The 57671-nt window shown below is 33.8% G+C and carries 42 protein-coding genes, 1 pseudogene and 1 riboswitch (2 of these 44 cut by a window edge); of the genes and pseudogenes, 15 read left to right on the top strand and 28 right to left on the bottom strand.

The features are described from left to right. Positions 1 to 1218 carry the 3' portion of a 6-phospho-beta-glucosidase gene (locus GYW75_RS00705; protein WP_174798084.1) on the top strand. 219 nt of this gene lie to the left of the window's left edge, so the window shows 1218 of its 1437 coding nt (coding positions 220–1437); its start codon lies off the left edge, out of view; it ends in the stop codon at positions 1216 to 1218. 78 nt (positions 1219 to 1296) lie between these two features. Here the strand turns inward: GYW75_RS00705 and dinB are convergent, their stop codons facing one another. The 10 genes from dinB to rnm all read right to left on the bottom strand — a co-directional run bounded on the left by dinB (position 1297) and on the right by rnm (position 13653). Beyond that, entirely contained in the window at positions 1297 to 2352 is a 1056-nt protein-coding gene (gene dinB, locus GYW75_RS00700) for a DNA polymerase IV (protein ID WP_065611232.1), read from the bottom strand. Positions 2353 to 2434: 82 nt separating this feature from the next. Beyond that, complete coding sequence (gene cptA, locus GYW75_RS00695) at positions 2435 to 4141, bottom strand: phosphoethanolamine transferase CptA (protein ID WP_174798083.1); 1707 nt, start codon at positions 4139 to 4141, stop codon at positions 2435 to 2437. A 117-nt stretch (positions 4142 to 4258) separates the two neighbouring features. Then, positions 4259 to 4969: a thiamine ABC transporter ATP-binding protein ThiQ gene (gene thiQ, locus GYW75_RS00690; protein ID WP_174798082.1), complete on the bottom strand. Its 711-nt coding sequence runs from the start codon at positions 4967 to 4969 to the stop codon at positions 4259 to 4261. Then, the gene (thiP, locus tag GYW75_RS00685; protein ID WP_174798081.1) at positions 4947 to 6524 is read right to left on the bottom strand and encodes a thiamine/thiamine pyrophosphate ABC transporter permease; all 1578 of its coding nucleotides are present in this window, start codon (positions 6522 to 6524) and stop codon (positions 4947 to 4949) included. The genes thiQ and thiP overlap by 23 nt, the downstream gene beginning before the upstream one ends. Positions 6525 to 6538: 14 nt before the next feature. After that, the gene (gene thiB, locus GYW75_RS00680; RefSeq protein ID WP_085165243.1) at positions 6539 to 7534 is read right to left on the bottom strand and encodes a thiamine ABC transporter substrate binding subunit; all 996 of its coding nucleotides are present in this window, start codon (positions 7532 to 7534) and stop codon (positions 6539 to 6541) included. Between the two features lie 40 nt (positions 7535 to 7574). Then, positions 7575 to 7683: riboswitch (TPP riboswitch) on the bottom strand. A 224-nt stretch (positions 7684 to 7907) separates the two neighbouring features. Next, positions 7908 to 8843: a hypothetical protein gene (locus tag GYW75_RS00675; protein ID WP_143422084.1), complete on the bottom strand. Its 936-nt coding sequence runs from the start codon at positions 8841 to 8843 to the stop codon at positions 7908 to 7910. Positions 8844 to 9340: 497 nt separating this feature from the next. Beyond that, positions 9341 to 10729 carry a hypothetical protein gene (locus GYW75_RS00670; protein ID WP_174798080.1) on the bottom strand — a complete coding sequence of 463 codons (1389 nt, stop codon included), beginning with the start codon at positions 10727 to 10729 and terminating at the stop codon, positions 9341 to 9343. Positions 10730 to 11004: 275 nt separating this feature from the next. Next, positions 11005 to 12009, bottom strand: a complete 1005-nt coding sequence (gene rluB / locus GYW75_RS00665) for a 23S rRNA pseudouridine(2605) synthase RluB (RefSeq protein ID WP_174798079.1) — start codon at positions 12007 to 12009, stop codon at positions 11005 to 11007. An 80-nt stretch (positions 12010 to 12089) separates the two neighbouring features. Beyond that, a complete protein-coding gene (locus GYW75_RS00660) occupies positions 12090 to 12710 on the bottom strand; it encodes an L-threonylcarbamoyladenylate synthase (protein ID WP_174798078.1) in 621 nt (206 codons plus the stop codon). A gap of 109 nt (positions 12711 to 12819) precedes the next feature. Continuing rightward, positions 12820 to 13653 carry an RNase RNM gene (gene rnm, locus GYW75_RS00655; protein WP_174798077.1) on the bottom strand — a complete coding sequence of 278 codons (834 nt, stop codon included), beginning with the start codon at positions 13651 to 13653 and terminating at the stop codon, positions 12820 to 12822. 70 nt (positions 13654 to 13723) lie between these two features. On the opposite strand from rnm, the gene rraB reads away from it, so the two are divergent. Next, the gene (rraB, locus tag GYW75_RS00650; RefSeq protein ID WP_174798076.1) at positions 13724 to 14119 is read left to right on the top strand and encodes a ribonuclease E inhibitor RraB; all 396 of its coding nucleotides are present in this window, start codon (positions 13724 to 13726) and stop codon (positions 14117 to 14119) included. Between the two features lie 71 nt (positions 14120 to 14190). Here the strand turns inward: rraB and GYW75_RS00645 are convergent, their stop codons facing one another. The 5 genes from GYW75_RS00645 to prfA form a co-directional block, all read right to left on the bottom strand. Further along, on the bottom strand, positions 14191 to 16869 hold the full coding sequence (locus GYW75_RS00645) for a beta-N-acetylhexosaminidase (RefSeq protein ID WP_174798075.1): 2679 nt from the start codon (positions 16867 to 16869) through the stop codon (positions 14191 to 14193). 9 nt (positions 16870 to 16878) lie between these two features. Next, entirely contained in the window at positions 16879 to 18216 is a 1338-nt protein-coding gene (locus tag GYW75_RS00640) for an OprD family outer membrane porin (protein ID WP_446719034.1), read from the bottom strand. An 874-nt stretch (positions 18217 to 19090) separates the two neighbouring features. Continuing rightward, positions 19091 to 19945, bottom strand: coding sequence for a 3-deoxy-8-phosphooctulonate synthase (gene kdsA / locus GYW75_RS00635; protein ID WP_065560258.1), 855 nt, complete (start codon positions 19943 to 19945; stop codon positions 19091 to 19093). Between the two features lie 16 nt (positions 19946 to 19961). After that, a complete protein-coding gene (prmC, locus tag GYW75_RS00630) occupies positions 19962 to 20798 on the bottom strand; it encodes a peptide chain release factor N(5)-glutamine methyltransferase (RefSeq protein WP_034909809.1) in 837 nt (278 codons plus the stop codon). Continuing rightward, on the bottom strand, positions 20795 to 21880 hold the full coding sequence (gene prfA, locus GYW75_RS00625) for a peptide chain release factor 1 (RefSeq protein ID WP_065607402.1): 1086 nt from the start codon (positions 21878 to 21880) through the stop codon (positions 20795 to 20797). Before prfA ends, prmC begins: the two co-directional genes overlap by 4 nt. Before the next feature lie 583 nt (positions 21881 to 22463). Between prfA and GYW75_RS00620 the strand changes: the two genes are divergently transcribed. The 4 genes from GYW75_RS00620 to GYW75_RS00605 are packed head-to-tail and all read left to right on the top strand — an operon-like array spanning position 22464 to position 31308. Beyond that, on the top strand, positions 22464 to 25733 hold the full coding sequence (locus GYW75_RS00620; RefSeq protein ID WP_174798074.1) for a helicase-related protein: 3270 nt from the start codon (positions 22464 to 22466) through the stop codon (positions 25731 to 25733). Continuing rightward, positions 25733 to 26338, top strand: coding sequence for a DUF4391 domain-containing protein (locus GYW75_RS00615; RefSeq protein WP_174798073.1), 606 nt, complete (start codon positions 25733 to 25735; stop codon positions 26336 to 26338). Before GYW75_RS00620 ends, GYW75_RS00615 begins: the two co-directional genes overlap by 1 nt. Next, positions 26339 to 28195, top strand: a complete 1857-nt coding sequence (locus GYW75_RS00610) for a site-specific DNA-methyltransferase (RefSeq protein WP_174798072.1) — start codon at positions 26339 to 26341, stop codon at positions 28193 to 28195. After that, positions 28195 to 31308 carry a type III restriction-modification system endonuclease gene (locus GYW75_RS00605; protein WP_174798071.1) on the top strand — a complete coding sequence of 1038 codons (3114 nt, stop codon included), beginning with the start codon at positions 28195 to 28197 and terminating at the stop codon, positions 31306 to 31308. The genes GYW75_RS00610 and GYW75_RS00605 overlap by 1 nt, the downstream gene beginning before the upstream one ends. 416 nt (positions 31309 to 31724) lie before the next feature. On the opposite strand, the gene GYW75_RS00600 is transcribed toward GYW75_RS00605, so the two are convergent. From GYW75_RS00600 to aceE, 5 genes are all read right to left on the bottom strand, one after another. After that, a complete protein-coding gene (locus GYW75_RS00600) occupies positions 31725 to 32081 on the bottom strand; it encodes a hypothetical protein (RefSeq protein WP_174798070.1) in 357 nt (118 codons plus the stop codon). A 624-nt stretch (positions 32082 to 32705) separates the two neighbouring features. Next, positions 32706 to 33062, bottom strand: a complete 357-nt coding sequence (locus GYW75_RS00595) for a hypothetical protein (protein ID WP_085165218.1) — start codon at positions 33060 to 33062, stop codon at positions 32706 to 32708. Between the two features lie 378 nt (positions 33063 to 33440). Then, positions 33441 to 34865 (bottom strand): dihydrolipoyl dehydrogenase, encoded by a 1425-nt coding sequence (gene lpdA, locus GYW75_RS00590; RefSeq protein WP_065560236.1) that lies wholly within the window; start codon positions 34863 to 34865, stop codon positions 33441 to 33443. A 16-nt stretch (positions 34866 to 34881) separates the two neighbouring features. Beyond that, entirely contained in the window at positions 34882 to 36471 is a 1590-nt protein-coding gene (gene aceF, locus GYW75_RS00585; protein WP_174798069.1) for a pyruvate dehydrogenase complex dihydrolipoyllysine-residue acetyltransferase, read from the bottom strand. A 12-nt stretch (positions 36472 to 36483) separates the two neighbouring features. Continuing rightward, complete coding sequence (gene aceE, locus GYW75_RS00580) at positions 36484 to 39150, bottom strand: pyruvate dehydrogenase (acetyl-transferring), homodimeric type (RefSeq protein WP_065589946.1); 2667 nt, start codon at positions 39148 to 39150, stop codon at positions 36484 to 36486. A gap of 377 nt (positions 39151 to 39527) precedes the next feature. Between aceE and lipB the strand changes: the two genes are divergently transcribed. Next, on the top strand, positions 39528 to 40148 hold the full coding sequence (gene lipB / locus GYW75_RS00575; protein ID WP_065589947.1) for a lipoyl(octanoyl) transferase LipB: 621 nt from the start codon (positions 39528 to 39530) through the stop codon (positions 40146 to 40148). Between the two features lie 10 nt (positions 40149 to 40158). Continuing rightward, on the top strand, positions 40159 to 41118 hold the full coding sequence (gene lipA, locus GYW75_RS00570) for a lipoyl synthase (protein WP_174798068.1): 960 nt from the start codon (positions 40159 to 40161) through the stop codon (positions 41116 to 41118). A gap of 37 nt (positions 41119 to 41155) precedes the next feature. On the opposite strand, the gene GYW75_RS00565 is transcribed toward lipA, so the two are convergent. Further along, positions 41156 to 42928, bottom strand: coding sequence for a DUF3413 domain-containing protein (locus GYW75_RS00565; RefSeq protein ID WP_174798067.1), 1773 nt, complete (start codon positions 42926 to 42928; stop codon positions 41156 to 41158). Positions 42929 to 43117: 189 nt separating this feature from the next. On the opposite strand from GYW75_RS00565, the gene GYW75_RS00560 reads away from it, so the two are divergent. From GYW75_RS00560 to GYW75_RS00550, 3 genes are all read left to right on the top strand, one after another. Further along, positions 43118 to 44890 (top strand): AAA family ATPase, encoded by a 1773-nt coding sequence (locus GYW75_RS00560; protein ID WP_202983887.1) that lies wholly within the window; start codon positions 43118 to 43120, stop codon positions 44888 to 44890. Between the two features lie 117 nt (positions 44891 to 45007). Then, positions 45008 to 45529, top strand: coding sequence for a bifunctional 3-hydroxydecanoyl-ACP dehydratase/trans-2-decenoyl-ACP isomerase (gene fabA, locus GYW75_RS00555; RefSeq protein ID WP_174798066.1), 522 nt, complete (start codon positions 45008 to 45010; stop codon positions 45527 to 45529). Positions 45530 to 45665: 136 nt separating this feature from the next. Next, positions 45666 to 46148: a thermonuclease family protein gene (locus GYW75_RS00550; RefSeq protein ID WP_174798322.1), complete on the top strand. Its 483-nt coding sequence runs from the start codon at positions 45666 to 45668 to the stop codon at positions 46146 to 46148. A gap of 426 nt (positions 46149 to 46574) precedes the next feature. Here the strand turns inward: GYW75_RS00550 and cspE are convergent, their stop codons facing one another. From cspE to GYW75_RS00520, 6 genes and pseudogenes are all read right to left on the bottom strand, one after another. Continuing rightward, complete coding sequence (gene cspE / locus GYW75_RS00545; RefSeq protein ID WP_065589950.1) at positions 46575 to 46784, bottom strand: transcription antiterminator/RNA stability regulator CspE; 210 nt, start codon at positions 46782 to 46784, stop codon at positions 46575 to 46577. 303 nt (positions 46785 to 47087) lie between these two features. Then, the gene (gene proC, locus GYW75_RS00540; RefSeq protein ID WP_174798065.1) at positions 47088 to 47897 is read right to left on the bottom strand and encodes a pyrroline-5-carboxylate reductase; all 810 of its coding nucleotides are present in this window, start codon (positions 47895 to 47897) and stop codon (positions 47088 to 47090) included. A 341-nt stretch (positions 47898 to 48238) separates the two neighbouring features. Further along, a complete protein-coding gene (locus GYW75_RS00535) occupies positions 48239 to 49945 on the bottom strand; it encodes a hypothetical protein (protein ID WP_174798064.1) in 1707 nt (568 codons plus the stop codon). 587 nt (positions 49946 to 50532) lie between these two features. Next, positions 50533 to 51078, bottom strand: a pseudogene (gene proC / locus GYW75_RS00530) (pyrroline-5-carboxylate reductase); the annotation flags it as partial. A 124-nt stretch (positions 51079 to 51202) separates the two neighbouring features. After that, on the bottom strand, positions 51203 to 52822 hold the full coding sequence (locus GYW75_RS00525; RefSeq protein ID WP_174798063.1) for a hypothetical protein: 1620 nt from the start codon (positions 52820 to 52822) through the stop codon (positions 51203 to 51205). Between the two features lie 457 nt (positions 52823 to 53279). Continuing rightward, a complete protein-coding gene (locus tag GYW75_RS00520) occupies positions 53280 to 53489 on the bottom strand; it encodes a hypothetical protein (RefSeq protein WP_174798062.1) in 210 nt (69 codons plus the stop codon). Positions 53490 to 53776: 287 nt separating this feature from the next. On the opposite strand from GYW75_RS00520, the gene GYW75_RS00515 reads away from it, so the two are divergent. Both GYW75_RS00515 and GYW75_RS00510 read left to right on the top strand, forming a co-directional pair. Then, complete coding sequence (locus tag GYW75_RS00515; RefSeq protein ID WP_065590690.1) at positions 53777 to 54280, top strand: CbrC family protein; 504 nt, start codon at positions 53777 to 53779, stop codon at positions 54278 to 54280. 108 nt (positions 54281 to 54388) lie between these two features. Further along, a complete protein-coding gene (locus GYW75_RS00510; RefSeq protein ID WP_174798061.1) occupies positions 54389 to 54673 on the top strand; it encodes a hypothetical protein in 285 nt (94 codons plus the stop codon). Between the two features lie 141 nt (positions 54674 to 54814). On the opposite strand, the gene GYW75_RS00505 is transcribed toward GYW75_RS00510, so the two are convergent. Next, positions 54815 to 55741: an L-lactate dehydrogenase gene (locus GYW75_RS00505; RefSeq protein WP_065590692.1), complete on the bottom strand. Its 927-nt coding sequence runs from the start codon at positions 55739 to 55741 to the stop codon at positions 54815 to 54817. A gap of 467 nt (positions 55742 to 56208) precedes the next feature. Between GYW75_RS00505 and GYW75_RS00500 the strand changes: the two genes are divergently transcribed. Beyond that, a complete protein-coding gene (locus GYW75_RS00500) occupies positions 56209 to 57054 on the top strand; it encodes a metal ABC transporter substrate-binding protein (protein ID WP_238786381.1) in 846 nt (281 codons plus the stop codon). Continuing rightward, positions 57054 to 57671, top strand: the 5' portion of a protein-coding gene (locus tag GYW75_RS00495) for a manganese/iron ABC transporter ATP-binding protein (RefSeq protein ID WP_174798059.1). Its footprint extends 273 nt past the window's final position; 618 of the gene's 891 nt are visible here — the first part of the coding sequence; its start codon is at positions 57054 to 57056; its stop codon lies off the right edge, out of view. Before GYW75_RS00500 ends, GYW75_RS00495 begins: the two co-directional genes overlap by 1 nt.

Here is a 57671-nt window from a genome sequence, read left to right as displayed (position 1 = left end):
TTTGCCGAATTAGGTCTTAAATGTCTACGCACCTCGATCGCGTGGACTCGAATTTTTCCAAAGGGTGATGAACTTGAACCAAATGAAGAAGGTCTTCGCTTTTATGATGATGTTTTTGATGAACTAATAGCTCACGGCATTGAGCCAGTTATCACATTATCCCATTTTGAAATGCCTTTACATATTGCTCGTCATTATGGTGGTTTTAGAAACCGTAAGACTGTTGAATTTTTTGAGCGCTTTGCTACTGCATGTTTTGAACGTTATAAAAATAAAGTTAAATACTGGATGACATTTAACGAAATCAATAATCAAATGGATACTAGTAATCCTATCTTCTTTTGGACTAACTCTGGCGTACAAGTTAAACCTGATGAAAATCCGCAAGAAGTTCTGTACCAAGTTGCACACTATGAACTGTTAGCCAGTGCTAAAGCAGTAATAGCAGGTAAAAAAATTAATCCTGATTTTCAAATTGGTTGTATGGTATCGCATGTGCCAATTTATCCATATTCTTGTAATCCTGAAGATATGATGGCTTCAGAAATTGCCATGCATCAACGATTCTTCTTCCCTGATGTTCACGTTCGCGGCTACTATCCAGCTTATGCATTAAAAGAATTTGAGCGTGAAGGATATAAACTTGATATTACCGAAGAAGATTTAGGTTATTTGAAAAAAGGTACGGTTGATTACATTGGCTTTAGCTATTATATGTCTACTGTCGTTAAAGCTGATGCCAAAAATGATAATCGTGACAACATAGTTAACGGTGCACTACCTAATGCGGTTGAAAATCCTTATATAAAAAGCAGCGATTGGGGTTGGCCAATTGATCCTGAAGGTTTACGTTATACACTTAACCGTCTGTATGATCGATATCAATTACCGCTATTTATTGTCGAAAATGGTTTTGGTGCAATTGATGAACTCAAAAACGGTAATCAAATACACGATAAACCACGTATTGAATATTTAGGTGCCCATATCAAAGCCATGCAAACCGCTATAGATTATGATGGTGTTGATGTAATGGGTTATACTGCTTGGGGAATTATTGATGTTGTATCATTCACTACTGGCGAAATGAAAAAACGTTATGGCGTAATTTATGTTGACCGTGATAATGAAGGTAACGGTAGTATGAAACGCTATAAAAAAGACTCTTTTGAATGGTACAAAAAAGTCATTAGTACTAATGGTGCAAGTTTGAAATAATCATTATTAGCTAGCTATCATTTGTTATGAGGATGTTTAAAGGCTTTGCCTGCATCCTCATTTTTATGGTTAAAAGGGCTAAAACTGAAAAATCAACTGCTTTTCAACTTGCGGATCGATTAACGTTACATGAAAACCAATTAACCGAACTCCACGCCCATTACGCCGTTCTAACCAAACTTTATGCGCTTGCTCAATTAAATCAGCTTTATCCAATTTAGACCACACATGTTCTTGCGTAGTTAACTGAAAATCGTCAAACTTAAATTTTACACCTTGCCGAGCAATCGATAAATCAGCACGAACTTTGCTTAACCGTTTTTCCATTTCATCAAATAATGGATCGAACTGCAATAAACACTCTTCCCAACTATGAATATCATCAGTTAAAGTACGCTCTACCCCTACCGATTTACGTTGCCTGTCATTACACACTTCACGATCATCAATACCTTGACATCGCTCATATAGTATTCTTCCAAATTTACCGAATTGGGTAATTAATTTAGTTACATCATAATTAACAATATCATTGCATGTAAATAGCCCCAATTGGGCTAATTTTTTTTCCGTGACCTTACCCACACCTGGGATTTTTTTTAACGGTAGCTGCTCTATAAAACTATCAACGTTATCTGGTGTTATTACATATTGGCCATTAGGTTTATTCATATCAGAGGCTATTTTGGCAAGAAACTTAAGTGGAGCAACACCTGCCGATGCAGTTAACTCAAGTTCCTTGTAAATTGCCTGACGGATATCTTGAGCAATTAAAGTCGCTGAACCATAACAAAGTTTGCAATCAGTTACATCAAGGTAAGCTTCGTCGAGTGATAAAGCCTCAATAGATTCAGTATATCGTTTAAATATTTGGTGGATCTGTTTGGAGACTTCTTTATAAACTGCATGCCTACCCGCTATAATTTTAAGGTTAGGACAAAGTTTTATGGCTTGAGCCATTGACATAGCACTGTGTATACCATACTGACGAGCTAAATAATTGGCAGTCGCAACCACGCCACGTTTACGAGGATCCCCCCCTACCGCAATAGGCATATTGCGATAACGGGGATTGTCTCTCATTTCAACGGCGGCATAAAAACAATCCATATCGACATGAATAATTTTTCGCATAGAGGATTTCACAATACTCAAATATAACTGTATAAATATACACTATTATACCTTAAATATTTGTGTAAACAACCTAAGGGAATTACTTAGTTAATTTATCAAAATCAATTAGACCATTCTTGTCATAAGGATCGCCAATCCAACGAATCGATTCATGAAAATTAGGATTAACAATACTTTTTTCAGGAACATATAAGTTATAACTTAACCCTGCTAAATCAGACCAAGTATGAATCAAATCTTGAGTACTAAATTTTCGATCTACATAAGCTTGATAGTTATTAGGATGCGTTGCCACCCATGTTGGCGATTGCCAAAGCATAAATGGCACAGTATACATAGTTTTAGTTGGTGCCTTCTCGTTTCGCCCTAACACATTATGCGGTGGCGTTTGATAAACATCTTCACCATGATCTGAAAAATATAACATAAAACCATTTTCTTTACTGTTTTTGAAGATATTAAACAGTGTTGTTGTGACATAATCGTTATAACTTATTGCATTATCATAACTATTATATACATCTACTTTATCGTCATCGAGAGGATATGGAATACTTTCCTTATCTTTAAAACGGTCATACTTACCGTCTTTTGGATAGCGGAACTCGTATTTCATATGCGTACCAAGCAGATGGATAACAATAAATTTCTTTTCAGCGTTGTCAGCTAGCACTTTTTTGAAAGGCTCAAATACCGATTCATCATATTGCCTTGAACTTTGATTACGATCGTTATTCATATAAAACTGTTCATCGGCTTGTTTAGAAAACATAGTCAACATAGTATTACGCTTGGTCATGGTCTGCTGGTTAGTGATCCAAAATGTTTTATACCCTGCTTGCTTCATAAGATTTATTAATGAAGGAGTTTTAAGGTATAAATCGGGATGCTTCTCATCAGCAAAAGTTAACGCTTGTTGCAAAATTTCGATAGTATAAGGTCTTGATGAAACCACATCGTTAAATACAACAAAATCAGTATTATCTTTTTTAAACTGCTCAATTTGAGGTGTGGTATTTCGACCATAACCATAAATACTCATCCTATTACGTGTTGTTGATTCACCAATGACTAACGCCAACGTCCTAGGCGTATTACCGTTAGCATCTTTTAAATTTTCAACAGGAGGTAAAGTGTCTAAATGATTTAAAATATCTTCCATATTTTTAAGTTGAGATCGATAAGCTAAATAACTATTAATAAGTTGCCATGGCACAGTTGTTTCCATACGCGTTAGTAAATGAGTTCCGGCTTTTTCAATAGATGATTTTTTTATTATCACACTAATAAACACAGGCATTATGGCATAAATAGCTATTAATAGTGATACAATCCATTTAGTAGAAGTTTTAATATAAACAGGTCTGACTTTACTCCAAAGATAAACACCCACTAAACTATAAATAATCAATACTATAACTAATTTAATACTAAAATACTGCTGAACAAATTCGCTCGATTCACTATAATTTGATTCTGCCATAACAAAAAATACACTTTGTGAAAATTCTTGTCGATAAATCACAAAATAACCGACTGAAACCAAAGACAAACAGCCGATAATAAGACCAAATATAGTCGCAATCTTTCTTGTATAATTAGGAAAAATCAAAACAGGAATAAGCCAAATCAAACTATAGATAATTGAATCGCGAAGTCCAATTGCATTGGAATGCCCCGAAAGAAAAATATATAACTGTAATGCACTAGAAAAATAAGTAAAAAATAAAATATTAAAGATAAGTGCTGACCAGCTAAATTTGTTGGTTGCTTTTATGTTTAGCATAGATATTTAATTTGCTTTGTTATTGATCATAAATTGCAATATATGCTTGGTAGATTAATAAAACCTTAAGCTTTAAATATCTAAATTTAAATATATAAATTATTAAATGCTAACCTATTAATTTTTTGAAACATTTAAGCCCAATATCTTTGCAATGTGATTATTTTCAGGTTGGTTTAATTGGTTTGGTAAACCATAAAAAACGATCTGTCCATTATCTACCACCAAACAACGAGAAAAATAACTAAGCGAATCATTAAGATTGTGTGAGACCATCATTAATGTCAAATCGAGCTCATCGCAAATTTGATCAACTAATGCTAACATCTCAAAGCGTAATGCTTGATCGAGAGCTGAAAATGGCTCATCTAACAATAAAATAGGTCGATGTTGAATTAAACAACGAGCTAACGCAACACGTTGACTCTGACCACCTGAAAGTTGTTCGGGATAACGATTATTAAAACCAGTTAAACCAACTTTAGCTAACATATCATCTATTGTTTGGCGTTCCGATGTATTTAGTTTTAAACAAGGCTTTATGCCTAAGCCAATATTTTGTTCAACATTTAAATGATCAAATAAATTATTATGTTGAAATAAAATCGAAACAGGCCGCTTTCCTGGTTGAGTGTGAGTCATATTTTGATGATTAAGTAAAATTTGCCCAGAATTTGGTGAAATAAATCCAGCAATCAAGCTTAACAATGAGCTTTTACCTGCACCACTTGGCCCTACAATAACCACCTTTTCTTTTGCAGTAATTTTGATATCAAAATGCATTTTAAAATTATCGTATTGACAATTAATTTGATTCAGTTCGATCATAATCTATCACAACCAGTAAACTAAAAGATAATATTAGCAATAATGCAGCCGTTACGGCACTTTCATGATAATGATAATACGATATTTGCTCATATAAATAATAAGGTAACGTTGTGACTGACTGGCCACCAAATAACGCAATAATACCAAAATCACCCAATGATAATATTGCTGAAAAGGCAAAACTTTGGATAATTAACTTTTTTAGTGCTTTATATTCAATTAAATAAAAATGCCAAAAACCAGTAATATTAAGTGACTGGCTTAAGTGCCAATAGCGTGATGTAACATCATACATTGGTGCAGCAAGGTTTTTTAATATAAATGGCAGTGCCATTAAACTGTTACAAAGCATCGTCAAAACACAAACAAAGACCGAACTATAAGCGTACGAAAATAACAGTAAAAACAGACCTGACGCCAGCACCATGCTTGGAATAATTAATATCAGCGATCCAATTAACATTAATCGATTACTCCAATTTATTTGCCGATAAATCAATAATCGGCTGTTTGTATAGAGTAATAATAAAGCTAGTAGCATAGCAATACCGGCTGACCCAAAAGCAATTAGTAAAGAAAACATAACTGCACGTTGAAAGGCCACTGAAAAAAATGACCACTGAAAAAAATAAATACCTTTTATTAATATAGTTATGATGGGTAGCAAAATAAATAATGCACCAATAACAATAATAACAAAACTCGACAAAATTAAGCTAAACGAAACAGGTAAACGATAACTTTGCTTAACATATTGAGTGTTAAATTTATAGCTATAATTAAACTTTTGCATCAACCCCATAAAAAAAGCACAACAAACCAACTGCAAACATGCTAAAAGCACGGCTTGTATCAAATCAAATTCACGGATGGATTGATAAATGGCAACTTCAAGTGTGGTATATTTAGGTCCACCACCTAGAGCTAATACAATAGCAAAGCTAGAAAAACAAAGCATAAAGATTAGCGATGCCATAGGTAGCAACTGTCGACGCAATAGTGGCCATTCCACCAATTTAAAATAAGTAAAACTCGAAAAATTCAATTGAGCAGCTAATTGTTTGTGTTCGGCTGGTACACTATTTAAGGTTTGATAAAACAAGCAACAAGCATAAGGGAAATTAAGAAATATATGTGCCAATAAAATACCTTTTAAACCATAAATGGATATCACAAAAGGCAAACCTAAATAATGACAAAACGACGCTAATAAACCATGTTGCCCATAAACAGATAATAACCCCGTTACCACAACCAACGTAGGAAATATAAACGTGATAGGCATAATGCGTAGCAATAGATTTTTACCCCAAAAATTGACTATCGATAGGGCTTTAGACATCAATATTGCCAATAACACAGATAGCAATGTTGATAACGTTGCTTGAAATATTGTTATCCAAATAACATGTAATAAATAACTATCAAAATAGACAGTTAAATTATTAGACTCAAAAGCAACTAAACAAAGCGCAAATAGTGCTGAACCTAATACAACTAAAATCAAGCTTGCAGCACTAATGCCAGGGATTAACGTTCTTAATTTCAACATTATACTGAATAAAACTATTTACTAATGGTGGATTTCCATTCACGCACCCAGCTCTTTTGATTATTTTTAACTTGCTTAGCATCAAACTCGAGTGCTTTATTGACTGGTTTAATTTGCTGAAAAGCTTCAGGCAACGTTATATTAATAATCGGATACATGAAATTTTTTTCAGCAAATTGACGTTGTACATCAGGCGTTAATAAATATTGTAAAAAAGCACGTGCCAATTCGGGATGCTGACTATACTTAGTAATACCCGCAACTTCGACTTGGCGATAATGCCCTTCGTCAAAAATAGCAGCAGCATAACGATGATCATTATCATTCATAATATGTGCAACTGGCGAAGTGCTATAACTAAGCACAAAATCAGCTTCGCCTTTTAAAAATAGGCCATAAGCTTCACCCCAGCCTTTGGTCACTGTCACAGTATTTTTTGCTATTTTCTGCCATGCAGATGCGGCATCATCACCATATATATTTTTCACCCAAAATAATAAACCTAACCCAGGAGTACTGGTTCGTGGGTCTTGATAGATAATTTTCCAGTTGACTTTATTATCTACTAACTCATGCATGCTGTGTGGTGGATTACTGATTTTTTGTTGATCATAAATAAAAGCGAAATAACCAAAATCATAGGGCATAAAATCACTATCCCACCAGTTGGTATTTAAATTATCTGGTTTATTGATTTGATGAGGTATAACTATTTTGGCTTGTTTTGCCTGTTCTAAAAGATTGTTGTCTAATCCTAAAATTACATCGGCATTAGTTCTATCACCTTCAAGTCGCATTCGATTTAAAACCGCTACTCCATCGCCTAATGTAACAATCTCAAGTTCACAGTTACACTGTGCTTCAAACCCTTTCTCAATTGCTTTTCCTGGTCCCCATTCTGAAATAAAGGAATTATAACTATAAACAGTTAAGGTTGGTTTTACGTTGGCAGCATTTGCCATAAAAGGTACCGAAAATACCAAAGATAATAACAATTTTTTACAAAACATTTTGCCTCCAAAATAGCAAATAAAAGACAAAAGGTTTGAGCAAGTGCAATAACTCAAATCCCTCCGCTGGCATGATCCAGTTCAGGTTCGGCGGGTTATGTTATCCTATCTAACATTCTCAGCCCTTTAGGGCACCCCGTTGAGAACATCAATTAGTTTAGAGGTTAGTATGAAGATTGTAAACATCAGAAGTGATAAAAATTTAATGTAGGAACAACTCACTTTATTTATGAAGCTTTAAAAAATGGCTATAAAGAATATACATGAAAACAAAACTAACGCCTTATCACTGACGAAAGATATGGCGCTTATATTATAAAGAAGATGTAACTATTACCGATTCGGTTAAACATTTACCTTTACTTAAATTAGTTTATTGAGTAATAAAAAAATTAAGTTGATTAGTTTCATCGAATGCCCCCTCAAGTTCTCTTGTAGCGAACTGATAGCTTTGATTTGAATCTCCTGCTTTCGTACATTCTGTTATGATGGCATGTTTCGTGTGAAAAGTTTCAGACGATGTTAACTGTTTGTATAACAATGCCAAATCTTTACCTGTCAGAGTAAAAAGCTTATTCCAATCATTTAACTGCGTTTCAACAAATTCGCGACCTTTCTTACAAGTAATAGCATCTAGCTGAATATTTGGTATAGTATATTTTTTAAGCTCAGAAAATTTAGGATGTTCATTTATAAAATCAACTTTTTCATTAAGCCCTTCTGCTTTTAAAGCTTCAATAAAGCCATCTTCTCGGAATAATTTGATTTTTCGAGATTGAAATTGCCCTTTCCCTCGTAAAGTTACTTCATCTGGATAAGGTTCATCTACTGAATAATCCCAAAAATCTTTTTGACGCTCAATAAAAACATCATTAATAACTTTAACTGGTAGTTCAAGCTCTTGCTGTTCACCTTTAATAATTACTGGAACTGAATTTAAATATTTAGCTATCAACTTATCGTAAGTTTCATCACTCACATTTGAAGTTGTATAGAAAGTTGTTAATAAATAATAATTACTTTGAGTAGGATTAATTAATCCTGAACTATTAGTTGTTGAAGGTTTAGCTATAAAATTTAATGATTGATTACCGTAAGACAGTGTATGCTTACCGTATTCAAATGTATAATTCACACTTGATTTTGCTGGAATGGTTAATTCATTTCCATCAATAATCACTTTTATTTCATTTGGTGTTGGATTATCAATCATACGATCAACAGAGCTAGACGAAGTGGTATCTGAACCAAAACAACCGACCAATGTTATGCTGCAAACTAGCAACAAAGAGTATTTTATTTTTTTCATCGCATTAATTTTTTTTGTAAAGTTTTTAAAAGAAACCATATTTTATCATGAATTTGATAAAACAACTATTTTAGCTATCACTTCAATAATTGAATTGAAAAAGTATGGAGTTGATGTTCTGATAAACCAAACATCGTTTTATTTTAGATGAAATTTAGTACTGATATAGCAACTTTTTAATTGTAGGAATTTCTAGTGTTGTTTACAGTAATTAATACTATAAACATTGCGAGAAATCATGCATCAACAAGGATTCAAGTTTCATTTAGCCGAAAACCGTGTTTACTAATCAACGCTGCCCCAAACAAACACATTTTTAATTTTTGACTAGATATGATCTAATCCATCCCGTACTTCTTTATATTGGACGAATTAAAGCAACTCCGCAAATAAATAAAAACATTCAATTTACTCATTGGACACTCATTTATAAAAATGAGCACCAATGAGTAAGTAGTCTTTATTTAGTTAAATTTTAGTTATGACATTTATAGTAATTATAGATATGATAAATCCCGAACCATATCTTCAATATATACTTTTAATTCTGTTAATTGCTGGTCTTTTGCCGCTCGAAGCAAGCTATCTTTGGTTTGCAATGTTCCTTTACTGTAATTATGTAAATTTGATGGCACATTGCCAGAGTAGATATAATCATGTTTTGCTGACGTTTGTACAATGTTAAATGATTTACTGTAACTATAGATTCCATGAGCCTCAATTTCAGTGGTTAAGGTTAATTTATTGCTGTGAGTCACAGTTTGTAAATTAAACTGCTGATCTTTATAGGTTTTAACTTGCTTTTTATTACCATTTTCGTCAGCGAATTCAATAAATTTATCAAATATTTTTTCGGTTTTGGTTTCATTGTTAACTGATTTACCAAGATCAGAAAATTCAACATTTGTCGTTACACGGATCGTGACATCTGCTTGTCCTGGTTGGTAGATAACAAATTCTATAAAGTCTTTACTTAATAGATCTGTTACATAAGATTTTAATTCTGAAGAATTATAATAAACTTTTATTTTCCCTTCTCTTTTATATTTATCTGCTTGGAAATCTGCATCGCGAAACGCTCCGTATTGGCGATAAGCCGAAGCAGCTGAAGCGTAATATTGGGCAACTTCTCGAAATTGATAACGACGTGTTGCTGTTCTGGCTAATTGTTGTGCTTGTTCATAAGCATTTTCTGCTTGTTGAGTACAGTGTTTTCTATCATTCTCAATAGAAAGTTTGTCACTATCTTTGTACTTGCCAAGAGGCTGATATACTTCCGAGGCATTATTAAATGCATCCGCAGCAGCTTTATAATTACCTTGCTGTGCTAACATTTTTCCTTGGTCATAATAATCTTTAGCAGCAAGTTGCATATATTTTTTATTTGCATTGTTATACAAACTTTCAATGTTTTTATAGTTGTATTGCTCAAATCCTTTTTTGTATAAATCGGCTTTTATTCTATAACTTTTACTATCGGTTCCTATGATTGAATTACCATAGTCATAGTACTCTTTTGCGATACTCTCTTGTAATTTAGTAAAATCATATTTATTATCAAAAAAACTGATTTCTTGGCTATAAAAGCGATCACTTAATCGCAGTTTCATTGCTAATAAATTTTGGTAGCATTCTATTCGTTTGGCATAATCCTGATTATTGGCATTTGATAAAGTTGTTTCATAATGTTGCATAACGTTATTGACGATATTTTGTAGTCGTTGTACGTCTTTTTGACCTAATTTTGCAGTACCCTTATCCTCAATACTATCCGCCAATAAGTTGATGCTTTCTAAATATTTTCCTTCTTTATAAGCTTCTTCTGCTGTACGTGTATGACAAGCGGCTAATAAGAACATAAAAAAAACAGCTATAATTATACGCATAATTTTCCTTTCAATTCATTTTAGTTTATTTTTTTGCTTGTTCATCTTGTTATTAAGATGAAAACTGTTTAAATATAGCTTGATTAATAAGCTAGTTGGTGAGTCTATTATAAATTAGTTCTAATTTATTAACTTTTTTTGCTAAAAATTGATTAACTAGTTACTCATTATTATTGGGTGACAAGTCAGTTTATTTGAAATAGGAAAGGTGTGAATTATATTTTATGCTGGTACCCTTAAATAGCTAAACAAACTATTTAAGGGCAGGGTAAAGGTTATTTTCGAGTTGCTTTTTGAGTTACTCTTTGCCGTGTTGTTTTAGTCTGTTGATTAAGTTTGACTCGTTTAGGTCTTACTATTCTTTTGTCAGAAGAAGAACTTGTGGTGAAACTTTTAGATTCAGGTGGCAAACCGACTAGTTCACGTAAGTAATTGACTGAGTCAATACCAAGTTCTAGCCAAGTTCCGCGTGATAATCCTTTGGGTAAAGTGATATTGCCATAGCGAATGCGTAGCAATCGACTAACTTGCACATCAATAGCTTCCCACATTCTACGAACTTCCCGATTACGGCCTTCTGTTATAACTACATTAAACCATTGGTTAATTCCATCACCACCTTGTGCTTTAATTGATTGAAATGAGGCTGGGCCATCTTCTAGTTGCACCCCTTTACGAAGTTGGTTAATTTGTTGATCAGCCACATTACCAAATACTCGCACTGCATATTCACGCTCAATCTCGTGCCGTGGATGCATTAATCGATTAGCTAATTCACCATCAGTTGTGAATAATAATAAGCCCGATGTATTGATATCAAGTCTGCCAATGTTCACCCAACGAGCATTTTTTAATCTAGGTAAACGCTCAAAAACCGTCGCCCGTCCTTGAGGATCATTCCGTGAACAAATTTCACCTTCTGGTTTATAATAAGCTAGTACTCGGCAAACTTCTTTTTCTTTACTTCTAAGCTGAACTAAATGTCCATTGATACGAATTTTAGGGTTTGCATTTACATCAACTCGATCACCTAATGAGGCAATTTTACCATCTACACTGATTTTACCGCCCACAATCATTGCTTCAATCTCTCGGCGTGATCCATTACCTAAATTAGCTAATACTTTTTGGAGTTTTTCAGTATTATCATGTGCCGATGTTTTGCGTGTAATAGCTGGTACTTTTGAGGTTTTTGGTTTTTCGTAGAGTTGCTTTTCCTTTGCTTTAACGCTATTTGTCTTTTTGCCAAGTTGTGGGAATGCTAATTTGCTATTTTTCATAAAATCCTCGCTGTTACCTTCTCAGGTATCAATTTTCTATTAACTATATTGTCGATATATTGACAATAAAAAATGAACATTTATTCGAATGGCTTAGTATCTCCACTCCCTTTACGAATAATTGTTGGATAGTCATTAGTCAAGTCAATTACGCTGGTAGGTTGTTGACCTATATAACCACCGTGCACAATCGCATCAAGCTGATAACCTATTTTATCTTCTATTTCGTCGGGATCGGATTGCGCTTGGTCATCATTAGGTAAAATTAATGTCGCAGTCATTAATGGCTGCCCTAATAATTCGAGCAACGCTAAATCAATTTTATTATCAGGAATTCTTAGTCCAATTGTTTTGCGTTTTTCATTCATCAATCGACGGGGTACTTCTTTACTTGCCTGTAAAATAAAAACATATTTACCCGGGGTATTATTTTTTAGTAACCGAAAAGTTGCGTTATCGACAAAAGCATAACTAGATAGTTCAGAAAGATCACGGCACATCAAGGTAAAATTGTGATTTTTATCAAGTTGACGAATTTGACAAATTCGATCAACACCCGATTTATTGTCTAGTAAACAACCCAGTGAATATCCTGAATCGGTCGAAAAAGCTATAACACCACCATCATTTAATATGTTGACAACTTGATTTAATAATCGAGTTTGCGGATTATCTGGATGAATATAAAAAGTTTGACTCATAATTTTCTTCTATATCAATATTATTGTTAATCTGATTTGCATGATTAAATTTTATATCGTTAACCTTATAGTGAAGCACGAATATAAATCGATTTTAATCCAGATTTATTTAGAGTTTCCAATTATGCCAAATTGGTGTAACACTACCGGGTAGTGGGGTTGTTTTTCCTAAATCTAAATAGGTGTCAACACCATGAAAATCCGATCCTTGTGATGCCAATAGTTCAAATTCATTGGCTAATTTAGCTAATTTTTGTAAATCATCTTGCGTTTGCCTGCTTTGTGAAACTTCAATTGCATCACCACCACTAGATTTAAACTCACTTATTAATAATTTCAATTTAGTTAAAGTTAGATCATAGCGACTTGGATGCGCAAGTACTGCTTGTCCTCTTGCCGCATGAATGGCATTAACTGCATCTGAAATACTACACCATGTTGCAGGTACATAAGCATAACCACCTTTTCCTAAGTACGTTTTAAAGGCGCGTTTAATGTCTTTAACATAGCCGTTAGCAACTAAAAATCTTGCAAAATGAGCACGCGAAACAATGTCTCCTTTTGCAAAAGGTTGTGCTTGTTGATAAGCGTTTTCAATACTAACTTTAGCTAATTTATGGCTTATAGCCAACGCTCGATCGATTCTTCCTTGTTCTTGTGATGATAGCAGTGCTGTTAACTCAGGATGTGCAATATCAATATTTAACCCAACAATATGGATTTCGTTGTTTTTCCAAGAAGTTGATATTTCAACACCACAAGCTAATTTAATAGGTAAATTTTCGTTAGCAATCGTTTTTTGAGCTTCAGGTAAACCTTTAACGGTGTCATGATCGGTAATAGCCAAAATAGCAATTTGGTTATCCACAGCTCTTTTGACAAGATCGCTAGGTGTTAAAAGACCATCCGATGCCGTAGTATGTGAATGTAAATCAACGATCATTTTTTTCTCGAAAATTATTTTGAAACGTGTAATATACCACACAATTTGCATGACCACTAAAAGGTATATTATGAAAGATCAAATTCGCCTTGCTCAACAAGATACTAGCGCAATTATTGAGGAACTATTAGAAGATGGTAGCGATCCTCATGCACTTTATATCATTGAGCATCACATTTCATCACAAAATTTTGATAAATTAGAAAAAGTGGCAGTAGAAGCCTATAAATTAGGCTATGAAGCAACCGATCCCGATGAAGATATTGACAATGCAGGCAATGTTGTTATCGCTTTTGATATTGTTACCGAAAGCCCACTCAATGCCGAAATAATAAATGCACAAATTGCAGAAATCATCACACTTACTACCCAATTTGACGTCAATTATGATGGTTGGGGCACTTATTTTGAAGATGGGAATGATGACGATTTTGACGAAATGGAGCTAATGGAAACGCTTCATTAAATATCATCAACTCCCTTTCTTAGGCTTTATTCTTATCCGATAAACGGATAAGAATATTAGTGTTTTAAAGCTTAATTTAGCTTTTCTATACGACTTGTTCTTTTTTGATCTGATGAAATACTACGAATAGAGATAGTGTTATCTTTATTAATTGCCACTGGAACAGTATAAAGTTTCCAATTTTTTCCATTATTTGTTGAATATTCAATGTTTAATCCCGGAAATACAATATTGGCGTTTAATTTACCATTTACAATTTTTGCACCAGGGATAGGTAATCTATAATTTATACCCGCAAGATCAAGTTTAGCTAGCTCTCTTTGTCCAAGTAAATTAGCAAAGCGATTCCAATCATCATGTAACGCTTTGCTATCTACATAATGTGTTTCACCTTGTTGATATTGGCGATCTTTTTGATAAGCCATTTCCCAATCAGCTTGATGCCAAGCCCTTTCAGCAACCGCTAGTAAACGAGGAAAAGCCATATATTGCATTTTGTTATCACTACGGATATCTTCAGTCCAAATTTGTGCTGATAGCCCATAAGCACCTGACCAGTTCATAGTACCTTTAGCTGTAAATGGATTACCATCTCGGTCAACCGAAGTTTCAGCATTCTGAGGTAAATTATTCGGTGCAAAGCTAAATATTTTACGCTCATCATTAAAACGTGTTGCCCAATAGTAACCACTTTCTTTTGGATTCACTTCATATGGCATATCTAAATAAACATAGTCTGGATTAGAGATAATTACTTGATAACCTTTATTTGTCCATTCATTAACTGAATCAAATCCCCCCCAATATAATGTGTCCCAAAAGTTAACTGTGACTTTATCAACCACAAAAGATTTGGCATTTTCGGCATGTTTCATGCCATCTTGCCATGCTTGCATATGATTGATGCCATGCTCTTTAATAATGGTGCTGACTTGTTGGGCAAAATAGCTTGGTAGATGTTCAATATCTTTCACTTCGCCTTTTCTCACAAAAGTTTGACAAGCTTGTGATTTAGCCCATGGATGATCTTCAATACTTTGATCAATAGTACCTTTAATATTAGTTTTTTCTTTTGCTTGCAGATCTTGATAACCTGCACCTAAACGGATATTTTTAGCTTCATCACCACCAAAATGCCAAGTATTAAGCGGTTGCCCTGCTTCAATATGCATTTTTGCGATTTCATCGATAACTTTATTAACAAAGCGTTTAGATGAATCAAGACAAGGATTCAAATAGCTTAAGCGATTATAAAATTGTACCGTTGTGGTATTGGATGTATCGGTTGGATCAACTAAACGATACTCATTAGCTTGTTGCTCTTTTCCTTCATTCATTAGGCGTTTATAACGTGCTTCCATTGATACTATTGCAGCTCTGGCATGTGCAGGCATATCGATTTCAGGAATAACCTCGATAAAGCGTGCTTTTGCATATTTGACAATTTCAATGTAATCATTACGACTTAAAAATCCTGATCCACTTGTATTACTATCAGGTCCAGAACCTAATTGTGGTAATAAACAATTTTGCTCCGTGAGATCGTGACAGCGTTTACTACCGATATCGGTTAGCTCAGGTAATCCAGGAATTTGAATTCGCCAACCTTCATCGTCACTTAAGTGAAAATGAAATTTATTCATTTTATATTTTGCCATTTGATCTAATAAACTTAATATGGCTTGTTTAGATTTAAAATTACGCCCAATATCAAGCATAATTCCTCGATAAACAAAACGTGGCGAATCAATAGTATTTAGCATTGGTATTGAATTTGAATGATTTACGGGAATGATAGATAAAATGGATTGAATGGCATAAAAAATCCCTGCTTCATCATAAGCGGTGATTAATGTCTTATCATTTTTAATATCTAATTGATATGATCCTACTTTTCCTTGTTCGAATTGTTTAGGATCAATCGTTGCTTTTATTTGATAACCTTTTTCTGTCACAGCTATGTTTAATGCTTTAAATTGTGCCTTTAGAATAGCTAAACTATCTTGATTTAAACCATCAAGAATTAAATTAACGCCTTGCTGATCAATCGTAACATCCTCTTTACCTATTGTAAGTTTGCTTGGTGTTGGTAGAATTTGCCCTCGTAACGATGATTCAGATAATTTATTAATATCGGCGTTATATTCAAAACGGTTAGCAGGCGTCATTAAAATATTGTGATCATCAGCCGTTCTTTTCCATTGTTGTTTTATTGGTGCAACAAATGCCGATAAATTGTCAGAATCCGTGTTAGTGTTAGCAATAATTTTGGGTTTAGCATCACTTGAAGTTACATACCAACGTGGCATAACATCACTTTCACTTACAATCCAATATTCCCCAATAATTGGAATATTCACCGTTGTATTAGCAGGAAAACCAGTGAACTTTTCTGTTGGCTCGAGCTTATGTAAATCACCTGTAATATGGGTGATTTTAAACTGATCATTGTCTACAGCTAGAATCATTCTGATATTATCAAAATAGATAGCCCAATCTTTATTATTAATGGCTGTTCCAGTATTTTTAAGTGAAATCATTACGTTATTACAAGAAGCCCAATCAGCACCTAAAGCTGAACAGTTAACGCCATTTGCGTTTGCTTGATTGTCGACGACTTCATATTTAACATTAAGTTGAGAACTAATCAAATCAGCAATTTGTTGAGAAGCATGCACTGATTGAATCGCACATATATTTAACAAAGAAAGGATTGAAGTTGCTAATATCGTTGCCTTAATCTTTTTCATCTTTTTTACCTATTTTTGTTTAGCACTAAAAACAGTGAATGGAATTGTAACAATAAATTTAATGTCCCGTTCATCTTGAAAGATATTACCGTATCCACCACCCCAGCTCGGTATATTTGAATGGTTATTATATTTGGTATAGTGCAATTGGAAGGTTGTATCTTTTGCCCAACTTTCTTGCACGGTATAACCTAAATCAAAGTTATATGCAGATTCAATCAAACGCTGTTTTTGATTGTATTGACGATTAGTGCTAGGTTTTGCATCCCAACCATAGGCATAAGACGCACCTGTTTTCCAACCCGCTAAATAATGAGATAAGTGACTTAAATCATAAGTCACTTCAGCAAACACTGCTTTTTCACCATTAGCATTGAAGTCTGAGCGAGAATTCCACCATATATCTAAACGACCATTTGATGAAGCATAATCAGGTGTCATACGCTGTAAAAAGAATCCCTGTTCTCCATCAGCTTTAACCGAAACGCCTTCAAATCGTAGACCTATAGCACCAACTTGATAGCCTAATGTTGCTGCTTGCAACCACGCTAAGCCATCATATACATCTGTACCTTTATGAGATTGATCTTTAGCGCCATAAAATTGGTAGCTCATAATCATAGGATTATCAAATACTTCCATTTTATAAGATACTTTACCAAAAAATTGGTTCATATAATTTTGTGCTTGTCCAAATGCACTTTCTAATACTAAGTCATTTTTAAAGTCATACTTCAAACCGGCAGAATGTAAATAATCAATTTTTTTACCTTTTCCCCACTGTTTAAATTCATAAAGCCGTTTATACCAAGGTGCTTTATATTTATCACTCCACATATATGACATCGACAATGCTCCAGCGCTATCAAAATCAAGCGTTGAACCTATCTCAAACCCACGATAAGTACCCGGTAATAAACTCCAATGTGGCGCAAGTAATGTTTGTCCTGATGGCTGAATATAACCTGCTTTTATCCAAAATAATTCGTCAATTTTGAAATTTGCTTGTGCTTTATAAAAGCTCAATCCGCTGACATCTTTTTTCCAATCTTCAATCCAACGAGTATGTGATCCACTAAATCCAATTTCATTTGGATGACCATTACCGCCATTACTCACTTCCCAAGCACCATAACCACCGAGTTCAATAGCCAATCTATCGGCAATATAGCCTGATTTAAAATCCAAATTAGTATTGAATGAAGTGTGTCTTAGGTTTTTTTCATACTTATGTGTATCAATATCTTTGCGTTCACGATCTCGATTCCAAAAAAAGACATTACCAGTTAATGAAGCATCATCGAAAAAATGATTTTCATAGACGGCATCAACTGGAGTTACCCCCATTAAAACAGAAAAAGAAAAAATAAGTTTAGTTAAAAGATTTAATCGGTTAGTTATCATTTTTGCATTATAAATGTTCATATTTATTTTCCTAAAATAATGAAATTATGCTATTTAACTTACAGTAAAACTTATTAACATATGATTATTATTAATAAATTGAACTTCAAAGTAACTTTTATTTTAAATATTTGAAAACTAAGCTTTATTTAGGAACATATTTAAATTCAGATATGAGGTAAATATGTATTTTTATAATGCATAAACATATTTTATCTAGCAAATTAAACACTCTAAATCGTGATCATAATCACTAAAAAGATCGATTTTTATGCTAATTTTTAGATAAAAGTCACAACTTTTTTTATTGTAAAAAATAATATGACGGGCTTTTTTAGAGTTTTTTAAACTTATGACGGTATAGAATCCTGAATATTTTTTACAAAAATATCACCTAAAATATAAACCTTTGTATAAATATCCCATTGTAAATGACCAACCCACGTACAAAATTACGTTAGTATTAATCATTAAAGTCACATTATTTAATGTGTTATGACGATTTTAGAAGATGTTAATGAATATGTTCTAGATGAACGTTTGGTGTCAATATTTAGTCTATCACCAATTTTATTTATAATATCAACACGCTACCTATGATTTAGGATATGGCATTTTTTATGTATATTTATTACTGTGGTTGAAAAATTGAAAATTAAAAAGTAAGTAATTTCTAAAGATTAATAACGTAAAATGACCACATAACCAAATAAAAAAGAGAAATCACATTTGGTTTCTCTTTTTTATTAATATGCTAAAAATACCGTTTACTTTATAATAAATAACGTTTTTTTAATTGTAGCTAATAATTAAACTCTTAATGTTCAGTATCAATTTCATCAAAACTTTTTACTAGTTCATCAATGGCTTTCATCTGTTTTAAGAAAGGTTCCAATTTTGCTAGTGGTAATGCTGACGGTCCATCACATTTTGCATGACTTGGATCTGGGTGGGATTCTAAAAATAACCCAGCAATACCAACAGCCATGCCCGAGCGTGCAAGTTCAGTTACTTGGCCACGACGTCCACCTGATGCTGCTCCCATAGGATCACGGCATTGGAGAGCATGAGTAACATCAAAAATAACTGGTGACCCTTTGCTTGCTTTTTTCATAATGTTAAAACCAAGCATATCAACCACTAAGTTGTCATAACCAAAACAGCTACCACGATCACAAAGGATGATTTGATTGTTACCAGCCTCTTCAAATTTTTCAACAATATTACCCATCTGCCCTGGACTAACAAATTGTGGTTTTTTGACATTAATTACTGCGCCTGTTTTAGCCATTGCAACAACTAAATCAGTTTGTCTTGCTAAAAAGGCAGGTAATTGAATTACATCAACCACATCAGCAACGGGTTGACATTGTGCTTCAGTATGTACATCAGTAATAATTTTAACGCCAAATTGTTGTTTAAGCTCTTGGAATATTTTTAGCCCTTCTTCTAATCCTGGTCCACGATAGGAATGAATTGATGAGCGATTTGCTTTATCAAAAGAGGCTTTAAAAATATAAGGAATATTTAGTTTATTGGTAACGGTGACATAATGTTCACAGATTTTCATCGCCAAATCACGAGATTCAAGCACATTCATACCACCAAATAGTACAAAGGGTAGATCATTAGCGACAGTAATGTCACCAATGTTTACTTTTTTTTGCTGCATCATAAAATTTTCCTAGTTAAGGTTTAAACCAGCGACCAAGGGTAACTCTATCATTACCACTGTAGTCGGTGAAGGTTTCTACTAATTGAAATCCGTGTTGTTTAAAAACAGTTTGCACTGCCTCACCTTGTTTCCAACCATGTTCTATTAGTAACCACCCATATTGGTTTAAGTGCTTAGTTGCACCTTGTACAATTAGTTTAATATCAGCTAAACCATCATCTTCAGAAACCAATGCGCTTCTTGGTTCGTAGCGTACATCGCCTTGGGATAAGTGGATGTCTGTTGGCTCAATATAAGGAGGGTTACTGACAATCATTGAAAACTTTCTATTCTTTATTGGCTTGTACCAATCACCTTGTAAAAAATAAACATTATTCACCCCAATTTGGGCAGCATTTTTTTGAGCTAAGATTAGGGCATCTTTATTTTTTTCAATTGCGGTAAATAAACAGTCTTGACGTTCGGTTGCCATTGCAATAACTATCGCGCCTGTTCCCGTGCCAAGATCCAATACTTCACAAGGCACTTTAGGAAGGTACTCTAAACCTAATTCAACTAATTTTTCGGTATCTGGTCTAGGTATTAAAGTGGCATTAGAAACATTAAACTTTAAAGACCAAAACTCTTTTTCGCCAGTTATATAAGCGATAGGCTCACCATTTTTCCTGCGTTCTAAACATTCAGATAAAGCAATCAATTCATCATCAGTTAGCAATGTTTCACTGAACGCCATTAAAAATGTCCGCGTTTTTTGCGTAACAAAACTCAGTAAAATTTCAGCATCTCGCTTTGGGCTTTCACTATCTGTTAAGGTTTGAGAGGCACTTTTAAGCCATTGTAAGTATGTCATTCATCTTGTTCCGATAAAGCTGCTAGTTGATCGGCCTGATATTCCTGCACAATCGGATCGATTAGCATCTCTAATTTTCCTTCCATGACTTCGTCTAAACGGTAAAGCGTTAAATTAATTCGATGATCGGTTACTCGACCTTGTGGATAATTATATGTTCTGATTCTATCTGAACGATCGCCTGAACCTAATAGATTTCGACGTGTTGAAGCCTCTTCTTGTTGGCGCTTACGTAGTTCTGCATCTTGAATTCTTGCGGCTAAAACTGACATTGCTTTGGCTCTGTTTTTATGTTGCGATCGCTCATCTTGACATTCAACAACGATGCCCGTAGGAATGTGGGTAATACGAATAGCAGAATCTGTTGTATTAACATGCTGACCACCTGCGCCAGATGAACGATAGGTATCAATTTTTAAATCAGCTGGGTTGATTTCAGGCATTTCTGCTTCAGGGACTTCCGGTAAAACAGCAACGGTACAAGCAGATGTATGAATACGACCTTGAGATTCTGTTTCTGGCACACGCTGGACTCGGTGTCCACCCGATTCAAATTTTAAATTACCATAAACACCATCCCCACTAACTAACATAATAACTTCTTTATAGCCACCATGTTCACCATCATTTGCACTCATAATCTCAACACGCCAATTTTGTGATTCGGCAAATCTTGTATACATTCGAGCTAAGTCGCCAGCAAAAATAGCCGCTTCATCACCTCCAGTTCCTGCTCTAACTTCAACAAAACAATTATAATCATCATTAGGATCTTTAGGTAATAGTAAAACTTGTAGTTGCTTTTCTTGTTCTTCAACTCGACTTAATGCTTCGTTTAACTCCTCTTGTGCCATTTCACTCATTTCAGGATCAGATAGCATCATTTTAGCTGTCTCGATATCCTCTTGAGTTTGCTTCCAATCAGAAAAACACTTAACCACCCCTGTTAATTGTGAATATTCTTTAGATAAAGTGCGAAAGCGATTTTGATCCGCAATAACCGAAGCATCAGACAATAATGCTTGAACTTCTTCATAACGCTCTTGTAGCATTTCTAATTTGTTGATAATTGAAGATTTCATAAAAATATATATTAGATGATATAAATTAATTAAATTTGTGGGGCATTATATACTTAATCACTTTTAAAATACAGTTTGAGCTAGTTATCAGGTATATATCGCGTAATTACATAAATAATGTATAGCAAATCGATTGAATAAATGAAATATTATATGTAAATAACCAATATATTAGAAACTTAATATTAGGTTATTTGTTGCACTATCGTTTTTTCATATTTAAATTCTATTTTGATCATAAAAAATTTTCTACTTGTGAGTGTATTTTTTAGAAAGAGTTAAAAGATAATTAATTATTATTTAAACTTAACACTAACTTTTTTTGACCATGAGATATTCGCTTATGATTTTTATTTATATCAGTAAATTTTTTCCAATTTTTAGCCACTAACAACAACCATACTTTTTAGCAAAAAATAGATAAAAACATTTCTAGACAATAATTTACATTTTTACAATAATAAAAATATCACAATAAATTGCGCTGTAGTTAATCACCAATGACAATACTTTTTTGTAGAAGCTAATTTAAAATAAGGGAAGTTAGCATTAGTACAGATAATATCGCAGAGAAAATAAAACAATGGGAATCATAGATAACATAACGAAAACGCTCCAAGAAGATCTATCAGGCGAAATAAAGCAAGGGAGTAAATTAGCAATCGTTGCCGCATGCTTTTCATTTTTTGCTTTTGAAAAACTCAAAAAAGAGTTGAAAAATATAGATGAACTCCGTTTCATCTTTACTTCGCCAACCTTTATAACCGAGCAAACCCCAAAAGCACAAAGAGAATTCTACATACCACGCCTTAATCGAGAACGTAGCCTTTATGGTACCGAATTTGAAATTAAACTTCGTAACGAATTAACACAAAAAGCGATTGCTAAAGAATGCGCTGATTGGATTAGACAAAAGGTTACATTTAAATCCAACATCACTAATGAAAATATGGCTGGATTCATACATGTAGACGATAATGCTTATATACCAATCAATGGATTTACAACTATTGATCTAGGTTGTGAACGAGGAAACAATGCTTACAACATAGTACAAAAGATTCCTTCTCCAGATTCAATTAAATTTCTTTCCATTTTTAATGAACTTTGGCAAGATAAAACTAAACTTCAGGATGTAACCAATATTGTTATCGACAATATTGCCAGCGCCTACAATGAAAATTCACCTGAGTTTATCTATTTTGTTATCCTCTATAATATTTTTAATGAATTTCTTGAAGATATTTCAGAAGATGTATTGCCCAACGAAGCTACTGGATTCAAAAATAGCAAAATCTGGAATATGCTATTCAACTTTCAAAAAGATGCAGCCTTAGCAATTATCAATAAACTTGAAAAATATAATGGCTGTATTTTAGCTGACAGTGTTGGGCTGGGTAAAACATTTACTGCTTTATCAGTAATTAAATATTATGAAAACCGAAATAAGTCTGTGCTCGTTTTATGCCCTAAAAAACTGAACAATAACTGGAACACTTACAAAGCAAATTACATTAATAACCCCATCGCTGAAGATCGATTACGGTATGATGTGCTTTTTCATACCGACCTTAATCGCTCTTGTGGTAAATCAAATGGTATAGATTTAGATCGAATTCATTGGAATAATTACGACCTTGTAGTGATTGATGAATCACATAATTTCCGTAATGGTGGCAAATTATCAAGCAAAGACAACGAAAATGAAAAAGAAAAAGAAAATCGATATTCAAAATTACTTAATCAAGTGATCCGAAAAGGGGTCAAAACTAAAGTATTGATGCTTTCCGCAACACCTGTTAATAATCGTTTCAATGATTTAAAAAATCAATTAGCCCTTGCTTACGAAGGAAAAACCAGTCATATTGATGAAAATCTCAATACTCATCGTTCATTGGATGAGATTTTTAAGAATGCACAAAAAGCATTTAACATTTGGAGTAAACAAGATACAACTGAAAGAACAACAGAAAGCCTATTACGGATGTTGGATTTTGACTTTTTCGAAGTATTGGATTCTGTTACGATTGCTCGTTCACGCAAACACATTCAAAAATATTACGATACCACAGATATAGGTACTTTTCCAACCAGGCTCAAGCCTATTTCAGTAAGACCTAAACTAACGGATTTAGCTAATGCAATAAGTTATAACGAAATTTTCGAACAACTAATGCTACTGAATCTATCAATTTATACCCCTACCCACTTTATCTTACCAAGTAAAATGGAAAAGTATGCAGAAATATATGAGGACAACACAATTAATGTAGGATTTACCCAAGCTAATCGAGAACAAGGAATTCGTCGTTTAATGGCAATCAACTTGATGAAACGACTGGAAAGCTCGGTATTCTCATTTAATCATACATTAGAACGTATAAAAAACTTTATTCAGCAAACAATAGCTACTATTGAATCTTATAATCAAAGTATAAAAAAAGAATTAGAGCTTACCGATATTACTAATTTCAATGATCTTGATGAAGATGAACAAAATAATGATCAGTTATTTACATTTGGCAAAAAAGTAAAAATTGCCTTAGCCGATATGGATTATCTTTCATGGAAACACTATCTTACTAAAGATTATGAAATCTTATCATTATTAACTCATATGATAAGTGATATCACCGCAAAACATGATATTAAATTACAAAATTTACTTACTATTATTAAAAATAAGCAACTAAACCCCATTAATAACAATAATAAAAAAGTGATTATATTTACCGCTTTTGCCGATACAGCAAGTTATTTGTTTGATCACGTTAGCCAGTATGTACAAAATAACTTTTCCCTACATACCGCAATGATAACAGGTTCGGTTGACGGAAGATCTACTGTACCTAAATTGCATTGTGATTTAAACACTGTTTTAACCTGCTTTTCACCCAAATCAAAAGATAAACACTTGTTAATGCCGAATAACACTCATGAGATTGATATATTAATTGCAACCGATTGCATCTCTGAAGGGCAAAACTTACAAGATTGTGATTATTTAATTAATTACGATATACATTGGAATCCGGTACGAATTATTCAGCGGTTTGGACGTATTGATCGCATAGGCAGCAAAAATCAGTCGATTCAGCTAGTTAACTTTTGGCCTGATGTTACTTTAGATGAATATATTGATCTAAAAGCTAAGGTAGAAACTCGCATGAAAATTGTCGACATGACTGCAACAGGTGATGACAATATTTTAAGTGAAGAAGAAAAATCCGATTTAGCCTATCGTAAAGCACAGCTCAAACGCTTACAAGATGAAGTGGTTGATATTGAAGATATCACTAACAGTATATCAATTATGGATTTAGGTTTAAATGAATTTAGACTTGATTTGCTAGAGTATATCAAAAACCATCCTGAGCTTGATAAAACACCGTATGGATTACATGCAGTTGTGCCAGCTTCACCAGATATACCCGCAGGAGTTATTTATATATTAAAAAATCGGGCAAACAGCATTAATATTAATAATCAAAATCGACTTCATCCATTTTACATGGTGTATGTAGCTAATAATGGCGAAGTTATTTGTGATCATTTATCACCAAAACAATTACTTGATAAAATACGCTTACTTTGCAAAGGCAAAACAGAACCCATTGCAAAATTGTATCAGCAATTTAACAAAATCACAGCCGATGGCAGTAATATGACTCATTTTTCACAACGACTTGGTGATGCCATAAATTCAATTATTGAAGTAAAAAAACACAGTGATATTGATAATTTTTTAAGCGGTAACTCAGTTAGTTTTGTTACCGATAGTATAAAAGGTCTAGATGACTTTGAATTAATCTGTTTTTTAGTTGTCAGTGAATCAGAAAATAAGGTAGCATAATGCTTGGTTTGCCCAAAACGACAGAAATAAATCACCAGTTAGCTAAAAAAACAATCTATGCAAAGTTTAAACTGAACAATGCTACGAAAGAAAAAGTCGATGCAGATATAGCTAAAATTACCCTTGTTAACGAGGTTTCCGCAGCAAAGATAAATCTCGCAGCAGGAAACAACATTAATGCTTTTTTTGTGGCATTGGTACAACTAAAAAAAATCAATTTTAATGAAACAAGCCTTATTTTATTATCCAAACTAATACCGCAAAATATACTATTTATTTTGCAATATGCTAAGCAGGCTAAATTGGCCGTTTTTCAACATAAATTGATACAAAGTGATTGGCAAGCTAAAGAAGAATTACACATTGAATTAAAAGGATTAAACCTTGATAATGTCTGGCAAAACATCATTCAACAAGTCGGCAAATTCAATATTGAGCAAGGCAATAGCCTTGAGCAGCAGATTATCATTGCCGATAAAAGACAAAAACTGATTTTAAATATTGCACGTCTTGAAAAGCAAGCAAGAAAAGAGCTACAGCCTAAAAAAGTATTTGAATTGGTGCAAAAAATTAACCAATTGAAACAAGAGTTAAAGGATTCTTAAATGGATAAATTAAAGATGCATTCACTCAATAAAGTGGATGAAAATATCAAAAAAATCGGCGCACAATTCCCGAACTGTATTACTGAACGCAAAAACCAACAGGGTGAAGTGGAATACGCCATCGACTTTGATCTGCTCAAACAAGAACTTTCATCAGTGATTGTTGAAGGCCGAGAAGAGCGTTACCAATTTACTTGGCCTGATAAAAAGAAATCGATTCTACTTGCTAATGCGCCCATAGCCAAAACTTTACGACCTTGTCGTGAAGAAAGTGTTGATTTTGATGATACCGAAAATTTATATATTGAAGGTGATAATCTTGAGGTATTAAAACTATTGCAGGAAACTTATCTTGGCAAAGTCAAAATGATCTATATCGACCCGCCTTATAATACCGGTAATGATTTTGTTTATGAAGATGATTTTACCCAAAACTCATCAGAATACCTTGAAAACAGTGGGCAATTTGATGATGAAGGCAACCGTTTAGTAAAAAATACAGAAACGAATGGCCGCTTTCATACCGATTGGCTGAATATGATTTATCCACGTTTAAAACTCGCCAGAGATCTATTAACTGATGATGGTGTGATTTTTATTAGTATTGATGATAATGAACAAGAAAATTTAAAGATGTGTTGTAATGAAATTTTTGGCGAGGATAACTTTGTTAACCAATTTGTATGGCTTAGAAATTCGAGTGGTAAAACAGAAATAGATAAATTTACGATAAATACAGAGTATGTATTACTCTACACAAAAACTCGTAATTTTTTATTAAATTCAGCATACAAGCCTTTAGCAGATTCATCAAGAAAAATGTATAACAAGGATGATAACGATGGTAGAGGGCTATATCAAACAGTAAGCTTACAAAAACCACGGGATCCTGGTCCTGAAACAAGTTTTGATTACATCGATAATAGCGGACGTGTATGGCTTTGTCCACCAAAAGGCTGGCGTATGGTATATGACAAAATTAAAGCACTTGAAAATGATAATAGGCTTGTATTTGGAGGGAAAAGTCTACGAGTTAAAGACTATTGGAATGAAAGAGAGAATGAAGGAAAAAGAATTGATACCCTTTGGAATGATTTAGCTGAGAATAATGTAGGAAGCAAGGAACTTGGAACTTCAATCGGTATTAGGGGACTTTTTGATAATCCCAAACCTACATCATTAGTTAATAGATGTTTACAAATTGGAACTAATAATAACGATATAATCCTCGACTTTTTCTCTGGCTCCGCTACTACCGCCCACGCTATTATGCAACTCAACGCAGAAGATGGCGGCAACCGCAAATTTATCATGGTGCAACTGCCAGAAACAACGGATGAGAAAAGCGAAGCTTATAAGGCTGGTTATAAAAATATCTGCGAAATTGGTAAAGAGCGCATTCGCCGGGCAGGCAATAAAATTGCTCAAGAAAATCCACAGGCTAAATTTGATAAAGGCTTTCGCGTCTTAAAGTGCGATAGCAGTAATATGAAAGAGGTTTATTACAACCCTGCTGAGTATAATACCGATCTTCTTGATGTCCTGATTGACAATATCAAAGCCGATAGAACGGCGGAAGATTTATTGTTCCAAGTTATGCTGGATTTGGGTGTATTACTTTCCAGTGATATTAAGCAAACCTCCATTGCCGGTAAAACCGTATTTAACGTAGCGGATAACTTTTTAATGGCTTGTTTTGATACAGACATTAATGAAGAGGTCATCACGGCTATTGCCAAACAAAAACCTTACTATTTTGTTATGCGTGATAGCTCAATGGAAAATGATAGTGTTGCCACCAATTTTGAACAAATTTTTACTACCTACAGCCCTGAAACCAAGAGGAAGGTGTTGTAATGAAATTTAATTTTAAAATTCAACAATATCAAACCGATGCAGTAAATGCAGTAGTTCAAGTTTTTAACGGGCAAGGTTATCAAAATAGCCTGCGTTATGTGCGTGATTTAGGCAATGCACCTACTCAGGCAGAAATGAGTTATGAAACGGCTTCAAGTTATACATCAGATGATAGCTCAATCGATATCGGTTTTAAAAATGAAATTATTTCGTTAACCGATAACGAGTTACTCGCTAATATCAAAAAAATACAAAATATAAACAATATCAAACAGTCGGCTGATTTAATTAAAAACTTAGGTCGGTGTAGTCTTGATATTGAAATGGAAACCGGTACTGGTAAAACCTATGTTTACCTCAAAACCATGTTTGAACTGAACAAGAATTATGGCTGGAGCAAGTTTATTGTTGTGGTACCCTCTATTGCCATTCGTGAGGGAGTAAAAAAAACCTTTGAAATAACCTCAGACCATTTTATGGAGCATTATGGTCAAAAGGCTCGCTTTTTTGTCTATGACAGTAAAAATTTAACTTTATTAGATAGTTTTGCTGCCAATTCGGGCATTAATGTTATGATTATTAATACCCAAGCTTTTGCTTCCTCGCTAAAAGAAGATGGCAAAAATAAAGAAGCTCGAATTATTTACTCAAAACGCGATGCATTTGCCTCGCGCCGGCCGATTGATGTGATAGCCGCTAATAATCCCATTATTATTTTGGATGAGCCTCAAAAAATGGGTGGTGAAGTCACGCAAAAAGCCTTAAAAAATTTTAATCCATTATTTTCATTAAATTATTCTGCTACCCATAAAAAACAGAATAATCTAATTTATGTACTTGATGCACTTGATGCATACAATAAACGGCTAGTTAAAAAAATTGAAGTAAAGGGTTTTGAAGTTAAAAATCTAAGAGGTACTGATAGCTACTTGTATCTTGAACAAATCGTCTTATCCAGTAAAAAACCACCACTGGCAAATATTGAGCTAGAAATAAATCATAAGAATGGTATCAAACGTGAAATTCGCCATTTTACTGAGGGTGATAATCTTTATTCTGTTTCAAAACAGATGCAGCAATACAAGGGATATACAGTATCTGAGATCAATCCTTTGACTGGAATAGTCACTTTTACCAATGGTGTTTCAATTAAAACCGGTGAAGTGATAGGTGATATTTCTGAAGAAAATATGCGCCGCATTCAAATTAGAGAAACCATATTATCTCACTTTGACAAAGAAGAAAAATTGTTCAATATGGGCGTTAAATCACTATCATTATTTTTTATTGATGAAGTAGCTAAATACCGCCAATATGATGAAAACAATAACGAAATATTGGGCGAATATGGACAAATATTTGAACAAGAATACCTAACGATTTTGCAACAATACTTAGACCAAGCCAGCAACACACCTTATCAACAATATTTAAAAACTAAGTGTAATGATGCAAGCCAAGTACATAAAGGTTACTTTAGCATTGATAAAAAAACTGGCAAAAGTATTGATAGCCAATTAAAACGAGGTAGCGAATCTTCAGATGATATTTCAGCTTACGACCTGATTCTTAAAAATAAAGAACAACTGTTAAGCTTTGATGAGCCCACTCGATTTATCTTTTCGCACTCAGCACTACGTGAAGGTTGGGATAATCCCAATGTTTTCCAGATTTGTACACTAAAACACTCCGATAACCAAACAGCTAAACGGCAAGAAGTTGGTCGTGGTCTTCGTTTATGTGTTAATCAAGATGGTAATCGTATGGATATTGAAAGCTGCGGCGAACAAGTCCACGATATCAACATGTTAACCGTTATCGCTAGTGAAAGTTATAGAAACTTTGTTAATGATCTTCAAGCCGACATAAAAACAGTCATTTATGATCGACCAACTGTTGCCACCAGTGAGTACTTTTTTGGTAAATATGTAGAAGTTAATGGTGTATCAACCATTATCGATAAAGCAGTAGCTGATAAAATTGAATTTTATTTAATTAGTCATGGCTATGTTGATATCGAGCGTAAAATAACCGATAAATACCGCAACGATGTTGTAATGAACTCAGTGGCACCATTACCAGATGAATTACAACCAATGGGTGACGGAATTCATCGCCTAATTCAGACTATTTATAATGATAGCGAGTTAGACGCCATGTTTACCGATGGTCATGAAACAAAGATTAAAGATAATCCACTTAATGAGAATTTTGATAAAGCCGAATTCCAAGCATTATGGCAGCAAATTAATCAGCAATATGCCTATACTGTTGACTTTGATAGTGATGAATTAATCAACAAAGCAATTGCTCATATCAACGATAAGTTATTTGTCTCGCAGCTACAATACATTACGGCTGTCGGTCAACTTAAAGAGCAGATAACGACACAAAGTATCTATCAAAATGATGCGTTTAAAACTCAAGAAACAAAGACTACCACTTTGGAACATGCTTATTTTAAACCAATAAAATACGACTTGATTGGTCAGATTGCGCAAGAAACCACATTAACCCGCAAAACAGTAGTGGCCATATTAAAGGGATTAGATACAAAAAAACTAGATATGTTCAAGGATAATCCAGAAGAATTTATTGCTAAAATTATTAAATTAATTAAAGAACAAAAAGCAACTACAATTATAGAACATATTACATACAATAAAACTTCAGGCAAATATGACAGTACTATTTTCACTCAGGAAAAAAGTTTACAAAGTTACGATAAAGCGTTTTTAGCGAAAAAAGCAATTCAAAATTATGTATTTACCGATGGTCTAGCCGAAAAAAGTATTGAACGGAAATTTGTTGAAGATCTTGATACGGCAGAAGAAGTGTGCGTATATGCAAAATTACCAAAAGGTTTTCATATTCCAACACCTGTTGGTAATTATTCACCCGATTGGGCAATTGCTTTTCATGTTGGGAAAGTAAAGCATATCTTTTTTATTGCTGAAACCAAAGGTACAATGGATAGTTTAAATTTAAGACCAATTGAACAAGCAAAAATTTCGTGCGCGAAAAAGCTTTTTAACGAACTTTCGACTAGTAAGGTACGCTATCATGATGTTGATAGTTATCAAAGCCTGATGAATATAATGAATTCATTATAAAATTACTTTCATTTAAAAATATAGTTATAGATAATTTATTTATTTTTTACTGAAACGTATAGTTACCTGAAACTTTTTGACAAAAATTGTCTTATAAAAAAATAAAAATGCCGTTAGTTTAAGCTAACGGCATTTTATTAAGTAAATAAGGATGCAACAGGAAAGGCGTGTTCAAATATTAAATTTTGATCAGCAAAAACATTCAGTTTTAACATATCAAACTCTGTTACCAACATCCAAATATTGTTTAATACTTTGTGAATCAAAATTCCAAGCTATTTAATCAAAGGCAGAAAGATGGAACCGTGTTTTATGAATTTTATTTAGAATAATTTCTATTACCAATACTTACTGAGTATTATTAGGCTGTCAACAATCAATAATAAATAGGTTTATGTTAGTATTTCTTCTATCAATTAATCATATTCAATTTTATATCTGCCAATAACATCAAAAATATGATCATAAGTACTAAGAATTACGCGTTGCTTGCCTTTTTTATGAACTTCATCGACTAAATCAAAACTAGATTTTGAATATTTTTCATAAGGGTATTCATCTATTAGATAAATAGATAAGCTATCAATATCACTAAAAATAAATGTAACTTTAACTTCTGGAACATTTAAGATTTCTGGCTTACAGCCTGCTAATGATAATGATGTATTGACCATCAAAGTGAATGGTATACATTCTAATTTAACGTCAGATAATATCAATGCATTGCGTGTATAAATAATGCCGTATTTTGTTTGTATTTCCTGTGTATTCATATAAACCTCATTTTTTCAATTTATTATTAATGGGTATTGTTTTTCTGAAAAATCTTTTTATATATTTACAGACAAATTTATCTGCGATAAATCATCTGAATAAAATCCTAAGTATTCTAATCTTTTTAATAATATAAAGACACCTGTTAATAACCAATACTAGGGTATTGACGTTTACGAAAGTTATCAATGATATATAACTTATTTATCTCTCGTTTTCATTAAGATCAACACTTAGTTATTTAATTCATTTTTTACTGAAACGTATAGTTACCTGAAACTTTTTGACAAAAATTATCTTATAAAAAAATAAAAATGCCGTTAGTTTAAGCTAACGGCATTTTATTAAGTAAATAAGGATGCAACAGGAAAGGCGTGTTCAAATATTAAATTTTGATCAGCAAAAACATTCAGTTTTAACATATCAAACTCTGTTACCAACATCCAAATATTGTTTAATACTTTGTGAATCAAAATTCCAAGCTATTTAATCAAAGGCTGAAAGATAGAACCGTGTTTTATGAATTTTATTTAGAATAATTTCTATTACCAATACTTACTGAGTATTTTTAGGCTGTCAACAACCAACAATAGATAGGTTTATGTTGGTATTTCTTCTATCAATTAATCATATTCAATTTTATATCTGCCAATAACATCAAAAATATGATCATAAGTACTAAGAATTACGCGTTGCTTGCCTTTTTTATGAACTTCATCGACTAAATCAAAACTAGATTTTGAATATTTTTCATAAGGGTATTCATCTATTAGATAAATAGATAAGCTATCAATATCACTAAAAATAAATGTAACTTTAACTTCTGGAACATTTAAGATTTTTGGCTTACAGCCTGCTAGTGATAATGATGTATTGACCATCAAAGTGAATGGTATACATTCTAATTTAACGTCAGATAATATCAATGCATTTCGTGCATAAATAATGCCGTATTTTGTTTGTATTTCCTGTGTGTTCATATTAACCTCATTTTTTCAATTTATTTTGATTGGTATCGTTTTTTTGAAAAATCTCTTAATATACTTACAGACAAATTTATCTTAGATAAATCATCTAAATCATCTGAATAAAATCCTAAGTATTGTAATCTTTTTAATAATATAAAGACACCTGTTAATAACCAATACTAGGGTATTGACGTTTACCAAAGTTATCAAAGATATATAACTTATTTATCTCTCGTTTTCATTAAGATCAACACTTAGTTATTTAATTCATTTTTTACTGAAACGTATAGTTACCTGAAACTTTTTGACAAAAATTATCTTATAAAAAATAAAAATGCCGTTAGTTTGAGCTAACGGCATTCTATTAAGTATATAAATGACCTTTTATTACTATTTCTTCTTCGCTTTAGCATTTGGTAAATCAGTGACAGAGCCTTCATAAATTTCAGAGGCTAAGCCAATTGATTCATGCAATGTTGGGTGAGCATGAATTGTTAATGCGATATCTTCGGCATCACAACCCATTTCGACAGCTAAGGTGATTTCACCAAGTAATTCACCACCATTTGCACCAACAACCGCACCACCTAATAGGCGATTATCTGCTTTATTGAAGATCAGTTTTGTCATCCCTTCAGAGCAATCAGAAGCAATAGCTCGTCCTGAAGCTGCCCATGGGAAGATTGATACTTCATAATCAATACCTTTCTCTTTCGCTTCTTTTTCAGTTAAACCAACCCAAGCAACTTCAGGTTCAGTATAAGCGATAGAAGGAATGGTTTTTGGATCAAAGAAGTGTTTTTTACCTGCAATTACTTCTGCTGCCACATGACCTTCGTGTACGCCTTTGTGCGCAAGCATTGGTTGACCAACAATATCTCCAATTGCATAGATATGCGGAACATTGGTACGCATCTGTTTATCGACTTCGATAAATCCACGGTCAGTAACATTAACCCCTGCTTTTTCCGCACTAATTAATTTACCATTTGGTGTACGACCAATAGCCACTAATACCGCATCATAAGTATGAGTTTCGGTGCTGCCGTCTTTCTTTTCCATGGTAACATAAATTGCATCATGTTTTGCTTCAACGGTAGTAACTTTAGTTTCCAATCGTAAAGTGAATTTCTTTTGGATCTGCTTAGTAAAGACTTTAATTACATCTTTATCAGCAGCCGGAATCACTTGATCAAACATTTCAACTACATCGACTTCTGAACCAAGTGCATGGTATACAGTCCCCATTTCAAGACCTATAATTCCGCCACCCATTAATAATAATTTTTTAGGAATGGTGGTTAAGGCTAAGGCATCTGTAGAATCCCAAATACGAGGATCATCATGTGGAATAAAAGGCAACTTGATTGGACGAGAGCCCGCTGCAATAATTGCATTATCAAAGGTGATCTTAGTGATTCCTTTTGATGAAGTTACCTCCATTGTATGACTACCAGTAAACTGTGCTTCACCTTGAATAACATTGACTTTGCGCATTTTGGCCATACCAGCTAGTCCATTAGTCAGTTGACTAATAACTTTTTCTTTCCAGCCACGCACTTTGTCTAATTCAAGTCTAGGTGTACCAAAATGGATACCATGTTCGGTTAATGATTTTGCTTCATCCATTACTTTAGCAACATGAAGTAATGCTTTTGATGGAATACAGCCTACATTTAAACAAACACCACCAAGTGTTGAATAACGTTCAACAAGGGTAACTTCTAGTCCAAGGTCGGCAGCACGGAACGCAGCGGAATAACCCGCTGGTCCTGCTCCTAAAACCACAACTTGTGTTTTAACATCTTGACTCATAATTTGATCTCCTTAATTACATCACTAAACGACGTAAGTCGGATAAGACGTTGACAATATGGCTTAAGAAGCGTGCACCATCAGCACCATCAATAACTCGGTGATCGAATGATAATGATAATGGCAACATTAGCCGTGGTGTAAACTCTTTGCCATTCCAAACTGGTTTCATGCTAGAGCGAGATACACCTAAAATACCAACTTCTGGCGCATTAACAATTGGTGTAAACGAGGTTGTACCAATGCCACCAAGGCTAGAAATAGTGAAACATCCACCTTGCATATCGCTACCTGTCAATTTACCTTCACGTGCCTTTTTAGAAATTGCCGCAAGCTCACGAGAAAGTTCAACAATACCCTTTTTATCAACATCTTTAAATACTGGTACTACAAGACCATTTGGTGTATCGACAGCAACGCCAATATTAATGTATTTTTTGATAATTAAGGTTTGGGCATCTTCAGATAATGAGCTATTAAAGCGTGGATACGCTGTTAATGCACTTGCTACCGCTTTCATGATAAACACAAGTGGCGTGATCTTAAGATCAAGTTTTTTCTTTTCTGCTTCTGCATTTTGTTGCTTACGGAATGCTTCTAAATCAGTAATATCTGTTTCATCAAATTCTGTCACATGCGGAATCATTACCCAGTTACGGTGTAAATTTGCACCTGATACTTTTTGAATTTTAGTTAATGGTAAACTTTCAACTTCACCAAATTTGCTAAAATCAACTTTAGGCCATGGTAATAGACCAGGTAATGCACCACCTGTAGCGCCACTTTCAATTTGTTTAACAGCATTTTTTACGTAAGTTTGAATGTCTTCACGTAAAATACGGTTTTTAGGACCTGTAGCAGTAACTTTTGCTAAATTTACCCCAAATTCACGTGCTAAACGACGTACAGATGGTGTTGCATGAGCATAAGCATCGTTTTCAACAAACTCATTGCTTGATGAAGCAGGCGCTGATTTTGCAGCAACTGGTGCTGGCGTTGGCTCAGGTGCTGCTTTTTCAGCAACAGGCGCTGCGGCAGCTGGAGCTGCTTGAGTAACTGGAGCTGCACTAGATGTGGTTTCAAATTCCATGATTTTGGAACCTGTTTTCACTTTATCACCCACTTTTATCGTGATACTTTTAACCGTACCAGCAATGGTTGCTGGTACTTCCATTGAGGCTTTATCACCCTCAACGGTAATTAATGAATCATCAACAGATATAGTATCGCCTACTTTTACCAAAATTTCCGTTACTTCGACTTCATCACCACCAATATCTGGAACTTTTACATCTACAATTTGGCTAGTTGCTGTTGGCGTTACTTCAACTTTTGGTGCTTCTTGTGCTGTAGCTGGAGCGGCAGTTTCGCCACCTTGCTCATCAAAGACCATAATGTCAACGCCTGTTTTGACTTTATCGCCAATTTTTACAGAAATAGATTTAACAATACCAGCCTGTGGTGCAGGGATTTCCATTGATGCTTTATCACCTTCAACTGTCATAATTGACTGATCAGCTTCAACTTTATCACCTATTTTAACCAGAATTTCGGTTACTTCTACTTCGTCACCACCGATATCAGGTAATTTGATTTGAATACTCATTATAATAACCTCTTATGCAATTCGTGGATTAAGTTTATCGGCATTGATTTCGAATTTTTTGATCGCATCTTCAACAACACTAACTTCAATATCGCCACGTTTAGCAAGTTCACCCAATGCTGCAACCACAACATAAGATGCATCGACTTCAAAGTGATGACGTAAATTTTCACGGCTATCACTGCGACCGAAACCGTCAGTACCGAGTACTCGATAACTTTCAGCAGGTACAAATCCACGAATTTGCTCAGCAAACAATTTCATATAATCAGTTGAAACCACCGCTGGATTGTTATTCATAATTTGTGCAACATAAGGCACTTTTGGTGTTTCACTTGGATGCAACATATTATATCGTTCACAATCTTGACCATCACGAGCCAGTTCAGTAAATGATGTTACGCTATAAACTTCTGAGCTAATACCATAATTTTTAGCTAAGATTTCAGCCGCTTCACGAACATGACGTAAAATAGAGCCTGAACCTAGTAACTGAACAGTCGGTTTGCCTTTTTGACCCTCAACGGTATCTAGTTTATAAATACCTCGTCGAATGCCCTCTTCTGCACCTTCTGGCATTGCTGGTTGTGCGTAGTTTTCATTGAGAGTTGTAATGTAGTAGTAAACGTTTTCTTGCTCACCATACATGCGACGTAAACCGTCTTGCATGATTACTGCAACTTCATAAGCATAAGCAGGATCATATGATATACAGTTAGGGATGGTTAATGCTTGAATGTGACTGTGACCATCTTGGTGTTGTAGACCTTCACCATTTAGCGTTGTACGACCAGAGGTTCCACCAATCATAAATCCACGTGCTTGTTGATCACCTGCTGCCCACATTAGATCACCAATACGTTGGAATCCAAACATTGAATAGTAAATGTAGAATGGAATCATTGGAAAATCATTTGTGCTATATGAAGTGGCCGCAGCAATCCAAGAAGCCGTTGCACCACATTCATTAATTCCTTCTTGAAGAATTTGACCTTTCTCATCTTCACGATAATAAGCCACTTGTTCTTTATCTTGTGGTGTATATTGTTGACCGTGTGGATTATAAATACCAATTTGACGGAATAAACCTTCCATACCAAAAGTACGTGCTTCATCAGCTAGAATAGGTACTAGACGTGGAGCAAGTTCTTTATCCTTAAGCATAATATTAAGCGCACGGACAAATGCTATAGTGGTTGATATTTCTTTCGATTGAGCTTCAAGTAATGACGCAAATTCACTTAATGGAGGAATTGAAACAGTTCCTGAAAAATGAGTTAATCTAGATGGTACATAACCATGTAACGCTTCACGACGCTCATGAATGTATTTGTATTCTGGCGTGTGTTCCTCAAATTTGATGTATGGTAATTTTTCAAGTGCTTCATCTGTCACTGGAATATTGAAGAAATCGCGAACATGACGCACGCCATCCATATTCATTTTTTTCACTTGGTGAGCGATATTTTTTGCTTCAGCAGCAGCCCCCATACCATAACCTTTTATGGTGTGAGCAAGAATAACAGTTGGGCGATCTTTAGTTTCTTTTGCTCGTTGGAATGCTGCAAACATTTTAGCAGGATCTTGACCACCACGGTTTAATCTAAAGATTTCTTCATCAGACATATCTTTAACTAATTCAGCAGTTTCAGGGTATTTACCAAAGAAATGCTCGCGAACATAAGCACCGTCTTTTGATTTTAATGTTTGATAATCCCCATCAAGTGTTTCATTCATTAGTCGAATTAACTTACCTGATTTATCTTTTTGGAGAAGTTTATCCCAACGGTCACCCCAAAGAACTTTAATTACGTTCCAACCAGCACCAGCAAATACACCTTCTAGTTCATTGATAATTTTTCCATTACCCGTTACTGGACCATCTAAACGTTGTAAATTACAGTTGATAACAAAAACTAAATTATCTAGTTTTTCTCGTGTTGCAACGGTAATTGCACCTTTTGATTCTGGTTCATCCATCTCACCATCACCTAAGAAAGCATAGACAGTTTGTTCAGAAGTATCTTTCAACCCACGATTTTCTAAATATTTTAAGAAACGTGCTTGATAAATGGCATTAACAGGACCAAGCCCCATCGATACTGTTGGAAATTGCCAAAATTCTGGAAGCAATTTAGGATGAGGGTATGATGGTAAACCTTTACCATGAACTTCTTGACGGAAATTATCTAATTGCTCTTCGGTTAAACGTCCTTCAATAAAGGCTCGAGAATAAATACCTGGTGAGATGTGCCCTTGGAAGTAAATTAAATCACCGCCATCTTTTTCATTACGAGCACGGAAAAAGTGGTTAAAACAGACTTCATAAAAAGTAGCTGCAGATTGGAACGATGCCATATGACCACCAAGCTCTAAATCTTTCTTTGAAGCTCGTAACACCATCATAATTGCATTCCAACGGACAATTGAACGAATACGTCTTTCTATTTCCCAATCGCCAGGATAAGTAGGTTGCTCTTCTACTGGAATAGTATTGACATAATTACTTGTTGAAGATCCAAAAAGTACTGGAACACCCCCATCTCTCGCCTTATTAACTATTTGTTCAATAATATACTGTGCACGTTCGATTCCTTCTTCTCGAATAATAGACTCAACACTTTTGAGCCAATCTTGTGTTTCAATGGGATCGACATCATTCATTTGCATGTCCGACATATAAAAACCTCTTTTTTTGTTTAGAAAAATGCATTATTTGCTATTCTCAATTACATTAAAAAACGTAATAAAAGAAAGCTTAAACTCTGCATTACGGAGCTTCATTAATATCAGTCTGCCATTTAAAAAAAAAAAGTAAAGCAAACTGCCGCTTTGAAAAGAATGTTAATTCCTATCAAATTAATCAACTATTTCAATACTAATAATAAAATAAATGGTATTTATCTGATAAATAACTAAATTTTACTTAATAATAAATTTAAATATTATTCCTAACAGCTATGCTTAGAATAACTACAAGTTGTCAAGTTATTACAAAATCTGTTATATACTTGTAAAAATTTCGATAATATTACTTGAAGACAACAGAAAAAACTATGATCATTAATAATGTCATAATCAAAGACTTAAAAATTAAACCATATGTGTATACCTATCAAGCTATGCATGACTTTACCAAACAACGCAATGAGCATTCTCTTGATGAAATCTGGTTAGTCGAGCATGAACCGGTATTTACCCAAGGTAAAGTTGGTAAAGCAGAACATTTATTAAATCAGACAAATATCCCTGTTATTCAGACCGATCGCGGTGGTCAAATTACTTACCATGCTCCAGGTCAACAAATCATGTATATTTTATTTGATTTAAAAAGACTTAAGATAGGTATCCGAGATGTAGTTAGTTATTTAGAAAATAGTGTCATTCAAACATTGCTCCATTATGGTATTATAGCTAATGCAAAGTCTGATGCACCAGGAGTATATATTAACGAAAAGAAAATTTGTTCACTTGGTTTGCATATCAGTCGTGGCTGCACTTTACATGGACTTGCATTCAATGTTGATATGGATCTTTCCCCTTTTAATAACATTAACCCTTGTGGCTACGCTGGATTACAAATGACGCAACTAAAAGAATATGTCTCTCAAATTGACCGTAAAGAGATAAAACAACTATTAACTAATAATTTTATTAAGCAGTTACCTCAAAGATAAGATACCAATTATGCAAAATAATGAAACAATAATCAGAAGTTCGAAATATCGTGATGCCGAAAAGACGCGCTTAATTCCAACTGTAACATTAGAAGATGTCGCACCGCTAAAAAAACCTGAATGGATGCGAATTAAATTATCTGCTCACTCTGATAATATAGCACATATTAAAAACACAATGCGCAAACATGGATTACATTCAGTCTGTGAAGAAGCATCTTGCCCTAATTTAGCTGAATGTTTTAATCATGGCACGGCTACTTTTATGATTTTAGGTGATATTTGTACCCGCCGTTGCCCATTTTGTGATGTAGCTCATGGTAGACCATTACCACCAGATAGTAAAGAACCCATTAAGCTAGCGAAAACCATTCAAGAAATGAAATTACGATATGTTGTTATTACCTCGGTTGATAGGGATGATTTAAAAGATGGTGGAGCTAGCCATTTTGCTAATTGTACTCGAGAAATCAGGGAATTAAACCCAAATATAAAGGTTGAAACATTAACTCCTGATTTTCGTGGTTGTATTGATGAAGCAATTGATGTCTTAAGTGATAATCCTCCCGATGTATTTAATCATAATTTAGAAAATATACCTCGCTTATATAAAAGGATTCGACCTGGCGCTAACTATGAAGGATCACTTAAATTACTGGCAGCATTTAAAGAACGACATCCTGAAATTCCTACAAAATCTGGCTTAATGGTAGGACTTGGCGAAACAAATCAAGAATTAATTCAAGTGTTAAAAGATTTACGCAGCCATGGTGTTACTATGTTGACGCTTGGTCAATATTTACAACCAAGTAAATATCATTTACCCGTTGAACGTTATGTTTCGCCACAAGAATTTGAAGAATTAAAGCAAACGGCATTAAACATGGGATTCACACATGCAGCTTGTGGACCATTTGTACGTTCATCTTATCATGCTGATTTACAAGCAATGGGCAAAGAGGTGAAGTAATCTTCACCCCTTTTTATAATTCTACTCAAAAGCTAAATCAATTATCCACAACCATAAAACGGCGATTTTCAGTAACGATTTGCAAAAAGATGGGTAAGCTAATTTTTTCTTCTTTTTGCAATTTACCATTAATATCATAAATTTTAGAACGACCAAAAGCATCTAAAACAACCGTTTTATCATCATAAAGTGCTGCTATAGTATTTTCATCACCAGCAACTAGCCATTGTCTAGGCTTTTGAGTAAATAGGTTTTTACCTTGACTGTATTGTTGAGGTGGCGTAGTAACATAAAATGCGTCTTGCATTAATGTAAGCATAATATCAGTTTGCGAAGTTGCTTCTGTTATTTGGGCACTTCCTTTATTTGGCCATGATATAATCAATGGTACTTTTAATGATTCTCTGTTAAAGTCGCTTCCTGCATTGCGTAACGCTACTTTTTTCACCTCGTCAATTTTAATATCATTCGAACCAGTAATAACAATAATCGTATCATCATAGGCATTAGATAATTTTAAATAGGCAATTAATGATTCAATGTATTGATCTAGCCTTTTAGCTTCTGATTGAAGATCTGATATTGTAATTTTTTTATTTTTACTACCCAATGAATATTGGATTATAGAAAACAAAGGTGCATGATTAGAAAGGCTATTTTGTTCTTCATGCCAAGTCCTCCAGTTTTCTGTTATTTGTTTATTAGATTGTTTTTTAGGTTGTGGTATTGAAAAATTAGATAACAAAGCTGAACGATATAAAGGCTCAGCAAAACCATCTTCCGAAAATAGACCTAAGTTGTAGTGCTGTTTTGTAACGACATCAAGCAATACAGACGGTTTATGTCCAACAAGGATACTATTATAGTAGTTAGGATCTAATCCATAAAACAATGAAAAGTCATTTAAATAGGACTGATTACTTGCACCATAATGATTAGCAAAGAAAATATTATCTTGAGAAAATTCATTTAACCACGGCATATGTTGAGTTAATAAATTAGTATTCCACCCTTCAATAACAATCATTAACACATTATTTTTTATTGGCTTTTGATTATAAACAATATTTCCCAACGGATATTCAATTGCCATCGCAAAAGGATTCCCTTCTTGAGCAACACGATCACGATAATCATTTTCTTTAATAAAGCCATAGCGCTCAAGAAAATGGCGAGCAGTTAAAGGATAAGAAAGTGGTAGGCTTGAACGCTGCATAGTAATTGGTCGATAAAAATTAGCATCAGCCCAAATATGAATCAAATGTGAGGCAACAAAACAAAGAATAAAAAGAATTACTACAGGCTTTGCATAGCGTTTACGTTTACTTAAGCTACGTAATTTTTTCCAGCTCCATACCGAAAATAAAATTTCAATCAACAAAATAAACGGAATAGCAATAAATACCGTACTTAAATAAGTGACTTTTTGCGATGAAAATAATTGCCAAATAGACAAATTAAGGTGCATTCTAAAATGCGAAAAAACTTCAATATCAATAATTAGTAATGAAAGACCTACTGTTGCAAAAACCGTTGCAATTATCCTTTGCCATCGAGATGAATGAATGAAAAAACTTAACGGAAAAAGCAGAATTAAATAAGCAATAAAGGTCAAATAGCTGAAATGTCCGATTGCACTAATAATTGCATAAAATCGCCCCATAAAAGTACGAGGCCAATCTGCAATAAATAAATATTGACTACCTAGTAAAATTACAACAAAAATATTAAACAACGTAAACCAATGCCCCCAACTAACAATTTGTGAGGCACGATAGTCTTTGAAGTAAGTATTTTTGATTTTGAGCATATTAAGTCGTTGCTAATGGTGGTTATTAAGATAAATAAACAATAAATTATGTTTTAGTTTACCTGATTTTAAAAAATCTTTCTGTAAATTTTTTATTTGCTACCATAAAGATTTTGGTAATCTGTTGGCGATACATCGGATACTTGTTATAATTTCAAAATGAAATAAGTTAACAAAAAGATAAAAACTTTGGCAATTAAACAACTCAACGCAAAACAGATCCAGCCTGATTTATCCTATATTTCTGAACTTAGAAACAAAACTAATAATTCAATATCATTAGCATCAGAAAAATCAGAACATTTACTCATGTGGCAACCACGTGTGGCCTCTGCCTTAGCACTGTTATGCCCACCCAAAAGAGTATGTTATAGCCCCCGCTTTATGTTGCTTAAAGCACCTGAAAGCGAGCTTTTTTTTGATTTACTAAGACAAGCCATTAAATCTGATTTATCTTCACCTTCATTAGGCTATAGTTATTTTTTTAGCGAAAGTAAAATTACGCTGGCCAATGCAAAGAGCAAACAAGATAATTTTGCAGCCCAAGACAATTGTTTATTTGCATCTTCTGTTGATAGTGAAAAACTATTTGGTTGTGTTAGACAACCTGAAAATAGCCCTATAAAATTACAAGCTGGACTTGTTCATCGTGCTAATGGCGGCATTTTAATTTTAGGCCTTCGCTCACTACTTAGCCAACCATTGTTATGGTCTAAACTAAAACAAATGGTAATAAAGCAAGAGTTTGAATGGGTTTCAGCTGACGAATCTCATCCTTTACCTTTGTCTATTCCTCCTATGCCACTTGATTTACGAATCATTTTAGTTGGGGATAGATTAAGTTTAGCAGAATTACAAGATTTTGAACCTGAATTTTATTCAACTTCTATTTATACTGAATTTGAAAATGAATTGCAGGTCAAATCGCCAGAACAAATCGAACAATGGATTAATTATTTAAATTTTATTGCGAACAAACAACAATTACCCAATATTGATACCTTAGCTTTAGCAAAAATTTACAAAGAGGCTACTCGCTATACTGGTGATCAACATTACCTCCCTCTTTCGGTAGATTGGATTAATTCGCTATTAGTTAATGCTACACACTTTATGCAAAATAATGTAATCGATGAATCAGCCATCACTTCTGCTATAAAGCAAAAATCATGGCATGAAAATTATTTGCAAGAAAGGCTACATGAGGAGATATTTAGTAATCAAATAATGATTAATACTAAAGAGCAAGTTGTTGGTCAAATAAATGGCTTATCAGTCATTGAATACCCTGGATATCCAAAAGCGATTGGTGAACCCACTCGTCTAAGTTGTCTTATTCATTTTGGTGATGGAGAGATAATTGATATAGAACGCAAAACAGAATTAGCTGGTAATATTCACTCAAAAGGAATGATGATAATGCAGGCATTTATTATGTCTGAATTTGCTATCAATCATCAATTACCTTTTTCAACTTCTTTAGTGTTTGAACAATCTTACAGTGAAATTGATGGTGACAGCGCTTCACTTGCAGGGCTTTGTGCAATCATTAGCGCTTTATCACAGCAACCTATTGATCAGCAATTGGCTGTTACTGGTTCAGTAGATCAATTTGGTCATGTCCAATCAATTGGTGGAGTGAACGAAAAAATTGAAGGATTTTTTGCTGTTTGTAAACAACAAGGCTTAACAGGTCAACAAGGAGTGATCATACCAGCCACCAATCAACGCCATTTAAGTTTAAATGATGATGTTATTGAAGCAATCGATCAAGGAAAGTTTTCAATATGGTCTGTTGAACATGTTGCTGATGCGCTTTACCTACTAACAGGTATTCCTTATAAAGATAAAGATAGCATTAATCTTTACCAATTGATTCATGCACGTATGCAAGCAGTATTGTTGCAGGACAAAAAACAAGATAGTTGGTTAAGTAGATGGCAAAAATATTGCAAAAAGTAACAATACCAAATAAACTTTGGTTCAAAATTTTATTAATTACGAAATAGAAAAAGAGAGTTAGTTAACTTTCAATTTTTCAAAACATGTTTTAATTTACATTAAATAAAAGGTTTTTTTATGACATTTGAACGTAAATCATCGTACGATAAAGCAGATCTGATTAAATCAGGCAATAATGAGTTATTTGGTCATGATGGACCACCATTACCATCTGATTTAATGTTAATGATGGATCGTATTATTGAAATGAATGAAAACGGTGGCAACTTTAGCAAAGGTTTTGTTGAAGCTGAACTTGATATTAATCCCGATTTATGGTTTTTTAAATGTCATTTTAAAAACGATCCAGTTATGCCTGGTTGCCTAGGACTTGATGCTATGTGGCAATTAGTTGGATTTTATTTAGGTTGGATTGGTGGTAAAGGGAAAGGCCGCGCTTTAGGTGTTGGTGAGGTAAAATTTACTGGCCAAGTACTACCAACCAATAAAAAAGTAACCTATAAAATCCATTTCAAACGTGTTATTAATCGCAAATTAATTATGGGTATCGGTGATGGTGAAGTTTTTGTTGATGGTAAGCTTATTTATCAAGCATCTGATTTAAAAGTAGGTCTATTCCAAGATACCAACGCTTTTTAATTTAAAGCTACTCATTCTGTCAGCCTTATTAAATACAAGTAAGGTTGACATCATCTCTTTTTTATTAAATCCATATTTAGTTATAGCATGAATAATCATGTATAATGCTACAAATTTTTATACTTTTTTATTTATAATGAATCGTTTAAAACCTTTATTAATTTGTATTATTTTATTTTTTTTATCAAACACACTAGTTTATGCTGATTTCAATGGTAAAGTTGTCAAAGTAATTGATGGCGATACAGTTGATATCTTAACTATCAAAAAACAAAAAATCCGTGTTCGTTTGCTTGATATCGATGCGCCTGAAAGTAAACAAGCCTATGGTAATGTATCACGGAAATATTTAGCTTCACTCATTGCTGGTAAAAATGTTTTTGTTAAAGAAAACAAAAAAGATATCTATAAAAGAACCTTAGGTACTATTTTTTTAAATAAAGTTAATATCAATGCCAAAATGGTCGAAAAAGGTTATGCTTGGGCATACCGTTATAAAGGAGTAGCTAATAACAAAATGATGGTAAAATTAGAGACTAGAGCAAAACAAAATAAAAAAGGACTATGGAAAGATAAACATCCAATAGCTCCTTGGGATTTTCGACATAATAACAAATAAGGCACCTTATAAAATACCTATTTTTTTAGGGGGGAGTGAAGCTTCAACATGTCAATGTGAACCAATAACTAGTTTACAGTCCACTTCTTGATTATCGACTGGTGGTGCAGAAATTTATTGTTTATTATATTCTAAGCTTTGTTTGATTATGTCAGTTTGTTATTTAATTGCTAAATCATCAGGGCTAGTTTTGAGTAAAGTATCAATTTTATAAAAACTTTTTACAAACTTCAGATAAATCAGTCATAGTTACTGAAAAAATGCCTAAAGGCGCCATAAAAATACTAATTTTTATCCTTTATTACATTTCATTGATAATCTATAAAAAATAATTTGAATATTATAAAATAGCTAGGATGTAGCGAAGAATTTTAGGATGGAAATATATAAATCTTACCAGCAAATGCTGATAAGATAATAAAAGACTTAGATTACACTAACATCAGCAGCAGAAGGACCACGAGGGCTGTCTTGAATAGAAAACTCTACTTGTTGACCTTCACCTAATGTTTTGAATCCATCGCCAGAAATTGCAGAGAAATGTACAAATACATCTTTGCTACCATCAGCGGGGGAAATGAAACCAAAACCTTTACTTTCGTTGAACCATTTTACTTGACCAGTTTTCTTAGACATAATAATCTTCCTATAAATAAATTAACTTTAGCCCTTAAAGGACTATATTCAAAAACATAAAACCTAGATTACTTATTAACACTAAGAAGAATATACTAAAGAAAACTAATCTCTAAGCTATAGTAAACTACAAACTACATATATCGAAATGTTACAAAATAAATCCGCATGTCGTATGCTTGTTTCTATTTACTCATAATTAGTTTACTAATGCAAGCAATCTTTTTAAAAGATTACTTATTATATCAGTAAAAATAATTCATAACGCTAATTTAAAGATATAACGTTATGAATTTTATAACATTAATCTTTTGCCATCATTTGAGATTTTTTTATCGTTGCTTCCACTGCATCAATAACTGCTGACCTAAATCCTTTGGCTTCAAGTATTTGCACTCCTTCAATGGTTGTACCCGCAGGTGAGCAGACCATATCTTTTAACTCCCCTGGATGTTTACCTGTATCTAATAGTAGTTTTGCCGATCCCAAAACTGCTTGGGCAGCAAACTTGTAAGCTTGTTTTCTTGATAATCCGCCTTTAACCGCACCATCAGCTAATGCTTCAATAAACATAAACACAAAAGCGGGGGAAGATCCACTTGCACCAATAACTGCGTCAATTAAATCTTCAGGAACAACTTCCGTTTCACCAATACAATTTAACAATTGTTGAACAATAGACAATTCTTCATCGGTAATTTCGGTATTAGGGGTAATTGAACACATAGCGGCATTAACAAGGGCTGGTGTGTTAGGCATAACTCGTATAATTTTTTGCTCATAACCCACGCATTTGGCAATTGTTTTAATGGTAACACCTGCCGCAATTGAAATAACGATGGTATTTTTCTTTAATTCTTTTTGAATATCAACAAGTACATCAACAATCACATTAGGCTTAACCGCAACAAAAACTATATCGGCTTCTCGAGCAACATCTCTCGCTGAATCAAGATTATTTATTGAATAAGTTTGATTAAGAACTTGACCTTTTTCGGGATGATGATCATAAACATAAATTTGGGTTCCCGGCACAATATTACTGCCCAAAATACCTTGCAATATGGCATTCCCCATGTTACCTAAACCAATAAAACCAATTTTTTGTTCCATTTATTTACCACCTTTTTAATATCAATGCTTTTTCACAATTATAGAATATTTTTTGATACAAAACCCACTTTTTAACAATATAGTTTATTGTTAATTATTTTTATAAATATTTTAAATCTAAGGTTAATTTCTATTAAAGTGTGTGATCAATATTTGTTATACATTTTACTTTTTAAATAAGAAAAGTAGTATTTACTGGCATATTGCTTAAAAACTAATTAGCAACCACATTAGTTCTTAGTCTACATCAATGTGCATTTTATTGGCTATCTCGGCAAAAAATTTAGTTTTTTCTTGCCTAAATAACCATGATTAGACGTGTTTTAGATGGTAGCTGCAAACTAAGGTGTAACGCAGGCTACTCTATAATCTTGATCAGAATGATCTCTATCACCAACACCACCAGTATTGGCCTCTACAACATAGTTATATCTCCAACGATTTTGATCATCTGAAGTCCAATAAGCGGCTCTAGAATCTCCCCAAGCAGGATCTCCAACACGAAAATATTCCCAATCACTGTCTTTATAGTAAAGCTGTGTCATACGACCCCATTCACTAAGTAATCCCCCCATCCAATAACCATTTGCTTTATAACTAATTTTTCTCAGATAAAACGGTTCAACTATACCTATTTGCCAGTTGACTTTACTAGCCCTTCCATTAGTAAAATCAAGTACTTTTATTATCCGATACCCACCACCATTAAAATTATTACAAAATGCTACTGCATTTTGATACCCACCAGCACCACCACCTTTTTTAGCTACATACCAACGCTCAAGCTTAAAACTATATAATGGTTGATTACTTTCATCTCGCCAATAAAATGTCGAAGGTGTAAAAGCCCCGGGATTTTCTAAACTTGGGCCAGTTAAGGTAATTTTGACTAAACCAGTAGGAGAACTATTTTCCCTATGCAATTTGAGCGTTACGCCTCCTTTGGAAATTGTATCACCATTCGTATTAATAAATTCTTGTGCTTTCATTCCTGCAACACTCAAGTAAAAAAATAAATTATGAGAGCCTGTGGTTGGAAAATTTGCCCCAGGATTCGCTGGATTATAAGCATAAAATCCCCTGTGCTTATTCCACTCACCATTACCTGCGTTAATAGATGAAATCGCTCCATCATAAGGGATTTTACCCGAGTGAAAATCAAACTCTAAATTTGGTTTTGCGTAACAAAACTTAGGTTTATCCACCTTCGGATAAATGAAATAGGTATGTCTTCCTCCCGTAAAATGCCCTCCTTGAGATGGTATGCCATATTCTGTTTCAATACTCATATCCCCAACTTCTAACGTCAATTTATAAGGTGCATCACACCCATTGAGTAAGCTATTGGCATGGTGCTTCACATAATCAGTAATATCTTGCCCTTCTATATTTTCCCATTTAATTTTTAATTTACTTGAATTGACACGATGAAGTGTATCGCCATCATCATCCTTCCAATAACCATTGTCATCAATAACTTTATCTGCCAATACCTCTGGATAATTCCCATGAGGTACTAATGTCTTAATATCTGCAAAAGTGGCCGAAAGTTTATCTAACACTAATGGATTTTCCATACTTGAGCTATCATTTGATACAGTAATAATTTTGTTTCCGGGCAATGTTACTGATAATAAGGGACTAACTGAATCGGCATGAGTCGCACCGCCGTCAAAGGTTAAATAGGGGGAAGTACCATGGATCTTTTTTACCGTCACAGCGGATAATGCTGACATAGCATTATTCGATATCACTAATCCAAATAATGCCCAAATTGCTTGGGAAATATAACGTTTAATCTTTGAATTGGGTGATATTATGCACAAACAGGCTTGATAATAAAGAAAAGGTATAAAAACTTTAAAAAACGGCCGGATATGTAAAGTTGTTTTTTTTAGTTGTTCAAATTGTGTGCTGTGTGCTGTGTGCTGTGTGCTGTGTGCTGTGTGCTGTGTGCTGTGTGCTGTGTGCTGTGTGCTGTGTGCTGTGTGCTGTGTGCTGTGTGCTGTGTGCTGTGTGCTGTGTGCTGTGTGCTTTTCCTTTTTCATTGTATCATTTCCTATCTCATTTTTCAAAAATTTTCCACTTTCTTTTGTCTTTATAAAATTAAACGAACAAATTAGTAACTAATAATTTATTAATTACTCTTTCTTAATTCACTTTTAATATATTTTATTTTTAGGGTCTGAAATACATAGTTGATAACTAGCATAAATAATGCATTAGATTATAAACATAAAAACGTATCGCTTTAAAGTAAATAAACTTATTTTTTTGTTAAGATTTGTAAATTTAACTTTTTTATTTATGAATTATATTGATAGAGTTAAATTTATAAGCTGATAATCGAGAATTAAAAGTTTGTAATATTTTGTTGGATATTTTCGTACATCAACAATATAATATCTAGTATTAATTTACTAGCTATTATTTTACTTATTCAAATCATCAAGTATTAGTTGTCATTTTTTAGTTAATATTGTTCATAGCTAAAGAAAGATATTTTATCTACTCCTCATTAAACACTTTTTCTATAATTGCCCACTCTCAATAGTGATTAATATTCAATCATATCTTTTGATTTGTAATGCCTTTAAAATTACTTAATAAATATAAAATATAGATAATTTTATATTTACTTTTCCGCAAGATATTTAGATTTAGTAATCGTTGCTTCCACTGCATCAATAACAGCTGACCTAAATCCTTTGGCTTCAAGTATTTGCACTCCTTCAATGGTTGTACCCGCAGGTGAGCAGACCATATCTTTTAACTCCTCTGTATGTTTACCTGTTTCTAATAGTAGTTTTGCCGATCCTAAAACTGCTTGGGCAGCAAACTTGTAAGCTTGTTCTCTTGATAATCCGCCTTTAACCGCACCATCAGCTAATGCTTCAATAAACATAAACACAAAAGCGGGGGAAGATCCACTTGCGCCAATAACTGCGTCAATTAAATCTTCAGGAACAACTTCCGTTTCACCAATACAATTTAATAATTGTTGAACAATAGACAATTCTTCATCGGTAATTTCGGTATTGGGGGTAATTGAACACATAGCGGCATTAACAAGGGCTGATGTGTTAGGCATAACTCGTATAATTTTTTGCTCATAACCCACGCATTTGGCAATTGTTTTAATGGTAACACCTGCCGCAATTGAAATAACGATGGCATTTTTCTTTAATTCTTTATTAGTTCTTAGTCTACATCAATGTGAATTTTATTGGTTATCTTGGCAAAAAATTTAGTTTTTTCTTGCCTAAATAACCATGATTAGACGTGTTTTAGATGGTAGCTGCAAACTAAGGTGTAACGCAGGCTACTCTATAATCTTGATCAGAATGCTCTTTGGCACCGACAAGACCACTACTAGCTTCTACAACAAAGTTAACATCCCTGGAAAGTTGATCTGATGCCCAATAATATCCGCTCATATCCCTCCACCAAGCAGGATCGCCAACACTAAAAAACTCCCAATCACTATCTTTGTAGTAAATCTGAGTCATACGTCCCCATTCGCTAAGTAATCCTCCCATCCAATAACCATTTACTTTATAACTAATTTTTCGTAAATAGCTTCCGTCTGTTATACCATTTTGCCAATTTGGCATACCATCATTTCTATTTGCATTGGTAAAGTCAAGCACTTTGGTCATACGATATCCACCACCATTAAAGTTGTTACAAAACGCTACGGCATTTTGATAACCGCCTGCACCGCCTTTTTTAGCTACATACCAACGCTCTAATCTAAAATTATACAATGGGTCATTGTTTTTATCGTGTAAATAAAATGTTGAAGGAATAAAAGAACCAGGATTACTCTCCTTAGGACCCGTTAAGTTAATTTTTACAAGCCCTGTAGGTAGCGTATTTTCAGCATTTAACGTTAATGTTACCCCTCCTGTCGAAATTGTTCGACCATTCGTATTAACGATATCTTGTGCTTTCATTCCTGCAACACTCAAGTAAAAAAATAAATTATGAGAGCCTGTGGTTGGAAAGTTTGCTCCAGGATTCGCTGGATTATAGGCATAAAATCCTCTATATTTATTCCAATCTCCATGCGGATCGTTAAGAGAAGAAACTGCACCATCGTAAGGTATATTATTTGAATGCCAATCATATTCTAAATTAGGCATAGCATAACAGAATTGTGGTTTATCCATTTTGGGATAAAGATAATAGGTATGCCTATTTCCAGTAAATTTATCACTTTCAGAAGGAATACCATATTCTGTCTTAATGCTCACATCTTCCACTTCTAACGTCAATTGATAAGGTGCATCACAGCCATTTAATGCTTTATCTGAGTTATCCTTCACATAATTAGTAATATCTTGACCATATAAATTCTGCCATTTAATTTTTAATTTACTTGAATTGACACGATGAAGTGTATCGCCATCATCATCCTTCCAATAACCATTATCAGCAATCACTTTATCTGCCAATACTTCTGGATAATCCCCATGAGGTACTAATGTCTTAATATCTGCAAAAGTGGCCGAAAGTTTATCTAACACTAATGGGTTTTCCATACTTGAGCTATCATTTGATACAGTAATAATTTTGTTTCCGGGCAATGTTACTGATAATAAGGGACTAATTGAATCGGCATGGGTTGCACCGCCATCAAAGGTTAAATAAGGCGCAGTACCGTGAATGCGCTCAGAAGTCGTGGCCGATAATGCCTGTGATTCTAATGAGTACAGCAATAACAACAACGGTGCTAATGCCAATGGGATTTTTGCAAATAATTTTGTGAATAATTTCGATAATAATTCGAGAGATAATTTCGATGATATAAATGAGTTTCGTGCAAAAACTCGTCGAATAGGATTATTTGATAAATTTAAGACATAGGTTTGCCAGTGCTTGTGCCTTGTGCCTTGTGCCTTGTGCCTAAAATGGTACTGCATTTTGTTCCACCTGTCAAGTAATATTTTGTTTTATTTCGATTTTTTGTAGTTACTCGCTTATTTAATAAGCTTATCTTTCTAAAGCGATGAAAGTATAACCATTTATAAAATAGTTGGCTAGTTTTTTAGCGGACTTTTTTGTAAAGAAATGTAAAGATGAAAACGATTCGGCTTTAGTGATAAGTTAATTTTATAATTAAAATATGGTGTTATCTTTAGGACTTTTTGACTTTTACGGAATGATTAATATTGCTGATAACATCTAAAACACAAACACGCCCAACAGCCCAGTTTGGCGTGCTAGCTTTACTTCATTATCGGCATATTTTGACGATCTGATAAGGCAAACTTATTAATGTTGTGGTGCTATAAGCGTGTTTTTTGCTCTAAAATTGTTCAGGTAGACTATTGATTTTATTGAATTTTTTATTTTATATTTTTAAATGAAATCAAACATTTATAGATTAGCATTTTTGTTATTATGACTACTTAATTCCACTTTATAAGGTGCATTACATATCGTTAATACATCACTACAGCCTATTGCTTGGTTATTTTTATCTATAATACTCAACATCAAATTCTTAAATGTCGTTACTCCACTTTGTCCGTCTCCATCATCATCTCCCCAATAGTTATAACGTGTGACTAAGTAACTTATACTCACTAAGTTACTTGATCTTAATGTAGAAACCATCATGCCTATATCTGCAAAACTTTGCTCACCCACTGGTAACTTAATCGGGTTTGTCGCACTTGAAGTGTTGGTTAATAGTGTGATTTTTGTTACAGCTATTTTTTGTATTTTAACTTAGTATATGTTTTAGACTTAACTTTCAAGAATTACTATTCAACTATCAACTTGCTGATGACAGTAATCTGGCATTTAATTATTTTGTATTGAACTCACTTAGGTTATATAATCTTAATTTTATTATAATAAAGGAGTCTGTGATGTGCTTACCTATGTTTAAATATCACCCAAATGCATATCAACTCGATATTTTTGTTAATGAAAAGGGAATTTGTTCCGTTTGTAATCAAAAACGAACAATAAAATATAATTTGGTACCTTATTGTGTTGAAGATCCTGATTATATCTGCCCATGGTGTATTGCCGATGGTTCGGCTGCAGAAAAATATCAAGGTCAATTCAACGATAATTATGGTGTAGAAGATGTGCCATCCGAAATGTTAGACGAAATAGTATTAAAAACCCCGAGTTATTCATCATGGCAACAGGAAGTTTGGTTATCGCATTGTAACGAACCTTGTGCTTTTATTGGTTATGTTGGAGCCAAAGAAATTGAACCCTATTTTGATGAAATCTTAGATGATATCCAAGACTATCCCGAAGAATTGATAAAATCGTCTTTATCGAAAGACGGGACGTTCGTTGGCTATTTGTTTGAGTGTGTGCAATGTGCTAAAAAAAGGTTGCATGTTGATTGTGATTGATTTTAATAACTCTATACAGAGTATAGATTTAATATGCTAAATTAAAATAAGAAATAATAGTGTGCAATATCTCACTGATAAAAGGAAATAACTAGGAAAAATGCAACCATGATAAAAATACCATTGTTATTAACTATATTGTTGTTTAGTTGGTTTAATACTAATTATACGTTCGCCAATACTCAAACTGCATCATCTCAATATAAAAAGCAGTTTGCTGACGTTGCTGATGTTGCCGCTTTTAATGATTATATTGCTTGCTATCCCGTATCTGAACATCTTAATACATATAAAAAAATCGCCAGCCATATCAGAGATACTCATTACCATTTTTTAAGTGATGCTAACTATAATCAACTTGAAAACCAACTTAAAATCATCTTAGAAGATTAGCAGTTATATTTCAAAACTATTTCTTTTTCTTCCATGATCGTTATAAAAACCTTGTTCGTGGCGTATTGTGTATGCAATGACGCCACAAATAGATAACGCTAGGTTAGCGCACTATTCAAGCAATAGCGAAAATAATTTGTGCTACGGTAATTTGATATGATCAATATACCCTTTTACAATATTTACACTTTTTTCAAAGAGTTTTTTTTCATTTTCGTTAAAGTCGAGCTTGATCACTTTTTTAATACCATGTTGATCTAAAATTGCAGGAACACCAATTGCAACATTTTTATAGCCATACTCTCCGTCTAAAATACAACTAAGCGCTAATGCTCGATGACTATTAGTGAATATATGTTGGCAAATTTCGGTTATGGTGCTAGCTATTCCATATTCAGTACAGTGCTTACGGTTAGCAATTTCAAAGCCCATTTTTCGAGCTTGGGTGCCAATTTGTTCAAAATCGATTTTGTTTTTTTCTAAATCATTAAGATTAATTCCATAAACCGAAGAATGCGACCAAACGGGGAATTGTGAATCACCATGCTCACCAACAATAAAGGCATCAATGCTTTGTGGACCAATATCCATTTTTTCACCCAATAATCGACGCAAACGTACCGTATCAAGCCATACTCCTGTACCAATCACTCGATGACGAGGCAAGCCAGATAGTTTCCAGACTTGATATGTAATTGCATCGCAAGGATTGGTGGCAATTAAAAATATGCCTTTAAAACCATTGTTCATCATATCAGGCACTATGTTGGCAATGATTTTAGAGGTTCCTGCAAGCTCTTCTGCACGGCTTTTTTGGGCTATGCCTGATGTGACGGTGATAATGGCTATGTCAATGTCTGAACAATCAGTCGATTCACGCAGGCTAACTTTGACCATGTTTTGCCGATAAGCCGCCGCATCTAATAAATCTTGTGCATGTCCATAGGCTAATTCTTTATTAAGATCAACAAGTGCAATTTCTTCGCAAATACCTCGATTTACTAATGTATAAGCCGTTGTTGATCCCACATTACCCACGCCGATAATCATCACTTTTCGCAGTTTCATATTAAGCCTCGCTTTATTAAAAAATAAGGTAAAACAACAAGTGTTTTTCATAGTATAAAGCTAGATTAGTATGATTTAATAAATAATCTTTTCTACTTTAACTATTATTTAAATAGACGGAATTAGCTACTAATTATTTTGGTTTTATATACAATGAATTAATAACATAGCTATGTCTAAAGTTAATTGAGATCGTGAACTTTAAAAAAAATTGACTTTTACCTTTTTTAAATGATAATAATTATCATTAACATTTAAATTTATTGCTATAAATAATTGGCAATGAAGTGTCACTACTACAAGTAATTAAATTGAAAGATATTTGTTAGATTTGTTAGAAACAATCACTGAATTTTGCTATTTGTTTATGAGTTAAACGCTAGGAGTCGCTAATGAAGTTCAATTTTTTGAAAAATCGTAAAATATTATTAAAGGTTATTTTAACTTCGTTAATTATTTTGACAGGTATGCACAAATCTGCACAAGCGTCAGAAAGGAAATTTAAAGTCGTTACTACCTTTACGGTTATTCAAGATATTGCGCAAAATGTAGCTGGTGATGCTGCTATAGTAGAGTCAATTACCAAGGTCGGCGCAGAAATTCATGAATACGACCCCACCCCGCAAGATATTACCAAAGTGCTTTCAGCAGATTTAGTGTTATGGAATGGCCTTAATTTGGAGCTTTGGTTTAAACGCTTTTTTGAAGATGTAAAAGATGTCCCATCCGTTGTTGTGACTGAAGGTATTGAGCCGATGCCAATCCGCGAAGGAAGCTATAAAGGTAACCCTAATCCACATGCTTGGATGTCGCCAACACTAGCCTTAATTTATATTGAAAATATTCGCGCGGCATTTGTCAAATATGATCCTAAAAATACGGCTATTTATAATAGAAATGCTGCTGATTATATTGCTAAAATTAAAGCGCTTGATGCACCATTACGCGAACGGTTGGCCAAAATCCCTGAGGCAAAACGTTGGCTTGTGACCAGCGAAGGAGCTTTTAGTTATCTAGCTCGCGACTATAATTTGAAAGAAGCTTACTTATGGCCAATAAACGCTGAACAACAAGGCACACCTCAGCAAGTTAGGCAATTAATTGATTTAGTGCGAGCAAATGATATTCCTGTCATTTTTAGTGAGAGTACTATTTCAGATAAACCCGCTAAACAAGTGAGCAAAGAAACCGATATTAAATATGGTGGCGTTTTGTATGTCGATTCGCTTTCAACTAAAAATGGTCCTGTTCCAACTTATATTGATTTGTTAAAAGTGACCGTTGAAACCATTGCTAAAGGATTTGAAAAATAATGACTCAAATTTGCTTGAAAGTTGATGATATTACGGTGACTTATAATAATGGCCATACTGCAATTTATGATGCTAGCTTTAGCTTAAACGGTGGTACTATTTGTGCTTTAGTTGGTATTAATGGTAGTGGCAAGTCAACGTTATTTAAAAGCATTATGGGAATGGTTCATCCAACCCGTGGGCGTGTAACTTTTAATGATTTCTCAGTAAATCAAGCTTTAAAGCAAAATATCATTGCCTATGTGCCACAAACCGAAGAAGTCGATTGGGATTTTCCTGTTCTGGTGTCGGATGTAGTAATGATGGGACGATACGGGCATATGTCTTTTTTACGTATTCCAAGCAAAGAAGACAAAAAACAAGTTAATATTGCTCTTGAACGTGTGAACATGCTTGATTTTAAGCATCGTCAAATTGGCGAACTTTCTGGTGGGCAAAAAAAACGAGTATTTTTAGCTCGAGCATTAGCTCAACAAGGTAAAGTGCTGTTGCTAGATGAGCCCTTTACTGGAGTTGATGTTAAAACCGAAAATGCCATTATTGATTTATTGAAAGATCTGCGTGAAGAAGGCCATTTAATTTTAGTTTCAACCCATAACTTAGGTAGTGTTCCTGAA

Origin of the sequence: Gilliamella sp. ESL0232 (genome assembly GCF_013346885.1) — a bacterium.
GTDB classification, from domain to species: Bacteria; Pseudomonadota; Gammaproteobacteria; order Enterobacterales; family Orbaceae; genus Gilliamella; species Gilliamella bombi.
The sequence above is the reverse complement of the archived record's forward strand: the minus strand, read 5'-3'. Positions and strand labels throughout refer to the sequence as shown.

What these genes read in the sequence shown, in the direction of transcription:
- dinB (WP_065611232.1), bottom strand. Translation starts at nt 2,352, where the DNA reads ATGCGAAAAATTATTCATGTCGATATGGATTGTTTTTATGCCGCCGTT.
- cptA (WP_174798083.1), bottom strand. Translation starts at nt 4,141, where the DNA reads ATGCTAAACATAAAAGCAACCAACAAATTTAGCTGGTCAGCACTTATC.
- thiQ (WP_174798082.1), bottom strand. Translation starts at nt 4,969, where the DNA reads ATGATCGAACTGAATCAAATTAATTGTCAATACGATAATTTTAAAATG.
- thiP (WP_174798081.1), bottom strand. Translation starts at nt 6,524, where the DNA reads ATGTTGAAATTAAGAACGTTAATCCCTGGCATTAGTGCTGCAAGCTTG.
- thiB (WP_085165243.1), bottom strand. Translation starts at nt 7,534, where the DNA reads ATGTTTTGTAAAAAATTGTTATTATCTTTGGTATTTTCGGTACCTTTT.
- GYW75_RS00675 (WP_143422084.1), bottom strand. Translation starts at nt 8,843, where the DNA reads ATGAAAAAAATAAAATACTCTTTGTTGCTAGTTTGCAGCATAACATTG.
- GYW75_RS00670 (WP_174798080.1), bottom strand. Translation starts at nt 10,729, where the DNA reads ATGCGTATAATTATAGCTGTTTTTTTTATGTTCTTATTAGCCGCTTGT.
- rluB (WP_174798079.1), bottom strand. Translation starts at nt 12,009, where the DNA reads ATGAAAAATAGCAAATTAGCATTCCCACAACTTGGCAAAAAGACAAAT.
- GYW75_RS00660 (WP_174798078.1), bottom strand. Translation starts at nt 12,710, where the DNA reads ATGAGTCAAACTTTTTATATTCATCCAGATAATCCGCAAACTCGATTA.
- rnm (WP_174798077.1), bottom strand. Translation starts at nt 13,653, where the DNA reads ATGATCGTTGATTTACATTCACATACTACGGCATCGGATGGTCTTTTA.
- rraB (WP_174798076.1), top strand. Translation starts at nt 13,724, where the DNA reads ATGAAAGATCAAATTCGCCTTGCTCAACAAGATACTAGCGCAATTATT.
- GYW75_RS00645 (WP_174798075.1), bottom strand. Translation starts at nt 16,869, where the DNA reads ATGAAAAAGATTAAGGCAACGATATTAGCAACTTCAATCCTTTCTTTG.
- GYW75_RS00640 (WP_446719034.1), bottom strand. Translation starts at nt 18,216, where the DNA reads ATGGGGGTAACTCCAGTTGATGCCGTCTATGAAAATCATTTTTTCGAT.
- kdsA (WP_065560258.1), bottom strand. Translation starts at nt 19,945, where the DNA reads ATGCAGCAAAAAAAAGTAAACATTGGTGACATTACTGTCGCTAATGAT.
- prmC (WP_034909809.1), bottom strand. Translation starts at nt 20,798, where the DNA reads ATGACATACTTACAATGGCTTAAAAGTGCCTCTCAAACCTTAACAGAT.
- prfA (WP_065607402.1), bottom strand. Translation starts at nt 21,880, where the DNA reads ATGAAATCTTCAATTATCAACAAATTAGAAATGCTACAAGAGCGTTAT.
- GYW75_RS00620 (WP_174798074.1), top strand. Translation starts at nt 22,464, where the DNA reads ATGGGAATCATAGATAACATAACGAAAACGCTCCAAGAAGATCTATCA.
- GYW75_RS00615 (WP_174798073.1), top strand. Translation starts at nt 25,733, where the DNA reads ATGCTTGGTTTGCCCAAAACGACAGAAATAAATCACCAGTTAGCTAAA.
- GYW75_RS00610 (WP_174798072.1), top strand. Translation starts at nt 26,339, where the DNA reads ATGGATAAATTAAAGATGCATTCACTCAATAAAGTGGATGAAAATATC.
- GYW75_RS00605 (WP_174798071.1), top strand. Translation starts at nt 28,195, where the DNA reads ATGAAATTTAATTTTAAAATTCAACAATATCAAACCGATGCAGTAAAT.
- GYW75_RS00600 (WP_174798070.1), bottom strand. Translation starts at nt 32,081, where the DNA reads ATGAATACACAGGAAATACAAACAAAATACGGCATTATTTATACACGC.
- GYW75_RS00595 (WP_085165218.1), bottom strand. Translation starts at nt 33,062, where the DNA reads ATGAACACACAGGAAATACAAACAAAATACGGCATTATTTATGCACGA.
- lpdA (WP_065560236.1), bottom strand. Translation starts at nt 34,865, where the DNA reads ATGAGTCAAGATGTTAAAACACAAGTTGTGGTTTTAGGAGCAGGACCA.
- aceF (WP_174798069.1), bottom strand. Translation starts at nt 36,471, where the DNA reads ATGAGTATTCAAATCAAATTACCTGATATCGGTGGTGACGAAGTAGAA.
- aceE (WP_065589946.1), bottom strand. Translation starts at nt 39,150, where the DNA reads ATGTCGGACATGCAAATGAATGATGTCGATCCCATTGAAACACAAGAT.
- lipB (WP_065589947.1), top strand. Translation starts at nt 39,528, where the DNA reads ATGATCATTAATAATGTCATAATCAAAGACTTAAAAATTAAACCATAT.
- lipA (WP_174798068.1), top strand. Translation starts at nt 40,159, where the DNA reads ATGCAAAATAATGAAACAATAATCAGAAGTTCGAAATATCGTGATGCC.
- GYW75_RS00565 (WP_174798067.1), bottom strand. Translation starts at nt 42,928, where the DNA reads ATGCTCAAAATCAAAAATACTTACTTCAAAGACTATCGTGCCTCACAA.
- fabA (WP_174798066.1), top strand. Translation starts at nt 45,008, where the DNA reads ATGACATTTGAACGTAAATCATCGTACGATAAAGCAGATCTGATTAAA.
- GYW75_RS00550 (WP_174798322.1), top strand. Translation starts at nt 45,666, where the DNA reads ATGAATCGTTTAAAACCTTTATTAATTTGTATTATTTTATTTTTTTTA.
- cspE (WP_065589950.1), bottom strand. Translation starts at nt 46,784, where the DNA reads ATGTCTAAGAAAACTGGTCAAGTAAAATGGTTCAACGAAAGTAAAGGT.
- proC (WP_174798065.1), bottom strand. Translation starts at nt 47,897, where the DNA reads ATGGAACAAAAAATTGGTTTTATTGGTTTAGGTAACATGGGGAATGCC.
- GYW75_RS00535 (WP_174798064.1), bottom strand. Translation starts at nt 49,945, where the DNA reads ATGAAAAAGGAAAAGCACACAGCACACAGCACACAGCACACAGCACAC.
- GYW75_RS00525 (WP_174798063.1), bottom strand. Translation starts at nt 52,822, where the DNA reads ATGCAGTACCATTTTAGGCACAAGGCACAAGGCACAAGGCACAAGCAC.
- GYW75_RS00515 (WP_065590690.1), top strand. Translation starts at nt 53,777, where the DNA reads ATGTGCTTACCTATGTTTAAATATCACCCAAATGCATATCAACTCGAT.
- GYW75_RS00510 (WP_174798061.1), top strand. Translation starts at nt 54,389, where the DNA reads ATGATAAAAATACCATTGTTATTAACTATATTGTTGTTTAGTTGGTTT.
- GYW75_RS00505 (WP_065590692.1), bottom strand. Translation starts at nt 55,741, where the DNA reads ATGAAACTGCGAAAAGTGATGATTATCGGCGTGGGTAATGTGGGATCA.
- GYW75_RS00500 (WP_238786381.1), top strand. Translation starts at nt 56,209, where the DNA reads ATGCACAAATCTGCACAAGCGTCAGAAAGGAAATTTAAAGTCGTTACT.